Genomic DNA, 54,553 nt, shown 5'->3' on the forward strand with positions numbered 1-54,553 from the left:
GGCGCGATCCTGTCCAGCAACGCCACGGTCATGGCGCGCCAGCCGACGACCAGCGGATCGGACACCGGCCACGGTTTGGCGGCGTCGGCCGGGTCCTTCAGCGTCAGCACGCCCAGGTCCATGAACAGGCCGCCGTTGCGGTATTCGGCCAGCCCGGTCAGGCCGTCGAGATCGGTCACCTCGACGCCCGCGGTCTGCAGCGGCTCGACCAGTGAATAGCTGAGCCACTGGGACAGTTTGTGGATCGGCACGAGGCCGTCGGTGGCGTCGGCGCGCTTGATCGCCGGGTGCGTCCAGCAGTCGCCGAGATCGACGCCTCCAAGTGTCAGCCGGTCGCGCCAGACGGGGCCGAGCGCCTCCAGCAGGACTTCGAGGATGACGGGGGCGGGCAGGCGGTCCTGATCGTCGGCGCGGTCGACCATGGCGTCGAACAGGCCGCCGGGTCGGGGCTCGTCTTCCAGCGCGAACAGGTCGGGCTGGGCGAGACAGGCCTGACCCAGACGGCGCAGCAGGGCGGCGCGGCCCTCGAGCCCGACCAGCGGGTTCTTGGGCGTGACCTGGAAGCCGCGGGCCAGATCGGCGGCGGTGAGGAAGGTCAGGGCCACGGCGTCGACGCGCCACGGATCGTCCTCGGTAATGGAGAAGGCCCCGGCCTCGAACATCCGCAGCGAGGCGATGGCCAGCCCTTCGGACCGGGTCAGGGTACGGCCGGTGCGGGCGTCCGTGTACGACCAGCCGGGGCCGGAACCCGCGTCGAGCAGGACGGAGACGATGGCGAGGTCGAACTCCGTCCGCGCCCGCGAGGCTGGGTCAAGCCAGTCGCGGGCGTCGGCGACCGGACCCCACAGATCGACGCCGTCGATGGCGAAATGCCGCCAGCGCGCGTGGAAGGGCACGGCCAGGGTCGGATACTGGTCGCGGATGACGGCGGCGACATAGGCCGCGGTCTCCGGCAGGCGGTCGAGGTCGACGCGCCAATGCTCAAGGCCGCCGGCAACGCCGATCTCCAGCATCTCATGGGCCCGTTCGCGGACGGCGGCGGCGTTGAGCAGGCCATGGGCCTGCTGGGTGTCAGAACTGCTCAAGGTCGCGGCCCACCACACGGGTCAGGTCCTCGGCCGACGGCGGCGCGTCGGGGGTGAAATAGCCGGCGGCCTTCTTGGCCTCCATCTCCACCGAGGCGTCGGGGGGAACGAGGTAATCCGGGATCGGCACACGCTCGCCGATCTCGATGCCCGAGGCGGTCAGGGCGTCGTGCTTCATGTTGGACATCGAAACGAAGCGGTCGATCTTCGTTATGCCCAGCCAGTGCAGGATGTCCGGCATGAGTTGCTGGAAGCGGGCGTCCTGGACCCCGGCGACGCATTCGGTGCGCTCGAAATAGGTGGCTGCCTGGTCGCCGCCCGGCTGGCGCTTGCGGGCGTTGTAGACGAGGAATTTCGTGACCTCGCCGAGGGCCCGGCCCTCCTTGCGGTTATAGGCGATCAGGCCGGCGCCGCCGGCCTGGGCCTCGCGGATGCACTCCTCGATGCCGTGGGTCAGATAGGGGCGGCAGGTGCAGATGTCCGAGCCGAAGACGTCCGAACCGTTGCACTCGTCATGGACGCGGCAGGTCAGGCGGCGGTCGGGGTCGGCGATCGCGGCCGGGTCGCCGAAGATGTAGAGGGTGATGCCCCCGATCGGCGGCAGGAAGACCTTGATGTCGGGCCGGGTGACGAGGTCGGCGTACATGCCGCCGGTCTGTTCGAACAGGGTGCGGCGCAGGGCGGTCTCGGTGACGCCGAAGCGTTCGGCGATGCCGGGCAGATACCAGACCGGATCGATGGCGGCCTTGGTCACGGCGACGTCGCCGCTCTCATGCACGATCTGGCCGTCGGCCTTGAGCCGGCCCGCGACGATAGCCTCGCCGATCTCGCCCAGTTGCAGCCGGGCGCGGGTGACGGCGATGGTCGGGCGGATGTCGACGCCGTCGGCCAGCTCACCGGCAAAGTCCTCGGCGACGCGGGCGCCCCAGGGGTCGAGAGAGACGATCTTGCCCGGGTCGCTCCACTGCGGAAACGGCCCCATCGGCGTGGTCGGGGCGGTGTTGGTCAGGTCGGGCCGGTTGTTGGCGGCCATGGCGCCCGAGGACACCGCCAGCGCCCGATAGACCGAATAGGCCCCGCCGTGGGCGCCGATGGCGTTGCGGTCGCTGCCCGAGTTGACGGTGCCGATGACGGGCCCGCGTGCCTTCGCGGTTGCCGCACCCCATTCGATCGGAAAGCGGCTGACGGTCCCCGCGCCGGGGTGGGAGTTGAGCCGGATGTGGCTCGGTCGGTTGGACATGGTTCCTCACTCGATCCGGCTTGTTGTTTTTCTTGCGCCGGACTCATCAGGACACACCGGTTGTGACTCGCTGTCCAGCCCTGACGCACTTGGATGTGTCATCGCCGATGGGGCCCAAACGGCACAACGATCCCAACTGCTATCGTCATTCCGGGTCTGCGCCTCGCAAGCGAGGCTCCGCCCGGAATGACGATAGCAGAGGAGCGCTTGACTCCCTCACACAGTATGTCGCATACACTGTGTGTCACACACTATGTGACATGGTGGTATTTGGCAGGGGAGCGGCATGAGCGTCGATCCGGAACTTTACGAAGGCATGCGGCTGGAGCTGCGGCGCGGGTCGCTGGTGCTGGCGGTGCTCGCCTGCCTCAGGACCGAGCGGTATGGCTACACCCTGCGCCAGGCCCTGGCCGCCGACGGGCTCGAGATGGAGGAATCGACCCTCTATCCGCTGCTGCGCCGGCTGGAGAGCCAGAGTCTGCTGAACAGCGAATGGCGCGAGGAGGAGAAGCGGAAGAAGCGCTTCTACGTCCTGTCGCCCATGGGCACGGCCATGCTGGCCGCCCTGACCGACGAATGGCGGGGCATCAACGCCTCGCTCGACAAGATTCTTTGAGATTGGGCTGAAGGGGAAAAGCCATGGACATGATCGACCGCTATCTGAACGCCGTCGCCGCGCAACTGCCGCAGGACGAACGGGCTGACATCACCGCCGAGCTGCGTGACCTGATCCTGAGCCGGTTCGAGGCGAAGGAAGAAGAGCTGGGGCGCGCCCTGACCGAGGACGAGCAGGAGGCCATCCTGCGCGAGATCGGCCATCCGCTGGTCGTGGCGGCGCGGTATCGCAAGGGGCCGGACTCGCTGGTTGGGCCGGAGCTGTTTCCCTACTGGCTGTTCGGGGTGAAGGCCGGGCTGATGGTGCTCGGCGCAATCCACGCCATCCTGCTGCTGCTCCGGCTGCTGGGCGGACCCGCCGACGCCGGTCAGGCCATCGCCCAGGCGTTCCACAGCTTCTTCGGCGCCGGACTGATGCTGATCGGCGCAGCGACCCTGGCGGCGGCGATCTTCGAGCATCAGGGCATCCGGCCGTCGTTCCTGAGGAGTTGGCGCGTGAAAGACCTCGGCGCCTTCGGCCTGTCCGACCCGGCGGCCTGGCGCGCCTCGATGGGCGGGACGGAGGCGGCGAAGGCCACATGGATGCCGAAAGGGCGGGCGAAGGCCTGGCCCGGCGGCGAATATCTGTTCTCGTTCCTCGCGGCGGGCATGTTCGTGCTGTGGTGGGTCGGCGTGCTGCACTTCCCGCCGTTCAGCTCGATCGAACTGCGCGGTCAGGATGCGGTGGTGAGCGCGGCGCCGGTCTGGTCGACCCTGTTCGCGCCGATCCTCGTCTATGCCCTGATCCAGATGTCGGTCGATCTGAACAGCGTGTTCCGGCCCCATGCGGTCCGGCTGCGCGCCCTGGCCCGGATACCGGTCGCCTTCGCCGGCCTGTGGCTGACGTGGAGGATCAGCGAAGCCGGCCACTGGTTCACCCTGACGCGGGGCGAGGAGACGGCGCGCATTGCGGGCGACTGGTCCCTGCTGGACCTCAACCTCCTCCAGGCGCTGGGCGACGGCGGCCGGGATCTGGCAGGCGTGGCCTCGACCCTGTCGGTGGTGATGGTGTGGGCGCTGGCCATTTCGGCGCTCAGCCTGATCTGCAGCATCTTCCTGAACCTGTGGCGGCTGGCGCGGGGGTAGCAATCCTCCCCCGATGGGGAGGATGCCCATGTCCGAAAACCGCGAGACTTCCAGGACCGCAGCGATCATTCTGCGGCCATGGAAAACGTCGGCGAACTCGATCAGGAGGCCTGCTACCGCGCCGTGCTGACGCGGGATGCGCGGTTCGACGGGCGGTTCTTCGGCTGTGTGAAGACCACGGGCATCTACTGCCGGCCGGTCTGTCCGGCGCGGACCCCCAAGCGGGAAAATATGTTCTTCGTCGTCTCGGCGGCGGCGGCCGAGGAAGCAGGGTTCCGCGCCTGTCTGCGCTGCCGGCCCGAGACGGCGCCCGACATGGGCGCCTGGCGCGGCACGTCGAATACGGTCAGCCGGGCCTTGGCCCTGATCGAGGCGGGGGCGCTGGATGAGGGCGACGTCGACGGACTGGCCGGGCGGCTGGGCGTCGGCGAGCGGCATCTGCGGCGGCTGTTCCGACAGCATCTGGGCGCCGCGCCGGTCAGCGTGGCCCAGACGCGCCGGGTGCTGCTGGCCAAGGCGCTGATCCACCAGACCGACCTGTCGATGGCGCAGGTGGCGCTGGCCTCCGGCTTCGGCAGCGTGCGCCGCTTCAACGAGACCTTTCAGGCCCTGTACGGCCGTCCGCCCTCGGCGCTGCGGCGGCGCGGCGAGAGGGTGCACGAGGGCGGAGTGCGGCTGAGCCTGCCCTACCGCCCACCCTATAACTGGGACGCCATGTTCGCGGCCTTGACGGCGCGGGGCGACGCGGTTGAGGGGCGGCGCTGGTCGCGGCTTCTGACCCGGGACGTGGACGGCGCCGAGGGCTCGGTCACGGTCGAGCCGGCGGAGGCGGGACGCGTCTCGGTCTGCGTCGAGGCGGACGACCTCAAGGCCCTGCCGGGTGTTCTCGCGCGGGTGCGGCGGGTGTTCGACCTGTCGGCGGACCCCGAAGCCATAGGGCGCGACCTGTCGGCCGATCCGGTGCTGAAGCCGCTGGTCGCGGCGCGGCCCGGCCTGCGGCTCCCCGGCGACTGGATCGACGACGGAGCCGAGGCGCCGAATGACCGGCTTGATGATGAAACCCTCGCCACCCGCGCCGAAACCTGGCGCCCTTGGCGGGCCTATGGGGCGCTGCATCTCGCGTGTGCGGGGATCAACGGCGCCGACTTGATGGAGAGCGACGATGCGAAACGCGCAGCCTGAGACCCTGACCCTCGACAGGATCGCCACGCCGGTGGGCGAGGTGCTGCTGGTCACCGACGCGGCGAGCGCCGTGCGGGCGCTGGACTTCGCCGACTATGAGGCGCGGATGACGCGGCTGCTGGCTCGCCATGCGCCCGGCGCGGTGTTGGTCGAAGGGCGGGCGCCGGAGACGGTGCGGCGCGCGGTCGAGGGCTATTTCGGCGGTGATGTGCAGGCCCTCGACGGGGTCGCGGTCAGGACCGGCGGAACGGATTTCCAGCGAACGGTGTGGAAGGCGCTGCGGGCCATTCCAGCCGGCGAGACGCGGACCTATGGCCAGTTGGCTGTGGCGATCGGCTCGCCGAAGGCCGTGCGCGCCGCGGGCCTTGCCAATGGTCAGAACCCGATCGCCGTCATCGTGCCCTGCCACCGGGTGATCGGCGCGAACGGGACGCTGACCGGCTATGCGGGCGGGCTTGAGCGCAAGCGCTGGCTGCTCGACCACGAGCGCCGCGCCTGAGGGGTCAGAATTTGTAGTTGAGACCCACCTGGATGATCGGGAACAGGCCGTAGCCCTCGGCCTCGTCGGTGATGTCCTGGCTCTCGTCCCGCAGCCGGGCCTGGAAGGTCGGGTCGTTGGACAGGGTGCCGCCGGTCGAGGTCAGTGCGACCTCGGGCGCGTCGCTCCAGGCCACGCCGGCGACGGCGCGAAACCCCCAGCGGCCGCTGCGGTAGAAGGTGTCGTCCCAGCCGAGGCCGACGAAGGGCGCGACGCCGCTGAGCTTGATGGCGCCGTTCAGCGTGCCGACCTGGCCGGGTGTATAGCTCTGGCCGCCGATCTCCACCGGTCCTGTCGGCGTGGCGGCCAGGGCGATGTCACGGTCGCCGACATAGGCTCCGCCCGAGATCAGAAAGCCGTTGGCCAAGGGATGCATGTCGATGAAGCCGCCGACCGTGTCGAAGGTGAGGTCGCCGTTGTAGTCGATGCCGTCATAGCTTTCGTCGGCGTCCCAGGTCAGGCGGTCCAGCGATCCCCGGAGGGTGAAGATCGGGCCCAGCTTGACCTGTACATCCAGGCCGACCCCGGACGTGCCCGCTGTGGCGCCGACGGCGACGCCGGGTTCCGACGATTGCGCCATCGCCGATCCGGCGGACAGAAGCAGGGCGGCGGCCAGCACAGGGATCAAACGCATGGGACTCTCCAAGGACACGGCCCCTTGCAACCTGTTCCGGTTAAGATCGTGTTTCTCATGTTCGGGACGGCCGTCGCGTGAGGTCTTGACCGGAACCGGTGTCCGGGCGTCATCTGGCGTCGGGATGCTGGGGAGCAAGACCATGAGACCGACGCTGCTTGCGGCGCTGTGCGCCATTCTCTGCGCGGGGCCGACCGTCGCACTGGCCCAGGACGAGGACGACTGGGAGTTCCAGCACGAGGCCAGCCTGAACCAGATGGTCGCCGCGGTCCGCTATGACGCGGGCGTGGCCATCGTCGTTCAGTGCCGGGACAACGCGCTTTCGGCCGCCCTGATCGGCATGCCCGCCGGCGTCGGCGGTCTCGAGGTGCAGGCGAGGCGCGCGGACGGCCGCACCGACGTCCAGACCTGGGCGCCCGGTCCGGCGCCGGGCATCCTGCTCAGCACCGTGCCCGCGCGGGATATCCGCTTCATGCGCGGCGGCGGCCTGTATTCGGTCCGCACGGTGGAAGGGGCGCCGCGGGCCCTGCGCACCAATTTCGACCTGCCGACGCAATCCGCCAATCTGGACCGGGTTCTGGCCGCCTGCGGCTGGGGCCTGACGGATGATCGTGACCAACTGATCAGGGCCGGCAGCGAGGTCAGCTTCCGGGATCCCGATGCGCCGCCGGTGCGCCTGCCGCAACCCCGGCGTGGACGCGGAGCCCGGCCGGGGATGCCCGACGCGCCGGAGGCGCCTGCGCCCAGCGTGCCCGTGCTTGAACCGGCGGAAAGCCAGATCAGCTGCGTCCTGCGCGCTATGCGGTTGACGGTCTGCCGGCTCGACCATCCGCCGACCGCAGCGGGGAACGAGGCCGCGCGGTCGCTGCGCAGGCTGGAGGGCGTCCAGATGTACGCTGCGGATGCCGCCGCGGCGGAAGGCAAGGTCGTCTACACGGCCGGTCCCCGCACCGTGACCGTGATCGACTACATCGCCATCGGCCGTTAGCCGGGGGCTTGCAATTCGCCGCCATCCGCCTAGATTGCACCTGCTTATGCTGAAAGTGAGCATAAGTCGGCGGCGGTCACTCGATCAGTCGCCGTTCTTCAGGCTTCTGATTTGCTCAGATAGAGCAAAAGGGATGCGGAATGGCTGACGGCGCGTTCGGATTGTCCAGGGAACTGGCGCAGGAGACCGCCCCGGTCTGGGCCAAGGTCAAGGACCATGTCACGCCCATGGAGTGGCCGGCGCAAGCCGCGCTGATCAGCGAGATCAATGCGCTGAAGAAGACCCGCGACGCCGTCATCCTGGCCCACAACTATATGACGCCCGAGATATTCCACGGGGTCGGCGACTATGTCGGCGACAGCCTTGGTCTGGCGAAGGAGGCCGCCCGGTCGAAGGCGAAGGTGATCGTCCAGGCGGGCGTGCATTTCATGGCCGAGACCTCGAAAATCCTGAGCCCCGACAAGACGGTGCTGATCCCCGACCTGCGCGCCGGATGCTCGTTGGCGGCCTCGATCACGGGCGCCGACGTGCGGCTGATCAAGCAGCGCTATCCGGGCCTTCCGGTGGTCACCTATGTCAACACGACCGCAGACGTGAAGGCCGAGACCGACATCTGCTGCACCAGCGCCAACGCCGTGCAGGTGGTGGAATGGGCGGCGAAGGAATGGGGCGTCGACCGCGTCATCCTGATCCCCGACGAGTTTCTGGCCCGGAACGTCGCGGCCCAGACGACGGTCGGCATCATCGCCTGGAAGGGCCGCTGCGAGGTGCATGAGCGATTCACCGCCGCCGACATCGCCGAGATGCGTCTGGCGTATCCCGGGGCGGAAATCCTCGCCCACCCGGAATGCCCCGAGGATGTGCTGGCGGCCTCGGATTTCGCCGGCTCGACCGCGGCCATGATCGACCATGTGACGGCGCGCAAACCGAAGCAGGTGGTGATGATCACCGAATGCTCGATGGCCTCGAACGTCGCCGGCGACCTGCCGGAGGTCCAGTTCATCGGGCCCTGCAACCTGTGCCCCTACATGAAGCGGATCACGCTGGAGAACATCCGCGACTGCCTGTTGAACATGCAGTTCGAGGTGACGGTGCCCGAGGACATCGCCGAACGCGCGAGGCTGGCCGTGCAGCGGATGGTCGACCTGCCGCCGCCGACGGTCCCGGCGCGCTACGACATGATCAAGGCGCGACACCATGTGGCGGTGGAGCTGATCTGATGCACTACCTGCCTCCTGTCCGTGCGGTAGCGACGATCGACACACGCAGCCTGCGGCTTCTCGCCCTGCTGGCCTTGTGGCGGCGTTCGGAAAAGGCCACGTCGTCGGGATGACAGACAGCCATACGCCTCGCCCCGGTCCCTGGGATCAAAAGCCTGAACCGGCCGCCCCCGCACGGGACGCGGCTGTGGCTGGCCGGGGTCCGCCCCGCGCTGCGGAGCCGCCGCTGGACAAGGGCCAACATCCGGTCTGGGCGGTGGTCTCGACCCTGCTGCTGGGCGGCTTCATCTGGTGGATCAGCCAGAGCTGGGTGATCGCGGTGGCCGCCATCTGGGGGCTGTTCGTCCATGAGTATGGTCATGTGCTGGCGATGAACCGGCTCGGCATGGGGCCGGCGAAAATCTACATCATCCCCTTCCTCGGCGGGGTGGCGAAGAGCCAGCGCCTGCCGAAGAGCGAGTGGGACGGGGTGCTGGTTTCGCTGGCCGGGCCGGGTTTCGGCCTGCTGGCCGCCATCCCTTTCTTTGCGGGTTTCATCGCCACGGATCGGGGGGAATGGCTGCTGGGCGCGGCGGTGATCGCCCTGATCAATCTGGTCAATCTGGCCCCGGCGCCGCCGCTGGACGGCTCCAAGGCCCTCGGACCCGTGCTGGCGCGCATCCACCCGAACGTCGAACGCGGGGCCATGGTGCTGATCGGCGCGTTGGTGGTGTTCTGGGGCCTGACCACGGGCCGGTTCATTCTGGCCGCCTTTCTCGCCATCGCCCTGATAGGTCACCTGCGTCGTGGCATGTGGCGGCCTGAAGGGCGGCCCCTAACCGGCCGCGAGGCGGGGCAGAGTGTCGGCCTGTTCCTCGCCGCGACGGTTGCCTGTGTCGGCGTGGGCGTGGCGGCGCTGATGCCGCTGGCCGGCGGCTCGCTGCCTGGCGCCCTGACCATGGCCGGCGGCTTTCTTGGGTTCGGCGGTTGAGCCGTATCGTCCATAATGACGGGCCGCTGATCATCGGCGGCGGACTGGCGGGGCTGTCGGCCGCGCTGGAGGCCGCGCCGCGCAAGGTGCTGGTGGTGACGCCCGCGCCCCTGCTCGAGGCCTGTTCCTCGGCCTGGGCCCAGGGCGGGGTGGCGGCGGCCCTGTCAGCGGATGACGCGCCGGCGCTGCACGCAGCGGATACCGCGGCGGCCGGGGCTGGTCTGGTCGAGCCTGGGGCGGCGGAGATCCTGACCGGAGACGGGCCCGCCACCGTCGAATGGCTCGCATCGCTGGGCGCGCCGTTCGACCGCGACGCCGCGGGCAATTTCGCCCTCAGCCTCGAAGCCGCCCATTCCCATGCCCGGGTGGCGCGGGTCGGCGGCGACGGGGCCGGGCGGGCGATCCTGTCGGCCCTGATCGCGGCGGTGCGCGCCGCGCCGCATATCGAGGTCTGGGAAGATGGGCGGCTGCGCGGTCTGGTCCAGGATGCGAGCGGTCGGGTTCGCGGCGCCCTGATCGAGCGCGGGGGCGCCGGTTCGGGGCGGATGATCGAGGTGCTGGCTCCTGCGGTGGTGCTGGCCACGGGCGGCGCCGGCGGCCTGTTCGCCCAGACCACCACGCCGGCCGCCCTGCTGGGCGAAGGCCTGGCGGCGGCCTATCGCGCGGGCGCTGAAATTCTCGACCCGGAGTTCGTGCAGTTCCATCCGACCGCCATCGACGTCGGTCTGGACCCCATGCCGCTGGCCACCGAGGCCTTGCGGGGCGAGGGCGCGCGGCTGATCGACCGGGACGGTCGGTTCCTGCTGGGCGAGGCGGCGGACGCCGACCTGCAGCCGCGCGATGTGGTGGCGCGGGCGGTGCATGCGGCGCGGGCCGAGGGACGCGGCGCTTTTCTGGATTGTCGCGGCGCCATCGGCGCGGCCTTCGCCGGGGAATTCCCGGCAGTCTTCGCCACCTGTATGCGGGCCGGGCTGGACCCGCGTGAGACGCCGATCCCCGTCGCTGCTGCGGCCCACTATCACATGGGCGGGATCGCCGCCGGACCGGACGGCCGGACCAGCTTGCCGGGCCTGTTCGCGGTCGGCGAATGCGCCGCGACAGGCGTGCACGGCGCCAACCGGCTGGCCTCCAACTCCCTGCTGGAGGCCGCGGCCTTCGGACGGCGCACGGGCCGGGCGGCGGCGCTGGAGACCCGGGGCACAGGCGCGACCCTGCCGTCGCCTGTCGCGCCGGATCTGTCGCCGGACGCGCTGCAGACACTGCGCGAGGCGATGAGCGCGGGCGCGGGCGTGGTGCGGAACGGGTCGGGCCTGACCGCAACGCTGGCCGTTATCGCCCGGCTGGAGACCCGGACGCCCGGCGCCCTGCCGTTGATCGCCGCCCGGCTGATCGGCGAGGCGGCGCTGGCGCGGCGTGAGAGCCGGGGCGGACACTTCCGCTCGGACTATCCTGAGACAGCGGCCCTCGCCGGCCATACCCACGTCCACGCCGACCCCGCCCTGGTCGCCGCGGCCTGAACGAGCGCTCGATGATCCGATCCCTCCCTGACATCCTGATCGAACCCATTGTGCGCATGGCGCTGGCCGAGGACCTCGGCCGGCGGGGTGATGTGACGGCGCAAGCCTGTATCCCCGAAGGCGCGCGGATGCGGGCCGTGTTCGCCGCGCGCAAGGCGGGGGTGCTGGCGGGCATCGACTGCTTACGCCTGGCCGTGCTGGCGATGGACCCCGAGGCGTCGATCCAGCTGAAGCTGCGCGACGGCGACGCCTTCGCGGCTGGCGCGGTGCTGGCCGAGGTCGAGGCTGACGCACGCGCCTTCCTCGCCGCCGAGCGGACGGCGCTGAACCTGCTGGGGCGGCTGTGCGGGATCGCCACCCTGACGCGCGCCTATGTCGAGGCCGTCGCCGGCGCCAAGGCGCGGATCGCCGATACGCGCAAGACGACCCCCGGCCTGCGCGCGCTGGAGAAGCACGCGGTGCTCTGCGGCGGCGGGGTCAATCACCGGTTCGGGCTGGATGACGCCATTCTGATCAAGGACAACCATGTCGCCGTCTGCGGCGGGGTGGGCGAGGCCGTCCACCGGGCGCGCGCCGCCGTCGGTCATCTGATGAAGGTCGAGGTCGAGGTCGACGGGCTGGATCAGCTGGACGAGGCGTTGGCCGCCGGGCCCGACGTGATCATGCTGGACAATTTCACCGTGCCGATGCTGCGCGAGGCCGTGGCCCGCACGGCCGGGCGGATCTCGCTGGAGGCGTCGGGCGGGGTCAATCTGGCGACGGTGCGCGGCATAGCGGAGACGGGCGTGGACGTGATCTCGGTCGGCGCCCTGACCCATTCGGCGCCGGCGCTGGATGTCGGTCTGGACGTCTCGCCCGCCTGAATGGCGAACGCCGTTCCGGAACAGGGCGGCGATCCGGCGGGTTCAGGGAGTCACAGAAGGAGACTTCGATGACCCATGCTCCCCGCATACCCAAGGAACAGCGCAGCTACGCCGACAAGGGCGGGCAGGCGGTCGAGGACGTCACGGACAGCGACCGGCGCGACCTCGAGACCGAAATCCAGACCGGCCAGCCCGGCGACTCCGACGTCAACCTCGACACCCAGGGCCGGTTCGGCAATCTGAAGCAGAATCTGATGAACCAGTGGAAGGTTCGGGACCGGTGATCCGGACAGGGACGGCCGCGCCGGAGTGAATCAGGCCGTAGGAGCGGTCTGGACAGGCGCGTCGGCCGTCGAGACCGGCGTGGTCGTCACGGCCGCCGGAGCGGGTGTCGCGGTTGCCGGGGCCGGAGCGTCGGCGTCAGGACCACGTTCCTGGGCGACCAGCATATTGTAGGCGACAGCGCCGGCTTCGCGCACCGGACCCGTGGGGTCCAGACTGGCCTGGATCAGGCGCGGACCGTCCATCTCGCTCGACGGACGGGCGGCGTAGGAGAAGGCCTCGCGCGAACCGGAGCGGCCGCCGAAGCGATAGAACAGGTGGTCGCCAACCTGGCCGATGCGCACCAGTGAATGGCGCCAGCCCGGCGAGACGCCGGTGGTGTGGAAATGGGTGGCGTTGCCGACGTTGGCGTACACGGCCCCGGACAGGGCGGCGGAAGCCACTTCGCGCGCCCGGTTCCAGGCCGCTTGATTGACCCGCCCGCGCATCGAACCGTCGCAGGTGAAGCTGAACTGGCACCCCGTACGGCGACCAGCGCCCTGGAAGACCACACCGCAAACACTGTTGGGGAAGGCGGAATGGCGCACGCGGTTCAGCACGACCTGGGTCACGGCGCGCATGCCGTCGCGGCCCTCGCCGCGGGCTTCGTAATAGGCGGCCTTGGTCAGGCAATCGAGATCGCGCGAGGCGTCGAGCGTGCTGCCGAGACGGAAGGGCAGGGCCGCAACGGGGCCCGTCAGATTGACCCGGCGCAGGCTGGCGTCCGTGGGTTGGCCGCGCAGCTGTTCCAGACGGGCGGTCAAGAGCTCGGCCTGACGGTCGCGCTGGGCGCCGCCGGCGACGGTATAGGGATCATGCCGGCGCGCGATGGTCAGTGCGCTTTCGTCGAGGCCGCCGGCGGCCGCCGCAAGCGCTTCCTCAGTGAAACCCGCCGCGGTCGCGCCCTCGATGCGTTCAGCCTGGGCCCGCACGGTCGTGGCCTTGGCCGCCGTGCCGCCCAGATAGGCGCAGCCGATCGCCAGCCCCACCAATGCGCCGAACGCCGCCGCTGCTGATCCGGGCCGAATCCGGGCCGCACGATCAACAGGAGGGTTCACACGCGTGTGCGGGGCTTTCGGCAAGGGCTCAGTCCTGTACGACAGGGCGCAATGCCGCCCCCGGGTAGTCTCGCAACCGGGCGACCCTCTCCAATCCCTGGAGATCGGCGTCGCGATCCGCTTGCGGTAAATCGACGGTCAGCGAACGGGCTGAATATCGAGGACGCGCCTTAAGCCAGCCGTTTGTGGCGCCAATGTGGTTGATTCGCAAGATTGTTGTGCGTCGCAACATCGCAGAGCGTCCGGGCGGTATCCGGAAGGTCAGCGCCTGCGGGCGCTTTATAGTCACGCCCAGTGAAAGAAGGTGTTTCTGTAGTGTCCATCACAAGGACAACATGAAACCAGTGTCACGAGCGGTCCGCCGGATTGATAGCGGCCTCGACTGTTGTCTACAGCATCGTCCGAAAGACGCGATTGACTTGCGATGGGTGAACCGGAACCGGCGGAGGCTGACGGCGTTGAAGCTCCGCTATTGGAAGGGATTTTCGACATGAAGCGCACCATCATCACCCTTGTCGTCGCGACTGCCGCCCTCGCAGCCGCCGCCTGTGGTCAGACCATTGAGCAACGGGCCGCGACGGGGGCGATCGCCGGGGCTGTCGTCGCGGGGCCGATCGGCGCCGCAGTGGGTGGCGCGGCGGGCGCGGCGGTCGGCCAGGCCGAGAAGCCCAACTGACACAGTCGGCTTTCGAGTGAGCGGGGCGGCGGTCATCAACGCCTCGCGATCTTGATTTTCGCACCCATATAGGGTTAGCGACGCGCCGGGCTGCGCAGCAAATCACCCGGCCGCGTTCCAGCGCTTCCATAAACGATCAAGGACATCGACGCCCTCCGCATGAGAGATCTGAAACAGACCGGCTTCACGGACCGACTTTCGACCCAGCAGGAGGCCAAGAAGGCCCTGCTCGCCCGGTTCAAGCCCAAGACCGCCGCCCCCGATCCCGAATTCGACAAGCTGGCCGCCAAACGCGCCGCCGAGAAGGAGGCGCTGCGCCAGCAGCACGAACTGGCCAAGGCCGAATTGCGCCGTCAGAAGGCGGCGCAGGAAGCCATACGCGCCGAAGCCACCCGGGCGGCCGAGGAAGAGTCGGAAGCCGAACGCCGCGGGGCTCGCAAGGAACGCAAGGCCCTGACCAAGGCCGAGCAGAAGGTGGCGCGCGACGCCCGCTACGCCGCCCGCAAGGCGCGCACGCGCTGATCCCCATTCCGGTCGGCCGAAAGGCCGCCCGGCCTCGTTTCAGGTGAGTTCGCCCAGGATACGGGCCAGCTGCTCGCCGGAGTACGGCTTGCGCAGGAACGGCCAGGGCGCGTCGGCCAGGGCCGCATCCACATCCTCGCCGGCATAGCCCGAGGTCAGGACCACCCGCATGTCGGGGTAGTCGCGTCCGCATGACCGCGCCAGTTCGATGCCGGTCATGCCGCCGGGCATCACCACGTCACTCAGCATCATGTCGAACTTTTCGCGTTTCAGCAGGTCCAGCGCCTGCGGCGCGGTCTCGACCGCGCGCACTTCCAGCCCCAGGCTTTCCAGCAGCTCCAGCGCCACGACGGCGACGCTGACGTCGTCCTCGACAAGCAGCAGGCGGCGACCGGCGGCCATCGGCCGGGCCGCTTCCGGTCCGGCGTCGGCGGCGATACCGGCGGCCTCGTCCTGTGGCGGCAGAAACAGTTTGATCTCCGTTCCGCGACCAACCCTGGATGAGATCTGGGCGGCCCCGCCGCTCTGCCGGGCGAAGCCATAGACCTGGCTCAGGCCCAACCCTGTCCCCTTGCCCACGGCCTTGGTGGTGAAGAAGGGCTCGAACACCCGGGCGATCACTTCAGGCGGCATGCCCACGCCGTTGTCGGCGACGGTGACGCAGACATAGTCGCCGGCCGCGAGGTCAGCGACCTCGCCCGGCTCGACGGTGCATGACAGGGTCTGGACCGTGATCCGACCGTTGTCGCCCACGGCGTCACGGGCGTTGACGACCAGGTTCAGCAAGGCGGCCTCGAACTGGGAAGGATCGACGCTGACGTGGGCTCCGCCGCGCCGGAGCTTCAGTTTGAACTCCACGGCCTCGCCGACGGCGCGGCGAAGCAAGGGCTCGCTCTCGCGGATCTGGACGTTGAGATCGACGGCTTCGGGGCGCAGGGCCTGTCGCCGCGAGAAGGCCAGCAACTGGTGAGTCAGGCCCTCGCCGCGCCGCGCCGCCGCCAGCGCCGCCTCGCCCAGCTTCTGACGTTTGGCGGCGTCGTTGGGGGAGCGCAGCATGATGTCCAGCGCGCCGATCACAACGGTCAGCAGATTGTTGAAGTCGTGCGCCACGCCCCCGGTCAGTCGGCCCACGGCCTCCATCCGCTGCGCGTGCATCAGATCGGCCTCGGCCTTGGCCTTTTCCGCCAGCGCCTCGCCCACCCGCTCCTCGAGCAGTTCATTGATCCGCTTCAGGTCCTCTTCGGCGCGCTTGGCCTCGGTGACGTCGATATTGGCGCCGACATAGCCCTGGAAGGCGCCCGAGCCGTCAAACCGGGCCAGGCCTTCGCAGCGCAGCCAGCGCTCGCCCAGGACGGGATGAAGGATGCGGACCAGGCTTTCGAACCGGTCGCGGCGCTCGAAGGCGGTGTTGAAGGCGGCGGTGAACGCCGTAGCGTCGTCCGGATGGATCATCCGTCGCCAGCGGTCGGCGATCTGGTCCTCGGACTCGATGCCGAAGAAGGTGCGATAGCGGCGATTGGCGAAACTGGGCCGACTTTCGGCGTCCAGCATCCAGATCAGGGCAGGCGCGCTGTCCGCCACGGTGCGGAACCGGGTCTCGGATTCCATTAGCCGGGATTGAGCCTCGCGGATGTCGGTCACGTCGAAAGCCACGCCGACGAAGCCGATCACCTCGTTGTCGCCGCCCAGGCGGGGACGGGAGAAGGATTTGAGCCAGCGGTATTCGCCGTCGTGCCTGAGGTATCGGGCTTCCATCGAGAAGGGCTGACCCGAGGCCTCGCCCGCCAGCGACTCCTGAATGACCCGCTCATGGTCGTCCGGATGTATTACGGCGCGCCAGTCGGCCAGCCGCGCCTCTTCGTAGGTTCCGCCGTTGTAGGCGACATAGGCCTGGTTGACGAAAGCGCGGGTGCGGTCCTGCTGGGTCACCCAGATCAGCACCGGGGCGGTGTCGGCGATGGCGCGGAACCGTTCCTCGCTCTCGCGAACCTCGGCCTCGGCGCGGGTGCGTTCGATCTCGGTCCAGGCGCGCAGGGCCACGTCCTGCAGCAGGGCGGTCTCCGCCTCGGTCCATTCGCGGACTGTCGAGTGGTGGGCGTAGAGGAAGGCCCGCAGGCCGCCGCTCCGGATCACCGGCGCGCGCATCAGGGCCCGTGTTTCCAGGCGTTTGAAGACATCCAGCGCGCCGCGGGTGCGCGGGTCCTGCTGGACGTCGGGGATGTGGATCATCCGACCCTCCGCGAGGTCGGCGATCAGGTCGGCGCCGAGATCCTCGAGACTGAATTCTCCCTGGGCGCTGACCACGCCGGCCGTCCAGTCGCGGGTCATGGAGACCAGGCCGCGTTCCTGATCGACCTCGCCATAGCCGACGCGGTCCGCGCCGAGCTCGACGCCAAGGGCCCGCTCCACTTCGAGGATGACATCCTCGGACGACGTCAGGTCTCGCAGGCGATCCGTCAGGGCCAGCAGGAAGGACTGCCGCCGCTCCTGACGTTCGAGGGCGTCGAGAGCTTCCCGGGTCTCGGTAGTGTCGAACGACATGCCGACATAGCCAAGGAAGACGCCGTCTCCGGCGAAGCGCGGCTTGACCGATATCCGCATCCAGCGCCAGGCGCCGTCGGCGCGCTGGAACCGCGCCTCGAACCCGTAGGGCCGACGGTCAGGGCGGGCGGCAGCCATGGCGGCGTCGACGCCCGCCTGGTCGTCAGGGTGGATGGCCGCCTTCCAGACGTCGCCGAGGATGTGTTCGGCGGGCTGGCCGTAGAACTCGACAAGGGCCGCGTTGACGAACTCGACCCTGGCCTCGGCGTTGGTCATCCAGACGGGCGAGGGCGCCGTGTCGGCCATCAGGCGGAACCGGGTCTCGCTTTCACGCAGGGCCGCCTCGGCCGCGCGGGCCTCGGTTACGTCGGTATTGACGCCGATCAGCCCGCCATAGCGGCCGTCGGGCTCGATGCGCGGCTGGGCGTCGGTGTGCAGGACGCGCCACTCTCCATCATGACGCCGGAAGCGGGCTTCGGTCGCGAAGGCGGCGTGGCAAGCCGCCGCGTCCGCCGTTGCGGCCATGACCTGCTCAACATCGTCAGGATGGATCAGGGTGCTGAAATCGAAGCCATCCAGCGACTCCGGCGCGTCCCAGAAGGCGCGCTGGGCCGCATTGAGGTGGACGCAGCGTCCGGCCTCGTCGCTCATCCACAGCATGACCGGGGCGCGTTCGCTGATGAGGCGCAGCTGGTGTTCGCGATCATCGATGCGGGCATTGGAGCGGTGCAGGGCGTCGAGCGAGGCGTCGAGCGCACCGACCATGTCGCGGAGCGCCGAGGCGACGGCGGTGACGAAAAGGCCGACGATGACGAAATTGACGGTGGCCACGATCCCAAGCCGATCGACCATTCCGGCGCCGGCGGCGTCGAAGCCCACGACCACCCAGCCACCGAACAGGCAGACGCCGGTCGCCGTCAATCCCGCCAGTCGGCCCGCGGCCAGGGCGGCGACGATCACTGCGGGCAGCAGGATCATGAAGCCGGTCACATTGCCGTAGAAGAAACCGAGGTTGGCGCGAATGGCCAACATGATGGCCGCGGCGCCCATCCCGACCAGAATCGACACCCACCAAGGCCGAGACTTCACTCGCGCCAGCCGGGTCACGGCGCCGCCAATGGTGAACATCCGAACGAACTGCCTCAACGCGCTCATAGACCCCCACTCGCGCGCACGCGAAAACAGCGAACGTATTGGATCGGCTTGAGTTCCGACAAGCGTAGCGATTGCAGCCAGGCCTCGGGACAGATTCGGCTGCAGCGTTTGAAAGTGGCAAAAGGACAGGGTCTTTCACACCGGGAAAGCGTTGAGACTTGACCGACCCGGGCTTTTCCGCCTGAAAAGCGCCCCGTTGGCGCGCAATCTGCACGATCGGCGGGCAATGTCCCGGCTTGGGAGCTGACTATTTGGCCAGGATCGACTGGACCGCGAAGCTGAAGAGGATGCGCCGGCTACTGGCCGCCGCGCCCGTGGTTCTGGCCGCCTTCGGCGTGGCCATGGCCGCCAGCTCGACGCCGCGTCCCGAGATCGACCGTCGCGCCGAGTCCGTCCGTACCCTGACCGGTGGCGACCTCAGCGCCCGCGGGTTCGCCGCCATCACTGGCCGGATGGACCCGTCGCAGCTGGCGATCGCCCTGCGCCATGATCCCAATGAACACCGCGCGGCCCTGTATGGCCTGACGCCAGGCTGGGAGAGCCTGACGCTCGCAGGCCGGCCGACGCTGGACTTCGGCGCCACGGGTCTGGACGCGATGAAGCTGAACGCCGCGACTCCGAACGCTTCGCAATATCTGCGCGTCGCCGCGCCCTTCGTCTTCAAGCCCGCCACCGCCGAGGATCGCCGCCGGGCCCTGCGCTGCCTGACCCAGGGCGTCTATTACGAGGCCGCCCTCGAACCCACCGAGGGCCAGGAAGCCGTGGCCCAGGTCATCCTGAATCGCGTCCGCGACCCCAACTACGCCAACAGCGTCTGCGGCGTGGTGTTCGAGGGGGCAGAGCGCACCACCGGCTGCCAATTCAGCTTCACCTGCGACGGCGCGCTGGCGCAGGCGCCGGTCGCCTGGGCGTGGAACCGCGCCAAACTGGTGGCCGAGCGGGCGCTGGCCGGCCATGTCTCGGCCCGCGTCGGCACTGCGACCCACTATCACGCGGACTATGTTCACCCGTGGTGGGCGCCGACGCTGAACAAGCTGACCCAGATCGGCGCGCACATCTTCTATCGCTGGAAAGGCGTCTATGGAGAGCCGGCGGCCTTCCGCCAGACCTACGCGGGCCGCGAGCCCCTGATCGACGAGGCGCGCTTCTCGCGTCCCCGCATCCAGATCGTTTCGGCGACCGAGGCTGAACTGGCCCTCGGCGAGGCCGCCGCCAACGGCGAGAGCCTCATGCGAACGGTCGAGATTGACGGTCAGACGCGCGTCGTCGGCGTCGTCTCCCTGGGCGGCCGGCGTCAGGCCACCGCCACCGAGATCGCCGCCATCAACCAGCGCCTGGCGGCCTTTGAAACGCCGTCCACGCCCGCGCCGGACGAGCCGATTCGCAGGGCTCCGCCGGGGGTGACGGTCATGGATGTCGAGGAAGTGGGGCGCCCCGCTTCCTGATTTCGCACCCGGTGGAACCGAATGCCGGTTCGCGCATTCAGGCCCGGCGCGGGGAACAATCCAGACGTCGATCCGGACAATTGACCGGCTTTCAGGCCGTTTCGACCGGAGCGAATCTGGACCCTGACCGAACACCTCAGTGCGTGGGCGCTTCCGGAAGGGGCCGTTTGACCAGTTCGATCGCCAGCGATCCCGACGCGATTGAAGCCGAGCGGCTCCGTGTGCTGCGGTCCTTCGACATTCTCGACACCGATCCCGAACAGGCCTTCAATGACGTCATGCTGCTGGCGGCGCGCATCTGTGACGCGCCGATCGGCATGGTCAGCCTGGCGGTGGGCGACCGGCAGTGGTTCAAGGCCCGGGAGGGCGTCGACGTGCCGGAGATCGGACCGGCCAGTGCCTTCAGCCGGTATGCGATGCGGCAGCCGGGCGTGACACTGGTGCGCGACGCCAGCCTGGACCCGCTGTTCGCCGACCATCCTCTTGTGGTCGGCAAGTCCGGCTTCCGCTTCTACGCTGGCGCGCCGTTGATCGACGACCAGGGGCTGGCGCTGGGAGCCTTGTGTGTCATCGACACCCGACCGCGCCCGCAGGGACTGAATGAAATCCAGCTGATGACCATGGATGTGCTGGCCCGGCAGGTCATGGCCCTGCTGGAGCGGCGCCGCGCCCTCCGCGAGCGTCGGCGTAGCGACGAGGCCGCCACCGCCGCCGTTGAGGCCGCCCGTCTGGTGACCGAAAAACTGGCCGAGAGCGATGCTCGTTTTCAGGCCATCGCTGACAGCATGCCGCAGATGGTCTGGTCGTCCCGGCCGGACGGCCATCACGACTACTATAACGCCCGCTGGTACACCTTCACCGGCGCGGCCGAAGGCTCGGCCCTGGGCGATGCCTGGGGTGAGATGATCCATCCCGAGGACCAGGAGCGGGCGAGGACCGCCTGGCGGGCGTCCCTGTCCACCGGCGAGCCCTATGAGGTGGAGTACCGCCTGCTGCACCATACCGGGTCATATGCCTGGACCCTCAGCCGCGCCATGCCGATCCGCGATGCATCGGGGACGGTCACCCGCTGGTTCGGGACCGGAACGGACATCGACGAGATGAAGCGGCTGGAGCAGGCCAAGGCCTTGCTGAGTCAGGAGCTGAGCCACCGGATCAAGAATATCTTCGCGGTGATCTCGGCCCTGCTGGCCCTGTCGGCGCGGCAGTATCCCGAGGCGAAGGCCTTCGCCGCAGCCGCCCGGACCCGGATTTCGGCCCTGGCGAGGGCCCATGAGTTCGTGCGGCCGCATACGGAATCCAGCCGGCCCAGTCTGGATGGCACCACTCTGCACGCCTTCCTGCGCGACCTGTTCCTGCCCTATGATGAGGAGGGGGGGAGTCCCCGCGTGATCATCAGCGGCGACGACGCGGACTTTGATGATCAGGCGGCCACGCCCGTCGCCCTGCTGTTCCACGAACTGGCCACCAACGCCGCCAAATACGGAGGGCTGTCGGTCCCCGACGGTCGGGTCGCCCTGACCACCCTGCAGGACGGCGACCGCTATGTGATGACCTGGCGGGAGCGCGGCGGTCCGCCGGCGAATGGGATGCCGCAAGGCGCGGGCTTCGGCACCTCCCTGCTGGCGCTGTCGATCGAGGGACAGTTGGGCGGTTCACTGAAACAGACATGGGCTCGCGAGGGTCTGGAGGTCGTCGCCGACATTCCGGCTACGGCCCTGACGCCGCGTCGCGCCGCGCATCAATTGCCGTGAACCGCCCTCCTCGCCCTGCGTTGAGCCAGCAGTACTCCGTAGCGAATAAAGACTTATGACTGCCCGTATCCTGATTGTCGAAGATGAAGCCCTGGTGGCGATGGAGCTGCGCTTCGTGCTCGAGGATCTGGACTATGAGGTTGTCGGCACGGCGTCCGACGCGCGCACCGCGCGGGCTTTCGCCATGTGCGGCGGCGTTGAACTGGCGCTTGTCGACATCCATCTGAGCGACGGAGCCACCGGCGTCAGACTGGGTCAGGAACTGGGCCAGGAGTTCGGCGTGACCGTCCTGTACATGACCGCCAACCCCGGGATGGTCAGCCATGGCGTGCCCGGCACCATGGGGGTGCTGACCAAGCCGACGGATGAAGGGGCGGTCCGTGAAGCGGTTGAGTACGCCCTGCACCTGCGGCGTGGCGAACCGGCTCCGGTGGTCCCGGATGGATTGCAGATGTTCAGCTGAAGTCGGGGCCTTACCAGACTCCGATCTTCTCCGCCTGATTGTGCGAGATCGGGATGTGGGCGCGGGCGTGGTCTTCCTCGGCCAGGAAGCGGACGGCCTCCAGCGCGGCCATACAGCCCATGCCGGCGGCGGTGACGGCCTGGCGGTAGATGTCGTCGGTGACATCCCCGGCGGCCCAGACACCCTCGATGGCCGTGGCCGTCGTGCCCGGTTTGACCACCAGATAGCCGCCGGTCTTGGTCTCCAGTTGCCCGACGAACAGTTCCGATGACGGCGCGTGGCCGATGGCGATGAAGACGCCGTCGGCGGTCAGCTCGCGGGTCTCGCCTGTATTGACGTTCCTGAGCCGCGCCCCGGTGACGTTGACCCCGCCGAAGCTGTTGGTCTCGCCGAGGATCTCGTCGATGGCGTTATCCCAGATCACTTCGACCTTGGGGTTCGAGAACAGGCGATCCTGCAGGATGCGTTCGGCGCGGAACTCGCCACGGCGGTGGACGACCGTGACCTTCGAGGCGAAATTGGTCAGGAACAGCGCCTCCTCGACCGCGGTGTTGCCTCCGCCGACGACGATGACCTCCTTGCCGCGATAGAAGAAGCCGTCGCAGGTGGCGCAGGCCGAGACGCCGAAGCCCTGGTACTTCGCCTCGCTCTCGATCCCCAGCCATTTGGCCTGGGCGCCGGTGGAGATGATCACCGTCTCGGCGAGGATTTCAGTCCCGGAATCGAGCGTCAGACGGAACGGCCGCTGCGACAGGTCGGCCTTGACCACGATGTCCTCGATCACCTCGGTCCCGACGTGCTGCGCCTGGGCGCGCATCTGCTCCATCAGCCAGGGGCCCTGGATGACGTCGGCGAAGCCGGGATAGTTCTCGACATCGGTGGTGATGGTCAGCTGGCCGCCGGGCTGCAGGCCGGCGATGACGACCGGGTTCAGCATGGCGCGCGCCGCATAGATGGCGGCGGTCCAGCCGGCGGGGCCGGAGCCGATGATGGCGACGCGGACGGTTCGGGGAGTGCTCATGGCTTCTATTTAGGCGGTGATTCCCCTTCGCGCGATGTTAGGCTGAAGGGAAACTGGGGAGGATCGAATGGCGCAGACAAGCTACATGGGGATGGGCGTCGCTCTCGGCACGGCGATCGGCGTGGCGCTGGGGCTCGCCATGGACAACCTCGCGCTCGGCATTGGCGGCGGCATCGCCATCGGCGTGGCCATTGGAGCGGGAATGGATGGAAGCCGGAGCCGCAAGAAGGGCGACGGTTCCGGTTCTGACGGCGGGACGACCCAGGTTTCCGACGGCGACCGGCGCGACAAGAGCCCGGACGAAGGGTCGGATAGCGGCTCCGACAGCGGGTCAGATGGCGGGGGTGGAGCCGGAGGTGGAGATGGCGGCGGCGGCGACTAGCCCCTCCTCAGCCCCTCCAGAACAGCGCGCGCCGCCCGATCCGTTTCGGCCAGCGGCTCATAGGCCCAGCTCTCCAGAGACCCGTCGAACGGCCGCGCCGCGCCGCGTTCGCGCAGGTCGGCGTGCAGACGGGCGAATTTGTCCCCGGCCGTCAGCGGGATCATCGGCAGGATATGCACCGGCTTGCCCGTCGACGCGGCCTCGGCGGCCATGTTGGCGCTGTCCTCGGTGACGAGGATGTGGTCGGCGAAATTGAGGAAGGCGAAATAGGGGTTGGGCCCGTCGCCGTCCCAGATCAGGCCGGGCAGGTGTTGCAGCCGCGCGGTCATGACCGCCTTCGCCGCCGGGGGCGTGCGGCGGGAAAAGGTCAGCATCAGCGAACCGCCGGCGGCCTCCACGGCCGTCGCAGTCCGGTCGGCCAGGTCCTCGGCGTGCGCCTCCGGCAGGTCGAACGCGCGCGACCGTCCGCCGATCAGCACAGCGACGCGGGGACGGGGCAGGGCCTGCAGCCGGTGCGCGAAGGCGGCGGCGTCCCCGGCCAGCCGTTCCGCCGTCACCCGGTGAGGCGAACCGGTGATGGACAGGACATTGGGGCCGGCGACGCGGTCGTGGGCCGGCGCGACGACCAGATCATAGGCGGCGATGTTCCAGCGCGGGTCTTGGGTCTGGACCACGAAGGTCTTGCCGCCCGACCGTTCCCGGACCCGGGCCGAGAGCGGCAGCGTCGCGCGGCCGGTGGCGATCCAGATGTCGGGCCACGCCTTGCCGGCGGCGGGTTCGGTGGGATCGGACGACAGGTCCAGCATCCACGACGCCTTCAGCGCCGAGGGCAGTTTGTCGAAGAGGCTGCGCCAGCGGACGCGTTTGACTGTGATGCGGGACGAAAAAAGGCGCTGGACGGCTTCCGCCAGGCCCAGCGCCTGATTTTCCATGCCGGTCCGGCCGTCAGAGACGACCCAGATCGAAAGCGGGGTCTGGTCGGACCCTATTTCCACTCGACCTTGAGGATTTCGTAGGCCTTGACGCCGCCCGGGGTGTTGACCTCGACCACGTCGCCGACCGCCTTGGAGATCATGGCGCGGGCGATGGGGGAGGCGACGGAGATCTTGCCCGCCTTCACATCGGCTTCATGCTCGCCGACGATCTGGTAGCGAGCCTCGTCCTCGGTGTCCTCGTCGACCACGGTGACGGTGGCGCCGAACATGACCTGGTCGCCGTTCAGCCTGGTCACATCGATGACCTGGGCGCGGCTGATCTTGTCCTCGATGTCCGCGATCTGGCCTTCGATCCAGCCCTGGCGCTCTTTTGCGGCATGATATTCAGCGTTTTCAGACAGATCGCCATGCTCGCGCGCTTCCGAGATGGCCGAGATCACGCTCGGCCGCTCCACGGACTTCAATTGCTTCAGCTGATCGTCGAGGACACGGTAGCCCTCGGCCGTCATCGGCACTTTTTCCATATGTCGTGAGTTTCTTGCTTCGCCCGACTGAAGGTTTGGTGACGCCAGAGGTCGCTGGGCGCTTGCGACCGGCCAAAGAGACTAGGGCGCCAGGCCCGAAGGTTCAAGGGCAAACGCGCTTTATGGAGAATGCCGTTATGCGGCCCCCTTGCGCCGCCGCTCTCGAATTTGCTGGATATTGCCCCACGATTTGACCCGACCCACAAGGCTCAGGGCCAACCAGCCAACGGCCAAGAGGCCCACCAGCATGAACAGGCCGGACACAAGAACGGCGCCCGCGGCCATAAAGGCCAGGACAAAGGCGACGGCGGCGACAAGGGCGGCGATAACTTGAATGGTTCTGGGGCGCATGGGTCGTTAACGTCTGATTTGAAGGTGGGTTGCGGCCGAGTGGAGCCAGGGGCGCGGTTCTCCGCCACTGTGGCGCCGGCGCCAGCCTTTCCCGGAGGCCTCAGGCGTAGCTGTAGGGCCCGCCCCGCTCCAGCGCCCGCTGGTACGCCGGCCGGGCGTGGATCTTCTGCAGGAAGGCCTTCAGCTTCGCCTTGTCCGGACCGTAGGAGACCCGGCTGCCCGCGGCCTCGACCGGGAAGCTCATCATGATGTCGGCGGCCGAGAAGGCGTCGCCGGCGAACCATTCGGACCGGTTCAGTTCGGCCTCCCAAAAGGCGGTGTGGGCGCTGATCTGCGGGTCGATCATGTTTGCGTTCATCGCCTTGCTGATCCCCTTGGCCACGCCGCGGGCGAGGAAGGGCACGCGTTTGGGCAGCACGGTGAAGATCAGCTTCAGCAGCAGGGGCGTCATGGCCGACCCCTCGGCATAGTGCAGCCAGTAGGTGACCCGCCGCGCTGCGGGCGTCCCTGTGGCGGGCCGCAGACTGGCCGATGGATAGGTCTCCAGCAGGTATTCGATGATAGCCCCGGTCTCGGCAAGCCGCGCCTCGTCATCGTCCAGAACGGGCGACTTGCCCAGCGGATGGATGGCCTTGAGCCCGGGTGGGGCCAGGTTGGTCTTCGCGTCGCGCTGATACCGTTTCACCTCATAGGGAAGGCCCATTTCCTCGAGCAGCCAGAGGACCCGCTGCGAGCGGGAATCGTTCAGGTGATGGACGGTGATCATCTTACGGCTCCGCTTGGCCCGCGCAGTTGGCCCGGTTGACGCGACGTCGGTCCAGCGATTTCCAGCCGCCGCCTCATCCCTTCGGCATCAGCGCCTGCGCCGCCACGACCATGGCCTCGACACCGGTGACGACCGAGGGCTGGGGGTCGATGCGGAACAGGGGGGAGTGGTGTCCCGGCGCGGCAGCGACATCCGCCGCAGGGGTGCCGCCGACGCTGAAATAGACGCCCTTCACCCCGGTGTCGGGGGTGACGAACCAGGCGAAATCCTCGGCGCCCATGCCGGTGCGGGGCATGTCCACGAGCCGCTCGACCCCCATGGCCGCGCCGATGGCGGTCCGCACGCGGGCGGCGGTGGCGGCGTCATTGATGGTCGGGGGCGTGGTCTCGGTCGGCGAGCGGACGACGGTGGGCAGGCGGTCCTCGGACACGCCCAGCGCCAGGGCGGTGCCGCGTACGACCCGGTCGATGCCGTCCAGCAGGGCGAGCCGGGTTTCGGGATTGTCGGCCCGGACGGTCAGCTGCAGGTCGACCCGGTCCGAGATGATGTTGTGCTTGATGCCGCCGTGGAAGGACCCGACGGTGACTATGGCGCCCTCCAGCGGATTGATGCTGCGGCTGGGCAGGGTCTGCAGGTTCATGACGATGGCCGAGGCCACCACGATCGGATCGACTCCGAGGTGCGGATAGGCTCCGTGGGTGCCCACGCCGTGCACCTGGATGTCGACGCTGTCGGAGCTGGACGAGGTGATGCCCAGCGGCAGGTCGATCAGGCCGGTCGCGAGATCGGCCGAGACATGGAAGGCCAGGGCGATGTCAGGCTTGGGAAAGCGCGTGTAGAGGCCGTCCCGCACCATGGCCCGGGCGCCGAAGATGCGCTCCTCGGCCGGCTGGGCGATCAGCACCAGTGTTCCGGACCAGTCCTGCCGGCGGGCCATCAGTTGGCGGGCCGTGCCGATCAGGGCGGTGATGTGCACGTCATGACCGCACGCGTGCATGACGGGCTTCTCCACCCCGTCGCTGTCGGTCTGGCGGACGGTCGAGGCGTTGGCCAGGCCCGACGATTCGGCCAGCGGCAGGCCGTCCATGTCGGCGCGGATCATGACGGTGGGGCCGTCGCCGTTGCGCAGCACCGCGACCACGCCGGTGCCGCCCACGCCGGTGGTCACGTCATAGCCGAGGGCCGTCAGCTGGGCCGCCATGATCCCGGCGGTTCGCACCTCCATGCCCGACAGTTCCGGGTTGCGGTGGAAGTCGTCGAACAGGGCGCCGAGGTTGGCGTCATAGTCCGACGCGATGGCCTGGCGCAGCTCGACATCGGTCGAGCTCGTCTGGGCTTGGGCCGCCCCGGCCGTGAGCAGCGCCAGCGCCGCCGTCGTCGCAAGAAGAAGTCGCATCGTTCCGCCCCCGGTTTGAGACGCGAACATTGGTACGGCGGCGGCGGGCTGGCAACGGAGAATGCGAAGGACCCGACGGTTGAGTTCGACGGCGGTTTGGTCCTAAGCCCATGCCATGACCACGCCCGAACCGCGTCTGACCTCCCTCGCTCATGGCGGCGGCTGCGGCTGCAAGCTGGCCCCGGCGGTGCTGCGGGACATTCTGAAGGGGATGCCGCAGGCCGCGCCCTTCGCGAACCTGATGGTCGGAACCGAAACCTCTGACGACGCGGCGGTCTGGCGGTTGAACGACCAGCAGGCGCTGGTGGCGACCACGGACTTCTTCATGCCGGTGGTGGACGACCCGTTCCACTTCGGACAGATCGCGGCCACCAACGCCCTGTCGGACGTCTACGCCATGGGCGGTACGCCGATCTTCGCCCTCGCCATCGTCGGCATGCCGGTGAATGTGCTCTCAACGGAGACGATCGGGCGAATCCTGCAAGGCGGGGCCTCGGTCTGCGCGGCGGCGGGGATACCGGTCGCGGGCGGCCATTCGATCGACAGCGTCGAACCGATCTACGGTCTGGTCGCCCTCGGTCTGGTCCACCCGGACCACGTCCTGACCAACCGGGGCGCGCGCCCGGGCGACGTCCTGCTGCTGACCAAGGGGCTTGGCGTCGGCGTGCTCAGCGCCGCCTTCAAGCAGGACCGATTGAGCAAGGAGGGCTATCGGACCCTGAAGGAGACAACCACCCGGCTGAACAGCTTCGGCGCCAAACTGGCCGGCCGCCCCGGGGTGCACGCGGTGACAGACGTCACCGGCTTCGGTCTTCTGGGCCATGCCCTGGAGATGGCGCGCGGCGCGGACGCCACGGTCGAGATCACAGCCGATCCTCCGATACTGGCGGGCGTCCGGGACCTGCTGAGGGACGGCGTCCGCACCGGCGCCTCGGCCCGCAACTGGACCAGCTACGGCGCCGAGGTCGATCTGCCGGCCGGTCTCGAGGACTGGCGCCGCGATCTCCTGACCGATCCCCAGACGTCCGGCGGCCTGCTGATTGCGGTGGCCGAGGCCGAGGTTCGCGATCTGGAGGTGTTCGCGCGGATCAACGGCTCCGGCTTCGACGTCGTCGGGCGCGTCGTCGAGGGCCCGCCGCGGGTGCGCGTCGCCACATGATCCGCCGCACGGCCGATCTGTCGCCCGCCGCCCGCGACGGCTTCGACGCGATCATCGACGTGCGCAGCCCGGCCGAGTTCGCGCTCGACCACATCCCCGGCGCGATCAATCTGCCGGTGCTGGACGACGTCCAACGGGCGGCGGTCGGGACGGAATATGTCCAGGGCTCCAAATTCCTCGCCCGGCGCAGCGGGGCGGCCATGGTGGCGCGCAACATCGCGGCGCATCTGGAAGGCGCGCTGGCGGATCGCGGCGGGGGATTCAAACCGCTGGTCCATTGCTGGCGCGGCGGCCAGCGGTCCGGCGCCATGGTCACGGTGATGGACCAGATCGGCTGGCCGGTGACGGTGCTGGACGGCGGTTATCAGACCTGGCGGCGACAGGTGACGGCAGGGCTGTACGATACGCCCCTGCCGCATCGGCTGACCCTGCTGGACGGGCCGACGGGATCGGGCAAGACGGCTCTGCTGACGGCGTTGGCGGGTCGTGGGGTGCAGACCCTGGACCTCGAGGCGCTGGCGGCGCACCGCGGCTCGCTGTTCGGGGCCATACCGGGCGGCCAGCCGTCGCAGAAGGCGTTCGAGAGCCGCCTGCACGACGCCCTGTCGAGGCTCGATCCGGCCCGGCCCGTCGTGGTCGAGGCCGAGAGCAGCCGCATCGGCGCGCGGGTGATACCGCCGGCGCTGTGGGCCGCCATGAGCCTGGCCCCGGTGATCGAGATCGCCGCCCCGGTCGAGGCCCGGGTCGCCCATACCGTCGCGACCTATGCCGACATCGCGGCCGATCCGGCGACGCTTGACGCGGCGCTGGTCCGGCTGCCGCGCCATCATTCGAAGGCGACCATCGGCGAATGGCGCGCCATGGCCGCCCGCGGCGAGATCGCCGATCTGGCCGGTCAGTTGATCGAGGCCCACTACGATCCGGCGTATCTCCGCACCGGCGCCGACCGGGCCCGGCCGGTGCTGGATCGCCTCGTGCTGGATGATCTCTCGCCCGCTTCCATCGAAGCCGCGGCGCACAGACTGGCGGCGGGCCTCGACCCGGCCTAGCTTCCCCGTATGACCCAGTCCCGCACCGCCGCCCTGTTCTCCTCGCTCAGCCTGCGCGTCCTGCTGGCCCTGGCTGCCGGTCTGGCCGCCGGCGCGGCGGCGCAGACGTACGGGATCCCGGGCGGGACCGGCACGATCGCCCTGGTCGAGGGACTGGGTCAGCTGTGGCTCAACGCCCTGCGCATGACGATCATTCCGCTGGTCTTCGCCCTGCTGGTGACCGGCATCGCCTCCATCGCCGATGCGGCGGCGACCGGGCGGCTGGCGCTGAGGGCGGTGGTGGTCTTCGCCGTGCTGCTGGTCGGAGCGACCGTCTACGGCGTGGTGGCCTCGATGGGGCTGCACGCGATCTGGCCGATCGATCCGGCCGGGGCGCAGTTGCTGCTGGCGGGAGCGACGGGCGACGAGGCGGTGCGCGGCAGCGTCGGCGGCGGCGGCTTCTCCGCCTTCCTGACCAGCCTGGCGCCCGCCAATCCGATTCGCGCCGCGGCGGATGACGCCATCCTCGGCATCGTCGTCTTCGCCATCGTCTTCGGCTTCGCCACCACCCGCCTGTCGGCCCGCCTGCGCCAGCCGCTGACCATCTTCTTCGAGGCCGTGGCCGAGACCATGATCGTCATCGTCCACTGGGTGCTGCGCGCCGCGCCGATCGGTGTCTTCGCCCTGTCGCTGGGCGTAGGTCTGCGGGCTGGTCTGGGGGCCGCGGGCGTGCTGGGCCACTATATCGCGCTGGTCGTGCTGGCCCTGATCGGCCTGATCCTGCTGACCTATGTCGTGGCGGTCGTCTTCGGCCGGATCACGCTCGGCCGCTTCGCCCGCGCCGCCGCCCCCGCCCAGGTGGTGGCCTTCTCGACCCAGTCCTCGCTGGCCTGTCTGCCGGTGATGGTCGAACGGGCGATCGACCGGCTGGGTGTCTCGCCGGCGACGGCGGGTCTGGTCCTGCCGCTGGCGGTGGCGGTGTTCCGCATCACCTCGACGGTCGCCAACCTGGCCGTCTGCATCTATGTCGCCCACCTGTACGGCATCGCCCTGACGCCCGGGGTGCTGCTCGCCGGCGGAGTGACAGCCCTGGCCATCAGCGTCGGCACCGTCGGCCTGCCGGGTCAGGTCAGCTTCTTCGCCTCCATCGCCCCCATCGCCCTCGTCATGGGTCTGCCGCTCGAGGTCCTGCCCCTGCTGCTGGCGGTCGAGGTCGTGCCCGACATCTTCCGCACCATCGGCAATGTCACCGCCGACCTTGCGGCGGCGCGGATCGTCGAGGGGCGGGATGCGACGGCGGATCCGGAGGCGGCGTCGGGGATTTAGACGGCAAGCAGCGCTGCGGCGCGCGGCGAGAGCCCATCAGGGCCGAACGGATTGCAGATCTCCATGCCCAGAAGCGTTGCGCCGTCCTGCATGTCCTCGGTCAGGAGCGCCGTGCACCCGTGTCGTTTCGCGCAGGCGATCAGCAGGGCGTCCCAATAGCTGAGCCGCCCGCTCGCCAGCTGACCCAGGGCCACGTCCGCGTCCGCGCTGGCGGCGCCGAGCGAGTCGAACGTCGTCAGGATGTTTCGGGCGTACTGGGCCGCGACGAAGGGGGGCATCTTCATCTTGCGGATGGCCACGCTCTGCACCTCGCCGATGACCTGCAGGACGACCGGGACGCCCCGTTTGCTCGCGGTCGAGACCACCTGCGCGGCGATCGCCTGTTTCGCGGGCGCCGCGTCGTCCAGCAGATACAGGAAGACATTGCTGTCGATCGTGATCATCGGTCGTGGGCTTCGTCGCGTTCGAATCCGGACCCGTCCGAGCGCCACCCTTGACCCTGCATGGCCAACAGGGCCTCAAGCGACGCTTCCCGCTCCTCCGCCGTCCTGCCCAGCGCGGGGAAGAGGACGGACGCCCGACGGACGCCGTCCCGCTCGGCCATCAGCGACACGGACACCACCGCCCCTCGTCTTGACCGGTACAGATCACGCCAGAACGCCTGCGCCGAGCCCAGGGGCCGAATGCCCGGCGTCGGCCGGCCGTCCTTACCCTGATCCATCTTGCGCCATGTGCCGGCCACGCCGTCGACCTCCAGCTCGATGGTCTCTCCGGCCTCCAGCGCCTCGATGCGCGCGGGCAGGCGCAGATCGCCGTGCAGGTGTTTGCTCCAGATGACGTAGTCGCGAACCTCGGTGTGTGCGGTCATGGTTCCATCTCCTTCTGGAGAGGGGTTGTATGGGGTTCTATGGGGTACGTCAATAACCCCTGTATGCCCCTGCCGATGTCGGGACCGCAGAGACGGCCGGCTGTCCTTCGGACCCGGACCGGCAGACCTCGCTGTCCCGCCTCCCGCCACGCCTTCGGGCCCTCATCATTTCCGCCCCGCCGCCCCGTCCCACATCCGCTCCAGCGCCTCCATCGCCCGGGCCAGCGCGCACGCCTCGGCGGCCCGTCCCTCGCTGACCAGCCAGATGGCGCGGCGCAGGGCGCGTCCCATCGCCACCTCCGGATCGACCCATGGCGGTTCGGAGGCCTCCGCCAGCGCGGACAGGGGCGCGAGCACGGCCAACGGCGCCTCCCTCCCGCCGCGCAGGGGCTTGAGGTCCAGCCGTTCGGCGATGCGGCTCCGGGTCCAGCCCTCGGCCATGGCGCGTCGTCTCAGATTGGACAGGCCGACATCGAACCGTCGGGCCACCGACGGCGCCGACTCCCCGGCCACATAGGCGGCCCGGACCTGGGCCCAGGTCTCCGGGCCGCGATATTTGCGCAGGCGGTGGTGCTCCATCCGGCCACGATGACACTCGCCTGCGTCAGAAACGGACGCAGACGCCGCCCGGTGTCGCGCATGTCGCGGATGTCGCGGACCGTGTCGCGCCCCAGTCGAGCCTTTGTCGCGCCGGTCTCCCGCAAATGTCGCGACTATCCCGCCTGATTGTCCCGGAATTAACTGGCCGACCTGTCCAGCCCGACCCCGTCGTTCGGCGCTCCGGACTGGTCGAAATCGTCACGAATGGGTCAGTCGTGCGCGTAATCCTGAATCGGACGCACATCCAGCTCGCCGGCCTTGATCGCCCCGATGGCCTGCGACGCCGCCAGCGCCCCCGCCGTGGTGGTATAATAGGGGATCTTCATCATCAGGGCCGTGCGGCGCAGGCTGAAGCTGTCCTGCAATGACTGCTTGCCCTCGGTGGTGTTGATGACCAGCTGGACCTCGCGGTTCTTCATGGCGTCGACGATGTGCGGGCGGCCTTCCAGCACCTTCTTGACGAAGGCGACCTCCAGCCCCTGCTCGTTCAGGAAGCTGTGCGTCCCGCCGGTGGCCATAACGGTGAAGCCTTCGGCCAGCAGGGTCTTCACCGCCTCGACGATGAAGGGTTTGTCGCCGTCCTTGACGCTGACGAAGGCGCAGCCGGAGACGGGCAGGGTGGTGCCCCCGCCGATCTGGGATTTGGCGAAGGCGCGGGCGAAGGCGGGCGCCATGTCGGCCTCGCCCTCGCGCTTCCAGTCCAGCCCCATGACCTCGCCCGTCGACCGCATCTCGGGGCCCAGGATGGTGTCGACACCGGCGAAACGGGCGAAGGGGAAGACGGCTTCCTTGACCGCGATGTGGTCGTACGGCTTGTCCTCGAGGCCGAAGCTGGCCAGCGGCACGCCGGCCATGACCTTGGCGGCGATGGCGGCCACCGGCTGGCCGATGGTCTTGGCCACGAAGGGCACGGTGCGCGAGGCGCGCGGATTGACCTCCAGCACGAAGATGCGCGGTTCGGCGCTGTGCGGCTCCTCGATGGCGAACTGGACGTTCATCAGGCCGCGCACCTTCAGGGCCCGGGCCATGGCCTCGGTCTGGCGCTTCAGCTCGGCTATGGTGGCGTCGGACAGGGAGTAGGGCGGCATCGAACAGGCGCTGTCGCCCGAGTGCACGCCGGCTTCCTCGATGTGTTCGAGGACCCCGGCCACGAACACCGTCTCGTCGTCGCACAGGGCATCGACGTCGACCTCGGTGGCGCGGTTCAGATAGTGGTCGATCAGCACCGGGTCGTCGCCCGACACCCGCATGGCCTCGCCGACATAGCGGTCCAGCTGTTCGCGGTCGTGGACGATGACCATGCCGCGCCCGCCCAGCACGTATGAGGGCCGCAGGACGACGGGATAGCCGACCTCGTCGGCTTTCTGCGCGGCTTCCTCGGCGCTGCGGGCCAGGCCGTTGGGCGGTTGCATCAGGCCGATGTCGTGCAGCATGACCTGGAACCGCTCGCGGTCCTCGGCGAGGTCGATGGAGTCCAGCGACGTGCCGAGGATCGGCACGCCATCCTCGTGCAGCGCATGGGCCAGCTTCAGCGGCGTCTGGCCGCCGAACTGGACGACGACGCCGATCAGGTCGCCGGTTGCGCGCTCGACCTCGATCAGCTCCAGCACGTCCTCGGCTGTCAGCGGCTCGAAATACAGCCGGTCCGAGGTGTCGTAGTCGGTCGAGACGGTCTCGGGGTTGCAGTTGACCATGATCGACTCGACGCCGATGTCGGCGAAGGCGAAGGCCGCGTGACAGCAACAGTAATCGAACTCGATCCCTTGCCCGATCCGGTTCGGACCTCCGCCGAGGATGATGGCCTTCTTCTTGTCAGTCGGGTTGGATTCGCACTGCGGGACCTGACCGAGCGCGCCGGTCTCATAGGTCGAATACATATAGGCCGTGGCCGAGGCGAACTCGGCGGCGCAGGTGTCGATGCGCTTGAAGACGGGGCGCACGTTCAGGCCGCGGCGAAGAGTGCGGACCTGCTTCTCGGTCGTACCGGTCAGCTCCGCCAGTCGCGCGTCCGAGAAGCCCTTGGCCTTCAGGCGCCGGAACTCGCGGGCGGCTTCAGCGACTCCCTTCCCCTCGACGGGGAAGGGCTGGGGATGGGGTGGGGGCAGGGTGGCGGAAGCAGATGACGCGGAAGGCGCGGTCGAGGCCTCACGCGCCATATCCTGACGCGATGTGCCTCCACCCCCACCCAACCCTCCCCCGTCGAGGGGGAGGGCTTTGATGAGGTCGGCCCCGGGCAAACCTTTCACCCGCAGATGCCCTTCTTCCCGCACGATGTCGGCGATCTGGCGCAGGAACCACGGCTCGTAGGAGCAGGCGGCGTTGACCTCCTCGACCGACAGGCCGTGGCGGAAAGCCTGGGCGATGACCAGGATGCGGTCTGGCGTCGGCTGGCCGAGGGCGCGCACGACGGCGGCGCGGGCGCCGGCCTCGTCCTCGACGTCGACGACGCCGTCGATGTCGATCTCGTTGAAGCCGGTCAGGCCGGTCTCGAGGCCCCGCAGGGCCTTCTGCATCGATTCCTGGAAGGTCCGCCCGATGGCCATGACCTCGCCCACCGACTTCATCGATGTCGACAGGGTCGCCTCGGCGCCGGGGTATTTCTCGAAGGCGAAGCGCGGGATCTTGGTGACCACATAGTCGATCGACGGCTCGAACGAGGCCGGGGTGACCATGGTGATGTCGTTGGTCAGCTCATCCAGCGTGTAGCCGACGGCCAGCCGCGCCGCGACCTTGGCGATCGGGAAGCCGGTGGCCTTGGAGGCGAGGGCGGACGACCGCGACACGCGCGGATTCATCTCGATCACCACCATGCGGCCGTCGGCGGGGTTGATCGCCCACTGGACGTTCGATCCGCCGGTCTCGACGCCGATCGCGCGCAGGACGTTGATCGAGCCCGTCCGCATCCTCTGGTACTCTTTATCGGTCAGAGTCAGGGCGGGGGCGACGGTGATGGAGTCGCCGGTGTGCACCCCCATCGGGTCGATGTTCTCGATCGAGCAGACGATGATGCAGTTGTCCGCCTTGTCGCGGACCACCTCCATCTCATACTCTTTCCAGCCCAGCACGCTTTCCTCGACCAGCACCTCGGTGGTCGGCGACAGGTCGAGACCGCGTTCGACGATCTCGCGATATTCCTCGACATTGTAGGCGATGCCGCCGCCGGTGCCGGCGAGAGTGAAGCTGGGGCGGACGATGGCGGGCAGGCCGACAAAGGCCAGGGCGTCCTCGGCCTCGTCGATGTGATGGATGGCCTTGGAGCGGGGCGATTCCAGACCCAGCTTGTCCATGGCGTCGCGGAATTTCTGACGGTCCTCGGCCTTGTCGATGACGTCGGCCTTGGCCCCGATCATCTCCACGCCCCAGCGTTCCAGCGCGCCCGAGGCGTCCAGCGCCAGCGCCGTGTTCAGCGCCGTCTGGCCGCCCATGGTCGGCAGCAGGGCGTCGGGCCGTTCTTTCGCAATGATGCGCTCGACGAAGTCCGGCGTGATCGGCTCGATATAGGTGGCGTCGGCCACCTCCGGGTCGGTCATGATCGTCGCCGGATTGGAATTGACCAGGATGACCCTATATCCCTCGGCCTTCAGCGCCTTGCACGCCTGGACGCCGGAATAGTCGAACTCGCACGCCTGTCCGATCACAATGGGCCCCGCCCCAATGATCAGGATAGATTTGATGTCCGTGCGCCTAGGCATTGTTTTTACAAGACTTTCAGTTCGTCACGACCGCGCATTCCCAGCCGTCGTAGTCCAGCTGGAAGGCGGCGGCCCAGGATTGCATCATGGCGGAGACCGGCGAGAAAGAGGCCTCGTCCACGGCCATGGTGGTTTCGAGGATGGTGCAGTCGTCGTCGCCCCGGGTCAGGAAGCCGGCCCGCTTGGCGACCTCGGCCAGATCATCGTGATCCCCCGCCCCGTAGAAGTAGAACAGGGTGTGCCGCGGCGTGACGCCGCTGTCGCCATGCGCCGCCAGCGACGCCCGGATCATGGCGTCGCGCTCCTCATGAGGGACGTCGGCGTCGATCACGGCGGCTGTTCTCCTCGCGCGCACGGGCCCGACGCGGGCGTGTGCCTGCGCGGGGCGGTTCGGGTTGTCGGCTAAGCGGCCCGTCTAAAGACGGGGGGGCGGCGGAGCAAGCGCTTATCCGTCCGACCGCCTATCGATCCAGTCCGGCAGGGCGGTGATGCTGTCGAGCGCGCCGTACCGCGGGTGAGCTTCGGGCGCATCGGCCAGTTCGTGGGCCCAGGTGATGGCATAGGGAATGTGGACGGCGAAGGCCCCGGCCTCCAGCGCCGGCAGCACGTCGGACTTCATCGAGTTTCCGGCCATCACGGCCTTCTCCGCCCCGGCGCCGTGGCGGGCGAACACCCGGTCGTAGGTCCGGTGGTCCTTCTCCGATACGATCTCGACCGCGGCGAACAGGTCGCCGAGACCGGAGGCCGCCAGCTTGCGTTCCTGGTCCATCAGATCGCCCTTGGTGATCAGCACGAGGCGATACCGCTCCGACAGGGCGGCCAGGGCCTCATCGACGCCGGGCAGGGTCTCGACCGGATGCGACAGCATTTCGCGGCCGGCGGCGAGGATCTCGCGGATGGCGCGCGGCGGCGGTTCGCCGTTGCACAGTTCCATCGCCGTTTCGAGCATCGACAGGGTGAAGCCCTTCACTCCGTAGCCGTAGAGCTGGAGATTGCGGCGCTCGACCTCGGCCAGTCGGGCCTCGATCAGGTCATTGTCGTGGTCCGTCAACAGATCGACAAACCGGTCGTGCGTCAGCCGAAAGATGGTCTCGTTGTGCCAGAGGGTGTCGTCGGCATCGAGGCCGACCGTGGTGATGCTCATAGCCGCGTCTTGGCCCATCCAGGCCGGATGACGCAAGCCATCAGTCGGCGGCGGGTGCGCCAGATCGGGACGGCGCATGGTCAACGGCGTTTGACCATGTTTGTCATGGATGTGTTTTCACCTTGGGGCGCGAACTGGCGCGTGGAGGCTTTTCGGACCAGCTTAACGGAGGGGGTCATGAGTCGCATCGGGGACGAAGCCCATCTGGCCAGCGGTTCCATGGACGCCGACCCCGCGCCCGGCCAGGCGTGGGCGCCTCTCGGCGAGCGCCGGTCCTATGCCGCGCCGTATGAAAGCCTGACCTTCACCCTGGTGACCCGCGCGCGCCGCGAACTGACGGTGACCCTGGCCGCCCAGCCCGTATTCGACCTGGGCCGGTCGGTTCCCGTCAGCCGCCGCATCCGCCGCACCGTGCGACACTGCGGGGGCGAAAGCGCGCTTGCGGTGCTTGGCCGCCGGACTCTGGAGCCGATGGACCTCAAGCGGATCGACCTGCAGACGCTGAGCCACGGCCTCGATCTGCTGCATCTGGGGTCGGACGACAGCGGCGTCCTGCCGGCGTTCTGGCGCACGGTGGCGTCCAGTGTGGGACGGTTCGCCCTGTTATGCACCGAGCTTCAGCACGGCGCCGCGCCAGGGGCCCTGCTGGTCGAGGTCATGGGCGGGCTGGAGCAGGCGCCGCCCGAGACCATCGCCGAGGCGCTCGCCCAATTCGAGGCCGCGGCCCTCGGCGTCATCCTGCATATCGCGCCGGATGCCGGGGCGGCCCGGCGATTGGCGGACGTGCGCGCCCGGTGTCTGGCCATCGACTTCGCCGGCGTCGCCCACGAAAGCCCGCGAGAGTGGCTGGACGCCACAGCCCTGATCGGCGCGGCGCGCGAGGCCTGTCCGCAGGTGATGCTGCTGAACCTGCGTCCTGACCGCGGTCTGGCCGCCCAGAGCGCCGGCGCCACCCACGCTGTCTTCGCCGGCATGGATGCGATCACGATCTGAGACCGGTTGACGGCGCGCGCGGGCCGGGGCCTGATCCAGCCATGCAGGCCACGCTTCCCGCCCATCTCTACGGCTGTCCCGACGCCTGGGCGCGCGAGCGAGCGGCCGTGTTCGGAAAAGCCTGGCTGTTCCTGGGCCATGAGGCGGAAGCGCCGGCCATCGGCGACTGGATCGCGACCGATATCGCAGGCCATCGACTGCTCGCTGTGCGCGGCAAGGACGGCGCCCTGCGGGCCTTTCACAACGTCTGCCGCCATCGGGCCGGCCCGCTGGTCACGGGCGTAAGCGGGCATTGCGAGGGCGAGCTGGTCTGCGCCTATCACGGCTGGCGCTATGCGCTGGACGGGCGGCTGAGGGCGGCGACGGGATTCGGCGCGGCGGAAGGGTTCGACCCGCGCGAGTTCGGCCTGCTGCCCCTGCGGCTGGAGACCTGGCGCGGGCTGGTGTTTGCGACGATGGATGCAGACGCCGCGCCACTGGCCGATCATGTCGCGCCGCTGGAGGCCCTGCTGGCTGGACGAGGCCTGACCATCCCCCCGCCCGCGCTGCGCCGCGCGCACGATCTGGCCTGCGACTGGAAGACCTATGCCGAGAACTTTCTCGAGGGCTACCACATCGGCGCGGTCCATCCGTTGCTGGCCGACGAGCTGGGCGGGGCAGAATACCGGGTGCGGGTCGAGGGCGAACTGGTCGTGCAGGAGGCGGTCGGGGTCAATGACGGGCCGCAGGCGGGGGTCTGGGGCTGGCTGTGGCCCAACCTCGGCGTCAACGTCTATCGCGACGGGGCCATGATCGAGCGGATCACGCCGGTCGGGCCGGGCCGGACGCGGCTGGACTATCTGTTCCTGAGCGACGGCGGCGAGGCGGCGTTGGGCGAGGCCCTGATCGCCTCGGACCGGTTGACGGCCGAGGACGCCGCTATTTGCGAGGCGGTGCAGCGCAATCTGTCGGCGGGCGCCTATGATCGCGGCGTGCTCAGCCCCATCCATGAGATCGCCCTGACCTGGTTCCAGTCGCGGATCGCGGAGGCTCACCCATGACCGACGTCGTAGAGGACCGGCACAAGTTGGGCTGGGGTCTCGCCGCCCTGGTCGTGGCGGGGAACATGATCGGCTCGGGCGTCTATCTGCTGCCCGCCACCCTGGCGCCGGTCGGGTCGTCGAGCGTGGTCGGCTGGGGCGTCGCCGGGCTGGGGGCGGTGACCCTCGCCCTGGTGTTCGCGGCGCTGGGACGGTTGCAGCCGGACGCGGACGGCCTGTCCGGTTTCGCCGAGCGGGGGCTGGGGCGATTCTTCGGCTTTCAGACGGCGCTGGCCTTCTGGACCGCCTGCCTCGTCGGCAATGTCGCCATCGCGGTCGCGGCCACGGGCTACCTCGGCTTCTTCTTCCCCGTGCTGAAGCAGCCGGTCGTCGCCACCTTCTGCAACCTCGGCCTGATCTGGCTGACCACCGGGGCCTATATCCTCGGGGCGCGGGCGGCCTCGCGGTTCGCGGCACTTGCCCTGGTCATCGGCCTGGTCCCCATCGTCATCGCCGTGGCCGCCGGGATCTCAGCCTTCAGCGGCGAGACCTTCGCCGCCTCCTGGAGTCCGTCGGGTAATAGTCTGGCCGAAAGCATCCCCGCCTCGCTGGCCCTGATTTTCTGGGCCTTCCTCGGCGTGGAGACCGCGGCTGTCCTGTCCGCCCGAGTCCGGAATCCGGCGCGCGACGTCGGCCGGGCCTCGATCGCCGGAGTGCTGCTGGCCTCGGTGGTCTATGTGGCGGCCAGCGTGGCGGTGTTCGGCGTGATCCCTGCCGGGGTTCTCGCCGAATCCTCGAGCCCCTATGCCGATCTGACGGCGAGAGTGTTCGGAGCCTCGATCGGGGCGGTGGTCGCGGCCTGCGCCGTGATCAAGGCAGTCGGCACGCTGAGCGGCTGGGTCATGCTGGGCGGGGAAACGGCGCGAGCCGCCGCCCGATCTGGCTATCTGCCGTCAGGCTTCGGTCATGGGGAGCGGACGCCGATCGTCAACCCGCTGCTGGGCGGCGCGATCATGAGCATCGTGGCAGTGCTGTCCGGCCAGCCCACCCTCGGGGGTCAGTTCGGCATGCTCGTGGGCGTCACCTCGGTGCTGAGCCTGGTGGTCTACGGCCTGTGTTCGGCCTCCCTGTTCCGGCTGGCGCGCTGGACCCGGGCGCGGTTCATCGCTGCGCTGGGCCTGCTGTTCGCCACGGCCGCCGTGGCCGCGGCGGCGCCTGGCTATATCCTGCCGACGGCGATCTTCTTCGTTGTCACAAGTGGAGCCTGGTTCGCCTTCATGCGAGGCAAGCCCGCGATCCCGGTTGACCCGGCGGCGGCGGCTCACTAGCAAACGCGCCGTTTGCTCGCCGGGATTCGGTGATAGAGAGCGCGCCATGACCACCCAACTTATTCCCGGCGTGACCGGCGTGCTCGCGCTCGCGGACGGCACCATCCTGCAAGGCATCGGCTGCGGCGCCGTGGGCTCGGCCCTCGGCGAGGTGGTCTTCAACACCGCCATGACCGGGTATCAGGAAATCCTGACCGACCCGTCCTACATGAGCCAGATCCTTGCCTTCACCTTCCCGCACGTAGGCAACACCGGGACCAATGTCGAAGACGTCGAACAGATCGGCGGCGGCTCGGACACATCGGCGCGGGGCGCGATCTTCCGGGACGCGCCCACTGACCCGGCCAACTGGCGCAGCGAGAGCGATTTCGACGGCTGGATGAAGCGGCGCGGCGTGGTCGGTCTGGCAGGGGTGGACACTCGCGCCCTGACCGCCCGCATCCGCGACATGGGCGCGCCCCACGCCGTGATCGCCCATGATCCGTCCGGACAGTTTGACCTCGACGCTTTGGTCGCCGAGGCCGGGGCCTGGACGGGGCTGGTCGGGCTGGACCTGGCCAAGGACGCCTCGACGCTGCAGTCGTTCGACTGGGACGAGGGACTGTGGGACTGGCCGGAAGGCCATCCGCGCGTGGACGCAGCCGACAAGTCCGTGGTCGTCGTCGACTATGGCGTGAAGCGCAATATCCTGCGGGCGCTGGCCTCGACCGGCGCGAAGATCACCGTGGTGCCCGCTGACACGACCGCGGAAGCGATCCTGGCGCGCAAGCCGGACGGCGTGGTCCTGTCGAACGGACCCGGCGATCCGGCGGCGACCGGCGTCTATGCCGTGCCGGAAATCCGCAAACTGGTCGACAGCGGCACGCCCCTGTTCGGCATTTGCCTCGGGCACCAGATGCTGGCGCTGGCGCTGGGCGCGAAGACGATCAAGATGGATCAGGGCCACCACGGGGCCAACCATCCGGTCAAGGATCTGACCACCGGCAAGGTCGAGATCGTGTCGATGAACCACGGCTTCACCGTCGACCGCGACAGCCTGCCTGACGCGGTCAGCGAGACCCACGTCAGTCTGTTTGACGGCACCAACTGCGGCATCGCCCTGACCGGTCGGCCGGTGTTCAGCGTCCAGCACCACCCGGAGGCTTCGCCGGGACCGACCGACAGCCTGTATCTGTTCCAGCGGTTCCGCGATCTGATGCGCGTCTGATCTCAGGGGAGCGGCGCGAAGCTCTTTTCCTCGCGGAGGGCGCAGGCCTTGCGGACAGCGATGGGCGCGGCGTGCAGCCAGTAGTCGGCGTCTTCCAGCCGGTTGCTCCGCAGCCGCTCGGCGCCGCGCATCCGCCGTAGCGCCGCGTTCTCCAGAAGACGAGCGTGGAGGGCGCGGGGCGACAGTTCGAGGATAGCGGGGGAACCGGGGACGGCGACGGCGTCGGGGCCTTTGGGCTCCACCGCCGGGCGGGCGATGGTCATGAACATGGGGGGCTTTCATTCTCGGACGGGTTTGCGGTCTTCGCCGTCGGCCCGTCTGTCTCCGCCCCCTTCCGGGACGGTCGGATGGTTAATCCACAGGCCTGTGGACAGTTCCCCTTCAAGAGGAAAACTGTGCGCATATTCAGGCGGTTACCGCCGCGCTTTGGCCTTTCTGGTTAACGAAAGGTAAATGCGCCCAAACCCGTGAGTCCCGCGCTATAAGGCGCAGGTGCGCTTCGACGACCGCTTCCTTGAAGAACTGAAGGCCCGCCTTCGGCCGTCCGACATCATCGGGCGGACGGTGAAGCTCAAGCGTCAGGGACGCGAGTATGTCGGCCTGTCGCCCTTCACCAAGGAGAAGTCGCCGTCCTTCTTCGTCAACGACGACAAGGGCTTCTTCCACGACTTCTCGTCGGGCAAGCACGGCGACGTGATCAGCTTCCTGCAGGAGACCGAGCGGCTCAGCTTCGTCGAGGCCGTGCAGCGGCTGGCCGGGGAGGCGGGCATGGCCCTGCCGGCCGAGGACCCGCAGGCGGCCGAGCGCGAGGCGATGAAGCAGGGTCTGACCGACTGGATGGACCTGGCCCAGAAATGGTTCGCGGCCAATCTGCGCCGTTCGCCCGGCAAGGCGGCGCGCGAATATCTGGAAAAGCGCGGCCTGCCGGAAGATCAGTGGGAGCGGTTCGGGTTGGGGTATGCCCCCAACGATCGCGAGGGGCTGAAGGCCGCACTGATCCAGCGCGGCGCCAGGCCGGGCGACCTGGTCGATGCGGGCATGCTGATCGCGCCCGAGGGCGGCGGGCAACCCTATGACCGGTTCCGCGACCGGCTGATGTTCCCGATCCTCGACCCACGGGGGCGCATCGTCAGCTTCGGCGGCCGGGCCATGAACCCCGACGATCGGGCAAAATACCTGAACGGCCCGGAGAGCCCACTCTTCCACAAGGGCGCGACCCTGTACGGCCTGCCCGAGGCGCGCCGCATCCTGGGGGCCGAGAGCAAGAGCGATCAGGCTATCGTGGTGGTTGAGGGCTATATGGACGTGATCGCCTGCCACCGGGCCGCCATCCCCGCCGTCGCGCCGATGGGCACCGCCCTGACTGAGGAGCAGATGGAGCGGCTGTGGCGCGTCTCGCACGAGCCCGTCCTGTGTTTCGACGGCGACGCTGCGGGACGCCGTGCGGCGTATCGCGCCATCGACCGGGCCTTGCCGCAGCTGAAATCGGGACGCTCGTTCCGCTTCGCTCTGCTGGAGGGCGGGCAGGACCCTGACGATATTTTGCGCGACAAGGGGGCGCCGGCCCTGCGTCAGGCCATGACCACGACCCGGCCCTTCGCCGAAGTGCTGTTCCAGAAGGAGGCGGAGGTCGAGCCGCTCGACAGCCCCGAACGCCGCGCCGGGTTGAAAGGGCGGCTGCGCCAAGCCGCCTCGGCCATTCAGGACAAGGATCTGGCCGAGCAGTACCGCCGCGAGCTGTTCGACCGGTTCGACGCTCTGTTCCCCGCTCGCCGCGCGCCGCAGGGCCAGTCCGCGACTGGTCACGGCGGGCGCTGGCGGCCCGGGCCGCCGCCCAAACTGGGCCAGACCGCGGAAGGAGCGCAGGCGATGCAGTCGCTGAGTCGTTCCATCGAGCCGGTGGCCGCTGCCCTGGCCCACGGCGCCATCGACGACCCGGAACGGATGGACGACCATCTGGAGGCCATTTCAGCCCACGGATTCGGCGACGCGGCGCTCGACGGGCTGGCGCAGGAGATGGTCCGGCTACGGTTCTCGGGTCAGGACCTTGACTCGGCGGCCTTGCGTCGCCATCTGGCGCAATCGGGTCATGATGCTTTAGTGCGCGAGGTCGAGAAGGCGGCGGCAAAGTCCGGCGCGCCTTTCCTGGCCGCAAATGCGCCCCTCGCCGAAGCAAGGGTCCGATGGTCGCAGGCGTTCGACGCGCTTACTCGCGTGGCGGCGCTGGAGGATGCACTGAGCTCGGCGGCAGGAATGCCGGGCCAGGACGAGGCGTTCCGCAGGCTGAAAGCCGAGCGGGATGCTTTGCGTCGCGCGATCAAAACCGGAGAGATCTGGGAAGACAGCGCGGGTTCGTAACCTTACGGCCCCGTTGCGCATTGTATTTCTGTGGTCAGCCTGATCAGCCGCCCACCCGGAGAAGAGACTGTATGAGCGCCCAGACCGAGACGCAGGAAACCGAAGCTCAGAGCGACGGTCCGCTGCTCGACCTCACCGACGCCGGGGTGAAGAAGTTTATCAAGCAGGCGAAGGCTCGGGGCTATGTGACGATGGAGGACCTGAACAAGGTCCTGCCGTCCGAAGAGGTGACCCCCGACGCGATCGAGGACACGCTGGCGATGCTGTCCGAGATGGGCGTCAACGTCGTCGAGGCCGAGGAAGACGCCGCCGAGACCACCGAGAAGGAGGGCGGCGAGGTCGTCGAACGCGCCGAGACCAGCATCTCGGAGACGCCGGCCAAGGCCGCCTATGACCGGACCGATGACCCCGTTCGGATGTATCTCAGGGAGATGGGGAGCGTTGAGCTGCTCAGCCGCGAGGGCGAGATCGCGATTGCGAAGCGGATCGAGGCCGGGCGGGACGCGATGATCTCGGGGCTGTGCGAAAGCGCCCTGACGTTCGAGGCCATCATGGTGTGGCGCGACGAACTGGCCAACAACCGCATCCTGCTGCGCGAGGTCATCGACCTGGACGCCACCTATGGCGTGCTGAACCCCTCGTCCCTGCCGCATAACCAGCCCCCGGCCGGCGCCCCCGTGGTTCCCGCCCCCGCGGCGGAAGGCGCGGAAACTGCAGAAGAAAAGCCGGAAACGGACGACGAGGAGGACGAGGATTTCGACGACGGCGGCGGCATGTCGATCTCGGCTCTTGAAGCCGAGCTCCGCGACGGCGTCATGGAAGTGCTGGACGCGGTCGCCTCCGACTTCGGCGCCTTCCGCAAGCTGCAGGACAAGCTGGTCGAAAGCCGGCTCAAGGGCGACGTCCTCTCGCCCAAGGACCAGAAGGCCTATGACGCCCTGACGACGGGCATCTCGGGCCGGCTGAAGACGATGAAGCTCAACAACCACCGCATCGAGGCGCTGGTCGAACAGCTGTACGCCATCAACAAGCGGCTCATGGGCCTCGAGGGCCGGCTGCTGCGCCTCGCCGACAGCTATGGCATCTCGCGCCCCGAATTCCTCAAATCCTATTTCGGCGCCGAGCTGGACCCGACCTGGGCCGACCGGGTCAAGGAAATGGGCGTCCGCTGGACCAAGTTCAGCGACAACGAACAGGCCCAGATCGCCCAGATCCGCGGCGACGTCGCCGCCGTTGCCACCGAGGCCGGCCTGCCGATCGACGACTACCGCCGCATCGTCCAGACGGTGCAGAAGGGCGAGCGCGAGGCCCGTCAGGCCAAGAAGGAAATGGTCGAGGCCAACCTGCGCCTGGTCATCTCCATCGCCAAGAAATACACCAACCGCGGCCTGCAATTCCTTGATCTCATTCAGGAAGGCAACATCGGCCTGATGAAGGCGGTCGACAAGTTCGAGTACCGCCGCGGCTACAAATTCAGCACCTACGCCACCTGGTGGATCCGCCAGGCCATCACCCGCTCGATCGCCGACCAGGCGCGGACCATCCGCATCCCGGTGCACATGATCGAGACGATCAACAAGATCGTCCGCACCAGCCGCCAGATGCTGCACGAGATCGGCCGCGAGCCGACCCCGGAAGAGCTGGCCGAAAAACTGGCCATGCCGCTGGAGAAGGTCCGCAAGGTCCTCAAGATCGCCAAGGAGCCGATCAGCCTCGAGACCCCGATCGGCGACGAGGAGGACTCGCATCTGGGCGACTTCATCGAGGACAAGAACGCCATCCTGCCCATCGACGCCGCCATCCAGTCGAACCTGCGCGAAACCACCACCCGCGTGCTGGCGTCCCTGACGCCGCGCGAGGAACGCGTCCTGCGTATGCGTTTCGGCATCGGCATGAACACAGACCACACCCTGGAAGAGGTCGGCCAGCAGTTCTCGGTCACCCGCGAACGCATCCGCCAGATCGAGGCCAAGGCGTTGCGCAAGCTGAAGCACCCGAGCCGGAGCCGGAAGCTGCGGAGCTTCCTCGACAGCTGATACGAAAATGGGGCGGTCCGCAGGGACCGCCCCTTCTGCTTTCAGCCAGCCGCGCTACCCCTCCAGCACCACCTCGAACCCCGCGAAGATCATCCGCTTGCCGTCAAACGGCATGGGCATGCCCATCATGCGTTCGTCCTGCATCAGCTTTTCCCAGGCGGTGTCGCGGACGGCCTTGTCGGGCCAGGTGATCCAGCCGACGGCGACGGTCTCGCCGTCCTGCAGGGCCACCGCGCGTTTGAAGTCGGTAACCTTGCCGTCGGGGATGTCCTCGCCCCAGCATTCGGTGACGCTGACGGCGCCGAGCTCCTTGAAGAAGGGCGTGGTGTGGCGGGAGTGCTCCAGATACGCGGCCTTGTTGGCCGTGGGCACCGGGATGACGGTGATGTCGAGGAACGGCATTTTGCCTGCACTCCGTGCGGGGGCTAACGCTCGCGACGCGGACGCTCGCCGCTTGAGCCTATCTGTGGGCGGGGGTGATTATAGCCGAAGCGGAGATGCCGCGCCCCCTCCACCACGCTTCGCGTGGTCCCTCTCCCCCATGAAGGTGGAGGAGACGCCGGGTCACGCTTCTTCGGCGTCAGTGGGCGGGACCGAGCGGGCGGCCATGAGGTCGGCGAGGGCGGCGTAGTGTTCCGCGATCAGCCGATTGGCCGCCTGCTCGCGCAGGCAGAGGGCCTCGGCGGCGCGGCGGGTCCAGGCCTCGGCGCGGTCGCGCAGGGTTTCCTCGTCCATCGGTCGTCTTCGCAAGCTGCACGGGCGGGGTCCCTGAGCTGTCAACGATGGAGCGTGGCTGTTTCATCCCCTGGGGGGCGTACCAATACCCCACACACGCCGTCATCCCCGGGCTTGTCCCGAGGATGACGGAACTAAAAGGGGGACGACGGCTCAGTCCCAACCGGCGTCGCGGGCCTGGGTCTCAGCGGCGGCGTCGAGCGTGTCGCCGGCGATGGCGGCGTCGACGGCGGCCAGGACCGGGGCGGGGATGTCGGCGGAGGCGGTGCGGAGGTCTCCGGCGGGCGCGCTGAAGGGGGCGAGGGCCTGGAGGGTCCATTGGTCCGCCTCGCGGCAGGCGAGGCCGGCGACGTTGGCCTCGCCCGACTGGAAGGTGCGGCACCAGCGGTTGTCGGCGTCGCGGAAGGTCAGGCCGACGGCCCGGCCCTCGGCGTCCGCGCCGTCGGCGGTCAGGCGTGTGTCGAGGACGCGGATCAAGCCGGCGTCGGCGATGGCGCCGCTGCGGTCGACGGTGAAGCCGCGGTCGGCCTCGCCGCCGCCCAGCCAGCCGATCGACAGGCCGGCGACGAAACAGGCGGCGGCGAGGCCGGCCCACAGGGTGGCGTGGCGGGGGGAGAAGGCGGCGCGCAGGCGCTCGATCAGGAGGTTGGCGGAGGCCGTCGCGGGGCCGCTCGCGGCGATCAGCCGGGCGAGGGCCTGATCGCGCGGATCGGGAGCGAGAGGGACGGCCTCGCGGGCGAGGGTGCGCAGCTGGCGCAGGGCCACGAGCCGGGCGGCGAGGGCGGGGTCGGCGGCGGTGGCGGCGTCGATGGCGGCGCCGGCCTCGGGGGAGAGTTCACCGTCGACGCGGCGCATCAGGGTCTCGTCGTCGTAACGGGTCATGCGCTCACTCCCTGTTCAGCCAGGGTCTGGATCAGGGTCTGGCGTCCCCGCACGAGGCGGCTGGTCAGGGTGCCGGCGGGGACGCCCATGACCTCGGCGGCCTCGGCGTAGGACAGGCCGTCGATCAGCACCAGGGCCACGGCCAGACGCTGGTCGTCGGGCAGGGCGTTGATGGCGTCGCGCACGGCCAGGGCGTCGGCGCGCAGGTCTTCACCGGCCATGGCGGCGTCGGCGATGTCGGGCGTGCGCTCGTCGGTCGGGGCAACCACCCGGGCCCAGCGCGCGTTTGATCGGGTCTGGTCGATGAAGATCCGCCTCATGATGGTGAAGGCCCAACTGTCCAGCCGGGTGCCAGGGCGAAAGCCGCCGCGTTTGACCAGGGCGCGTTCGACGGTTTCCTGCACAAGGTCATGGGCGTCGGCGTCCGAACGGACGAGAACGCGCGCGAAACGGCGCAGCCTCGGCAGAAGGTCCACCAGCCCCGTCTGAAACTCATCCAAGCAGAAAACCTCGTCATGGGGATGGAACGTCCCGCCCCCGTCGTTTCATCCCTTGTCGTGCACCGCCAAAGGCTTTTGAAAAGAAGGACGTTCCCCGGAATGACGCCCATGTCGATGCGGATGCTTTTATCGACCCTTCTCGCGGCTGTGGCCATCGCTGTGTCCGGCGGCCCCGTTGCGGCCCAGATCAGCCTGCCCGGCGGGATCGGCGGGGGTCTCCCGCAGATGCCGGGGTTGCCGGGCGGAGCGCCGGGCCTGCCGGTCGACCGGGACATGCTGGAGAATATGGCGCGCGGGCGGCTGGAGCAGGTGCTGGAGGTTCCGTCGCGGCTGCGCGGGCTGGTCCGGCGGTCAGACGGCGCGCTGGAGGCCGATCCCGCGGGCTGGCCGGTGGTGCGCGGCGAGGTAGTGGCGGTCGACCTGTCGCCCGAGGGTCGGCGCCGGGCGCTGGCCGCGGGCTTTGTGGTGGCGCGGGAAGAGCGGCTGGCGGCGCTGGACATGACCACGGTGGTGCTGACCCCGCCGCGGGGGCTGTCGCTGCGGCGGGCCGTCGAACGGCTGCGCCAGCTCGACCCGGACGGCAGTTTTTCATTCAACCACGTGCATGCGCCCGCTGGAGAACTGGCGGAGGCGGGGACCGGACCGGCCTTGATGACCGCGTCGGCGCCGCAGGGCGGGCGGGGGCGGGTCGGGTTGATCGATACGGGCGTGGACGTGCGGCACCCGGCGGTGGCGGGCGCCCGGATCGTCCAGCGCGGCTTCGCGGGACCGGCGAGGGCGGCGCCGCACGGGACGGCGGTGGCCTCGCTGCTGGTCGGGCAGGCGGGCGCCTTTGCGGGCGCGGCGCCGGGCGGGGAACTGTATGCGGCCGACATATACGGGGGCTCGGCTGCGGGCGGGTCGGCGACGGGCCTGGTCCAGGCCCTGGCCTGGATGGCCGAGAACGAGGTGCCGGTGGTCAATGTCAGCCTGGTGGGCCCACGCAACGCCGTGGTCGAGGCGGCGGTGCGCCGCGCCGGCGCGCGCGGAATGCTGATCGTGGCCGCCGTGGGCAATGACGGGCCGTCGGCGCCGCCCCTGTATCCGGCGGCCTATCCGGATGTGGTGGGGGTCACCGCTGTGAACGGCCGTGGGCGGGTGCTGCCCGAGTCCGGCCGCGGGCCGCAGGTCGATTTCGCCGCGCCGGGCGCCGACATGGCCGCCGCCGGGCCGGGGCAGGGCTATGTCAATGTGCGCGGATCCTCGTTCGCCGCCCCTCTGGTCGCCGGTCTGCTGTCGCAACGGCTGCCGCGGCCCAACCGGAGCGGGGCGGAGGCCGCGCTGGGCGAGGTCGCCACCATGGCCGTGGACGCCGGCGCGCGCGGTCCGGACCCGATCTATGGCCATGGCGTGGTGGCGACGGATCGGCGCGTTGCGCCTGGCGCGGTCGGGGCCCGGGGACAGTTGAACCGATAAAATCGGGCGCCGCCGGGATGAATCTGCGGCGGAGGATCGTTGGATGGACCGAGGGCGCCCAACGCCCTGCGATCTTCAAGGAGACATCCTCATGCGCAAGACCCTGATGCTGATCACCACCACCGCCTTCACCCTCGCCCTCGCGGGCGCCGCCAACGCCCAGGTTCTGGGCGGCGGCCTCGGAGGCGGCCTCGGCGGCGGTCTGGGCGGACAAGTCGACGGCCTCGGCGGCACGCTGGGCGGGTCCGGTTCAGGCAGCCTGACCGGCTCGCTCGATGGCCGCTTCGCCACGGACCGTCTGGGCGAAGTCACGACGCGCGCCGAACGCCTCCAGGAGCGCGCCCAGGAACGTGCCGCCCGTATTGAGCAGCGCGCCGAGCGGGTGCGTGCACGGGCTCTTGCCGCAGAGGAGAGGGCCGAGGCCCGCGCCGCCGGTATGGCTCGCTCCGCCGTCGATACCGCCGGGAACGCCGAAGGCTCCGCCTCCGGCGTGTTGGACGGCAGCCTCAACGGCGCCGCCGGCGCCGGCCAGGGCGTCATGTCGGGAGACCTGGGCGGGGGCATCACCGGCTCAGGCTCGGCTTCGGGTTCCGAATCGGGCCCGGCTGACCGTCCCCGCCGTTCAGGCCGCGCCAACGCCAACGCCGGTGTGGGTGCGGACGCCTCGGCCAATCGCAATGGCGCTTCGGCCCGCGGCAACGCCAACGCCAACGCCAACGCCGACGGCCATGCCGAGACCACGCCCGACCCGCGCTAGATCGGGTCGCGGTTAAACACTGACAGACCCCGCCGGATTGCTCCGGCGGGGTTTTTCACGTCCGCCATGCGGCGTCGGGCGACCCTCGTTCCGCCAATGGACTTCCGACCCGTCGCGCGGCATCCTCGACCCGTCGCCCGCGAGGAAGGCCGCCATGTTCAACCTCGGTTATCTGAAACGCCGTCTGGGCCAGTACGCCGCCCTCTGGGTCGCAGGCTTTCTGCTGAGCGGCGCGGCCATATTGTTGGGGCTGATGTTCGCGGACATGATGGTCGCGATCGATTGGGTCCTGCCGGTGTTGCTGGGCGGGACGGCGCTGGCCCTGGGCGTCGGCGTGGTGCTGAGCCTGCTGTCGGGCGAGACGGTGGGGACGAAACTTGCGGTGCTGCTCCTGGCCCTGCTGCTGGCCCTGCCGCTGCTGTGGGCGCCGGTGTCGGCGGCGGTGGCCATCGCCTTCTTCGCCGACCGCTCGATCGAATATTCCGAAAGCTATGCCGCCTTCCAGATCGGTGTGTCGCGGGTGCTGTTTCCGATTGGCCAGGCGCTGGGGCAGGGGGATCTGTTCGGCTGGGTCTGGACGGCGTTCCAGTGGGTGTCGACCGTGGTCGGCTTCTTCTCGGCCGTGGCGAAGATCTGGCCGGCGATCCGGCGGATGCTGGGGCCGGAGCCGGTGACCGAGGGCTGAGGCTTGCGCCGCCAGGGTCGGCAGCGCAGGATTTGCCCATGACCAGCCAGCCCGCGCCCGGCGAACGCTATCAGTCGTTCAACGCCTTTTATCCGTATTACATCCATGAGCACTCCAACCGGACGTGCCGCCGGATTCACATCGTCGGGACGGCGTTGGTGATCGGGGTGATGATGTTGGCGCTCGTGACGCAGAACGCGTGGTGGCTGCTGGCCATGCCGCTGGTCGGCTACGGCTTCGCCTGGGTGGGCCATTTCTTCTTCGAGAAGAACCGCCCGGCGACCTTCCAGTACCCGTTGTGGAGCCTGATGGGCGACTGGCGGATGTTTTTTGAGACCATCTCCGGAAAACGCCGCTTCTGACGAAGCGCGTTTTCCTGGTGGGCCGCGGTCACAAGGCTCCGCCTTGTCGACCCGACGCGGCCTGGCGCTTCGCGCGTGCTCTGCGCTCAAGCAGCGAGCGATGGCGTCGCGAGCGTTAGCGCGATCCCGCGCTGGAGGGGAGAGCCGCCATCTGCGCCGCCTGGCTGGGCAGGCTGTCCCACGATGGGGGGCAGCCGTCGAAGCGGCCGGCGTCGACGAGGGTCAGTCGGCGCTGATTGAAGCGCATGGCCGGGGACATCGAGCCGCGGCCGTGGCCGGTATAGAGGTCGATCTTCTGGCCCTTGATCGCGCCGCCGGTGTCGGAGGCGTACCAGTAGCCGTCGTGGATTACACCGTCCGGCATCCGCATGCCGACCGTCTCGGGAATGAACAGGCGGGTGCGACGGGGGATGTAGCGCGGGTCCGTGGCGATGGTGCGCATGGCGATCGGCCGGCAGCCGAGGCTGTCGTTGCCCGTCGCTCCGCCGCCGCCGGCATGGTAGAGATTGACCCGGGCGGTCCAGTCGGCGCTTTCGGCCATCAGGGCCTGCTGTTCGGGGCTGAGCACGCTCGCGCCGCTGTCGGAACCTTCCGGGGTCGGGACGGTTGATTCGACACCCCAGCCCGCGCTCGTCGCAGCCTGGTAAGACACCGGATCGCCTGTCGCCTGAACCTGGGCGGGAAGGGCCATCGCCAACACAATGGCGAACGCAGCGGCTTTGCCGAGCATGGTGCGGACTCACGGAAACGCCGGCCCCATACGCGTCCGGTGTTCGGCTTTTCCTTTCCAAATGTGGCGAAAAACAGTCATTCATGCTGCGGTGCGACATCGCGGCCGGTTCTTCGGTGGACAAGCGGGACTTGTGACGGTTATGCCGAATCTCGTTTGGCCAACGCGGCGAAATCTGTAAGCTGTATTCGCAGATCAGAAACACTTTGCTGAGGCGAGATGCTTACTGTCTATGGCGATATTCGTTCCGGTAACTGTTTGAAGGTCAAGTGGTTGCTGGACTGGCTCGGGCGTGATTATCGCTGGGTCGAAACAGATGTGATGTCCGGTGTGAAGCGCAACGCGGATTTTCTGGCCCGGAATCCCGCCGGCCAGGTGCCCGCCGTCGTGCTGGAGGACGGGCGGGTTCTGGCCCAGTCCAATGCGATCATCGGTTATTTCGGCGAGGGGACGGCGTTCATCCCGACCGATCCGTATGACCGCGCCCGGATGTATGAATGGCTGTTCTGGGAACAGTACAGTCACGAGCCGTACATCGCCGTGGTGCGATTCCAGAGGCTGCTGGGCGGCAAGCGGACGGATGAGATCGAGCCCCGGCTGATGGAGCGCGGCCATGCGGCGCTGGCCCGGATGGAGACGGCGCTGACCGGGGCGGACTGGCTGGTCGGGGATGGGCCGACGCTCGCTGATCTGGCGCTGGTCGCCTACACCCGGGTGGCGCACGAGGGGGATTTTGACCTGAACGCCTATCCGGCGGTCAAGGCCTGGGTGGCGCGGGTGGAGACGGCGTTTGGCATAGGCTAGACCGGAGCTTCGCCACCGGAGCCCGTCATGCGCGACCATCCCAGCCAGCCCCTGACCGGCTATGTCCCGATGGATGACGGGGAGCGGATCGAGCGCGCGACGGCTTTTCGGGCCTTGATGGCCGGACGCCGCACGGTGCGGGAGTTTTCCGACCGGCCGGCGCCGCGCGCCGTGGTCGAACAGGCGATCCTGACCGCCGGCTCGGCGCCGTCGGGAGCCAACCACCAGCCGTGCTTCTTCAGCGTCATCGAGAGCGCGCCGGCCCGGGCGCGCATTCGCGAAGCCGCCGAGGCCGAGGAGCGGGAGTTCTACGCCACCAAGGCCCCGCAGGAATGGCTGGACGCGCTGGCGCCGCTGGGCACCGATCCGGACAAGGGGTTCCTGGAGACGGCGCCGGTGCTGATCGCCGTCTTCGGCCAGAAGCGCGGCGGGCCGAACCCCGGCGACGACCGCAAGAACTACTACGTGCCGGAGAGCGTCGGTATCGCCACGGGCCTGCTGATCGCGGCCCTGCATTCGGCGGGGCTGGCGACCCTGACGCATACGCCGGCGCCGATGACGTTTCTGGCGGACATCTGCGGACGGCCGGCTTCGGAGAAGCCGTTCTTGCTGCTGGTGGCGGGCCATCCGGCCGCGGATGCGACGGTGCCGACCGCGGCCCTGGTCAAGAAGCCGCTGGACGCCATCGCGGCGTGGATTTAACCCGATGTATCCCCCTTGCCGGATGTCCGTCATGAAGCGTCTCGCCGTCGCCCTCGCCGCCCTGACCCTGGGGGCCGCCGTTCTGGCGGCGCCCGCCGTCGTCTCCGCCTGGGGCAATACCGGCCACCGGCTGATCGGGGTCGCGGCCGTGCGCGGTCTGCCTGACGAACTGCCCGCCTTCCTGCGCACGCCGGGCGCGGCGGCGGAGGTCGGGGAGCTGTCGCGCGAGCCGGACCGCACCAAGGGCGGCGGCCAGCCGCACGACCGTGAGCGCGACACGGCCCATTTCGTCGATATGATCGAGGACGGCCGGATCATGAACGAAAAGGGGATGTCAATCGACGCCTTGCCGCGGCTCAAGTCGGATTATGACGCGGCGCTGCTGGCGGCCGGGATCGAAGTCGATGACGCCGGCTGGTTGCCCTACGCCATCATGGACGGCTATCAGCAGTTGGTGCGCGACTTCGCCAGTTGGCGAGTGCTGTACGCCGCCGAAGGCCGCGAAAGCGATCCCGGCAAGCGGGCGTGGTATCGCGAGGACCGCATCCGCCGCGAGGCCCTGATCCTGCGCGACATGGGCTATCTGGGCCATTACGTCGGCGACGGCTCGCAGCCGCACCACACCACGATTCACTACAACGGCTGGAACCGCGACACGGCGAACCCGCAAGGGTTCACGACCTCGCGCCAGACCCACGGCGCCTTCGAGGGCGCATTCGCGGCGCGTGTGGCGCGGCTGGATGCGGTCGAGGCGGCGATGGCGGCGCCGGCGCTGGAAGGGTTCGACCTGCGCGCGCGGGTGCCGGCCTATCTGAGGACCACCCTGGCCGAGGTGACGCCCTTCTATGTGCTGGAGAAGGTCGGCGGCTTCACCGACAGCGACGCGCGTGGCGGGG

55 protein-coding genes (2 of these 55 cut by a window edge) are annotated in these 54,553 nt (G+C 68.9%); 32 read left to right on the forward strand and 23 right to left on the reverse strand.

Annotation, left to right across the window (positions count from 1 at the left end; translation table 11 throughout):
* Positions 1 to 1,085, reverse strand: the 5' portion of a protein-coding gene (locus tag ACTIEW_RS00855) for a URC4/urg3 family protein (protein WP_439476011.1). 157 nt of this gene lie to the left of the window's left edge; the window shows 1,085 of its 1,242 coding nt (coding positions 1-1,085); its start codon is at positions 1,083 to 1,085; its stop codon lies beyond the left edge, outside the window.
* Positions 1,072 to 2,325 carry a GTP cyclohydrolase II gene (locus ACTIEW_RS00860; RefSeq protein WP_439476012.1) on the reverse strand — a complete coding sequence of 418 codons (1,254 nt, stop codon included), beginning with the start codon at positions 2,323 to 2,325 and terminating at the stop codon, positions 1,072 to 1,074. Before ACTIEW_RS00860 ends, ACTIEW_RS00855 begins: the two co-directional genes overlap by 14 nt.
* A 286-nt stretch (positions 2,326 to 2,611) precedes the next feature.
* Here ACTIEW_RS00860 and ACTIEW_RS00865 point away from each other — a divergent pair, with 286 nt between their 5' ends.
* The 4 genes from ACTIEW_RS00865 (at position 2,612) to ACTIEW_RS00880 (ending at position 5,746) form a co-directional block, all read left to right on the forward strand.
* Complete coding sequence (locus ACTIEW_RS00865; RefSeq protein ID WP_439476013.1) at positions 2,612 to 2,941, forward strand: PadR family transcriptional regulator; 330 nt, start codon at positions 2,612 to 2,614, stop codon at positions 2,939 to 2,941.
* Between the two features lie 23 nt (positions 2,942 to 2,964).
* The gene (locus ACTIEW_RS00870; RefSeq protein ID WP_439476014.1) at positions 2,965 to 4,065 is read left to right on the forward strand and encodes a hypothetical protein; all 1,101 of its coding nucleotides are present in this window, start codon (positions 2,965 to 2,967) and stop codon (positions 4,063 to 4,065) included.
* 78 nt (positions 4,066 to 4,143) lie between these two features.
* The gene (locus ACTIEW_RS00875) at positions 4,144 to 5,247 is read left to right on the forward strand and encodes a bifunctional transcriptional activator/DNA repair enzyme AdaA (RefSeq protein ID WP_439476015.1); all 1,104 of its coding nucleotides are present in this window, start codon (positions 4,144 to 4,146) and stop codon (positions 5,245 to 5,247) included.
* On the forward strand, positions 5,228 to 5,746 hold the full coding sequence (locus ACTIEW_RS00880) for a methylated-DNA--[protein]-cysteine S-methyltransferase (RefSeq protein WP_439476016.1): 519 nt from the start codon (positions 5,228 to 5,230) through the stop codon (positions 5,744 to 5,746). Before ACTIEW_RS00875 ends, ACTIEW_RS00880 begins: the two co-directional genes overlap by 20 nt.
* 4 nt (positions 5,747 to 5,750) lie before the next feature.
* On the opposite strand, the gene ACTIEW_RS00885 is transcribed toward ACTIEW_RS00880, so the two are convergent.
* Complete coding sequence (locus ACTIEW_RS00885) at positions 5,751 to 6,419, reverse strand: hypothetical protein (protein ID WP_439476017.1); 669 nt, start codon at positions 6,417 to 6,419, stop codon at positions 5,751 to 5,753.
* 142 nt (positions 6,420 to 6,561) lie between these two features.
* On the opposite strand from ACTIEW_RS00885, the gene ACTIEW_RS00890 reads away from it, so the two are divergent.
* The 6 genes from ACTIEW_RS00890 to ACTIEW_RS00915 all read left to right on the forward strand — a co-directional run bounded on the left by ACTIEW_RS00890 (position 6,562) and on the right by ACTIEW_RS00915 (position 12,261).
* Positions 6,562 to 7,407, forward strand: coding sequence for a hypothetical protein (locus ACTIEW_RS00890; RefSeq protein WP_439476018.1), 846 nt, complete (start codon positions 6,562 to 6,564; stop codon positions 7,405 to 7,407).
* Between the two features lie 140 nt (positions 7,408 to 7,547).
* On the forward strand, positions 7,548 to 8,627 hold the full coding sequence (gene nadA / locus ACTIEW_RS00895) for a quinolinate synthase NadA (protein WP_439476019.1): 1,080 nt from the start codon (positions 7,548 to 7,550) through the stop codon (positions 8,625 to 8,627).
* 187 nt (positions 8,628 to 8,814) lie between these two features.
* Positions 8,815 to 9,597 (forward strand): metalloprotease, encoded by a 783-nt coding sequence (locus tag ACTIEW_RS00900; protein ID WP_439476020.1) that lies wholly within the window; start codon positions 8,815 to 8,817, stop codon positions 9,595 to 9,597.
* Positions 9,594 to 11,114 (forward strand): L-aspartate oxidase, encoded by a 1,521-nt coding sequence (locus ACTIEW_RS00905; RefSeq protein ID WP_439476021.1) that lies wholly within the window; start codon positions 9,594 to 9,596, stop codon positions 11,112 to 11,114. The genes ACTIEW_RS00900 and ACTIEW_RS00905 overlap by 4 nt, the downstream gene beginning before the upstream one ends.
* 11 nt (positions 11,115 to 11,125) lie before the next feature.
* Entirely contained in the window at positions 11,126 to 11,977 is an 852-nt protein-coding gene (nadC, locus tag ACTIEW_RS00910) for a carboxylating nicotinate-nucleotide diphosphorylase (RefSeq protein WP_439476022.1), read from the forward strand.
* Positions 11,978 to 12,045: 68 nt separating this feature from the next.
* Positions 12,046 to 12,261 carry a hypothetical protein gene (locus ACTIEW_RS00915; RefSeq protein ID WP_439476023.1) on the forward strand — a complete coding sequence of 72 codons (216 nt, stop codon included), beginning with the start codon at positions 12,046 to 12,048 and terminating at the stop codon, positions 12,259 to 12,261.
* A 30-nt stretch (positions 12,262 to 12,291) separates the two neighbouring features.
* Here ACTIEW_RS00915 and ACTIEW_RS00920 read toward each other — a convergent pair whose 3' ends face one another.
* Positions 12,292 to 13,287, reverse strand: coding sequence for a cell wall hydrolase (locus tag ACTIEW_RS00920; RefSeq protein ID WP_439476024.1), 996 nt, complete (start codon positions 13,285 to 13,287; stop codon positions 12,292 to 12,294).
* A gap of 559 nt (positions 13,288 to 13,846) precedes the next feature.
* Here ACTIEW_RS00920 and ACTIEW_RS00925 point away from each other — a divergent pair.
* Complete coding sequence (locus ACTIEW_RS00925) at positions 13,847 to 14,032, forward strand: hypothetical protein (protein ID WP_439476025.1); 186 nt, start codon at positions 13,847 to 13,849, stop codon at positions 14,030 to 14,032.
* A 159-nt stretch (positions 14,033 to 14,191) separates the two neighbouring features.
* Positions 14,192 to 14,554, forward strand: a complete 363-nt coding sequence (locus ACTIEW_RS00930) for a DUF6481 family protein (protein WP_439476026.1) — start codon at positions 14,192 to 14,194, stop codon at positions 14,552 to 14,554.
* A 39-nt stretch (positions 14,555 to 14,593) separates the two neighbouring features.
* Here ACTIEW_RS00930 and ACTIEW_RS00935 read toward each other — a convergent pair whose 3' ends face one another.
* Positions 14,594 to 18,241 carry a PAS domain S-box protein gene (locus ACTIEW_RS00935; RefSeq protein ID WP_439476027.1) on the reverse strand — a complete coding sequence of 1,216 codons (3,648 nt, stop codon included), beginning with the start codon at positions 18,239 to 18,241 and terminating at the stop codon, positions 14,594 to 14,596.
* Between the two features lie 260 nt (positions 18,242 to 18,501).
* Between ACTIEW_RS00935 and ACTIEW_RS00940 the strand changes: the two genes are divergently transcribed.
* The 3 genes from ACTIEW_RS00940 to ACTIEW_RS00950 all read left to right on the forward strand — a co-directional run bounded on the left by ACTIEW_RS00940 (position 18,502) and on the right by ACTIEW_RS00950 (position 21,912).
* The gene (locus tag ACTIEW_RS00940) at positions 18,502 to 19,695 is read left to right on the forward strand and encodes a cell wall hydrolase (protein WP_439476028.1); all 1,194 of its coding nucleotides are present in this window, start codon (positions 18,502 to 18,504) and stop codon (positions 19,693 to 19,695) included.
* Positions 19,696 to 19,862: 167 nt separating this feature from the next.
* The gene (locus tag ACTIEW_RS00945) at positions 19,863 to 21,449 is read left to right on the forward strand and encodes a sensor histidine kinase (protein ID WP_439476029.1); all 1,587 of its coding nucleotides are present in this window, start codon (positions 19,863 to 19,865) and stop codon (positions 21,447 to 21,449) included.
* Positions 21,450 to 21,504: 55 nt separating this feature from the next.
* Positions 21,505 to 21,912: a response regulator gene (locus ACTIEW_RS00950; RefSeq protein WP_439476030.1), complete on the forward strand. Its 408-nt coding sequence runs from the start codon at positions 21,505 to 21,507 to the stop codon at positions 21,910 to 21,912.
* Positions 21,913 to 21,922: 10 nt separating this feature from the next.
* Here ACTIEW_RS00950 and trxB read toward each other — a convergent pair whose 3' ends face one another.
* Positions 21,923 to 22,933, reverse strand: coding sequence for a thioredoxin-disulfide reductase (gene trxB, locus ACTIEW_RS00955; protein ID WP_439476031.1), 1,011 nt, complete (start codon positions 22,931 to 22,933; stop codon positions 21,923 to 21,925).
* Between the two features lie 67 nt (positions 22,934 to 23,000).
* Here trxB and ACTIEW_RS00960 point away from each other — a divergent pair, with 67 nt between their 5' ends.
* Positions 23,001 to 23,315: a hypothetical protein gene (locus ACTIEW_RS00960; RefSeq protein WP_439476032.1), complete on the forward strand. Its 315-nt coding sequence runs from the start codon at positions 23,001 to 23,003 to the stop codon at positions 23,313 to 23,315.
* Here the strand turns inward: ACTIEW_RS00960 and ACTIEW_RS00965 are convergent.
* The 5 genes from ACTIEW_RS00965 to ACTIEW_RS00985 form a co-directional block, all read right to left on the reverse strand.
* Positions 23,312 to 24,310 carry a mitochondrial fission ELM1 family protein gene (locus tag ACTIEW_RS00965; RefSeq protein WP_439476033.1) on the reverse strand — a complete coding sequence of 333 codons (999 nt, stop codon included), beginning with the start codon at positions 24,308 to 24,310 and terminating at the stop codon, positions 23,312 to 23,314. The two genes, ACTIEW_RS00960 and ACTIEW_RS00965, sit on opposite strands and share 4 nt — an antisense overlap.
* Positions 24,301 to 24,774 (reverse strand): transcription elongation factor GreA, encoded by a 474-nt coding sequence (greA, locus tag ACTIEW_RS00970; RefSeq protein ID WP_439476034.1) that lies wholly within the window; start codon positions 24,772 to 24,774, stop codon positions 24,301 to 24,303. The genes ACTIEW_RS00965 and greA overlap by 10 nt, the downstream gene beginning before the upstream one ends.
* Before the next feature lie 135 nt (positions 24,775 to 24,909).
* Complete coding sequence (locus ACTIEW_RS00975) at positions 24,910 to 25,125, reverse strand: hypothetical protein (RefSeq protein WP_439476035.1); 216 nt, start codon at positions 25,123 to 25,125, stop codon at positions 24,910 to 24,912.
* A 100-nt stretch (positions 25,126 to 25,225) separates the two neighbouring features.
* Positions 25,226 to 25,891, reverse strand: coding sequence for a glutathione S-transferase family protein (locus tag ACTIEW_RS00980; protein WP_439476036.1), 666 nt, complete (start codon positions 25,889 to 25,891; stop codon positions 25,226 to 25,228).
* 73 nt (positions 25,892 to 25,964) lie between these two features.
* Positions 25,965 to 27,287, reverse strand: a complete 1,323-nt coding sequence (locus ACTIEW_RS00985) for an amidohydrolase (protein ID WP_439476037.1) — start codon at positions 27,285 to 27,287, stop codon at positions 25,965 to 25,967.
* A 115-nt stretch (positions 27,288 to 27,402) separates the two neighbouring features.
* Here ACTIEW_RS00985 and selD point away from each other — a divergent pair, with 115 nt between their 5' ends.
* The 3 genes from selD to ACTIEW_RS01000 are packed head-to-tail and all read left to right on the forward strand — an operon-like array spanning position 27,403 to position 30,800.
* The gene (selD, locus tag ACTIEW_RS00990) at positions 27,403 to 28,446 is read left to right on the forward strand and encodes a selenide, water dikinase SelD (protein WP_439476038.1); all 1,044 of its coding nucleotides are present in this window, start codon (positions 27,403 to 27,405) and stop codon (positions 28,444 to 28,446) included.
* A complete protein-coding gene (gene mnmH, locus ACTIEW_RS00995) occupies positions 28,443 to 29,495 on the forward strand; it encodes a tRNA 2-selenouridine(34) synthase MnmH (protein WP_439476039.1) in 1,053 nt (350 codons plus the stop codon). The genes selD and mnmH overlap by 4 nt, the downstream gene beginning before the upstream one ends.
* Positions 29,496 to 29,504: 9 nt before the next feature.
* Complete coding sequence (locus ACTIEW_RS01000; protein WP_439476040.1) at positions 29,505 to 30,800, forward strand: dicarboxylate/amino acid:cation symporter; 1,296 nt, start codon at positions 29,505 to 29,507, stop codon at positions 30,798 to 30,800.
* Here ACTIEW_RS01000 and ACTIEW_RS01005 read toward each other — a convergent pair.
* From ACTIEW_RS01005 to ACTIEW_RS01030, 6 genes are all read right to left on the reverse strand, one after another.
* On the reverse strand, positions 30,797 to 31,243 hold the full coding sequence (locus ACTIEW_RS01005; protein ID WP_439476041.1) for a PIN domain-containing protein: 447 nt from the start codon (positions 31,241 to 31,243) through the stop codon (positions 30,797 to 30,799). The two genes, ACTIEW_RS01000 and ACTIEW_RS01005, sit on opposite strands and share 4 nt — an antisense overlap.
* Positions 31,240 to 31,668, reverse strand: coding sequence for a hypothetical protein (locus tag ACTIEW_RS01010; protein WP_439476042.1), 429 nt, complete (start codon positions 31,666 to 31,668; stop codon positions 31,240 to 31,242). Before ACTIEW_RS01010 ends, ACTIEW_RS01005 begins: the two co-directional genes overlap by 4 nt.
* A 165-nt stretch (positions 31,669 to 31,833) precedes the next feature.
* Complete coding sequence (locus ACTIEW_RS01015; RefSeq protein WP_439476043.1) at positions 31,834 to 32,247, reverse strand: hypothetical protein; 414 nt, start codon at positions 32,245 to 32,247, stop codon at positions 31,834 to 31,836.
* Positions 32,248 to 32,477: 230 nt separating this feature from the next.
* On the reverse strand, positions 32,478 to 35,960 hold the full coding sequence (carB, locus tag ACTIEW_RS01020) for a carbamoyl-phosphate synthase large subunit (RefSeq protein WP_439476044.1): 3,483 nt from the start codon (positions 35,958 to 35,960) through the stop codon (positions 32,478 to 32,480).
* Positions 35,961 to 35,976: 16 nt separating this feature from the next.
* Positions 35,977 to 36,291, reverse strand: a complete 315-nt coding sequence (locus ACTIEW_RS01025) for a ribonuclease E inhibitor RraB (RefSeq protein ID WP_439476045.1) — start codon at positions 36,289 to 36,291, stop codon at positions 35,977 to 35,979.
* 114 nt (positions 36,292 to 36,405) lie between these two features.
* Positions 36,406 to 37,104, reverse strand: a complete 699-nt coding sequence (locus tag ACTIEW_RS01030) for an HAD family hydrolase (protein ID WP_439476046.1) — start codon at positions 37,102 to 37,104, stop codon at positions 36,406 to 36,408.
* A 177-nt stretch (positions 37,105 to 37,281) separates the two neighbouring features.
* Between ACTIEW_RS01030 and ACTIEW_RS01035 the strand changes: the two genes are divergently transcribed.
* Genes ACTIEW_RS01035 through carA form a run of 4 tightly spaced genes read left to right on the forward strand, consistent with a single transcriptional unit; the run spans position 37,282 to position 41,651 of the window.
* Positions 37,282 to 38,097: a hypothetical protein gene (locus ACTIEW_RS01035; protein WP_439476047.1), complete on the forward strand. Its 816-nt coding sequence runs from the start codon at positions 37,282 to 37,284 to the stop codon at positions 38,095 to 38,097.
* A gap of 41 nt (positions 38,098 to 38,138) precedes the next feature.
* Positions 38,139 to 39,137: an aromatic ring-hydroxylating oxygenase subunit alpha gene (locus tag ACTIEW_RS01040; protein ID WP_439476048.1), complete on the forward strand. Its 999-nt coding sequence runs from the start codon at positions 38,139 to 38,141 to the stop codon at positions 39,135 to 39,137.
* Positions 39,134 to 40,444, forward strand: a complete 1,311-nt coding sequence (locus ACTIEW_RS01045; RefSeq protein ID WP_439476049.1) for an amino acid permease — start codon at positions 39,134 to 39,136, stop codon at positions 40,442 to 40,444. The genes ACTIEW_RS01040 and ACTIEW_RS01045 overlap by 4 nt, the downstream gene beginning before the upstream one ends.
* Positions 40,445 to 40,490: 46 nt before the next feature.
* Positions 40,491 to 41,651, forward strand: coding sequence for a glutamine-hydrolyzing carbamoyl-phosphate synthase small subunit (gene carA / locus ACTIEW_RS01050; RefSeq protein ID WP_439476050.1), 1,161 nt, complete (start codon positions 40,491 to 40,493; stop codon positions 41,649 to 41,651).
* A gap of 2 nt (positions 41,652 to 41,653) precedes the next feature.
* Here carA and ACTIEW_RS01055 read toward each other — a convergent pair whose 3' ends face one another.
* Positions 41,654 to 41,920: a hypothetical protein gene (locus tag ACTIEW_RS01055; protein ID WP_439476051.1), complete on the reverse strand. Its 267-nt coding sequence runs from the start codon at positions 41,918 to 41,920 to the stop codon at positions 41,654 to 41,656.
* A 223-nt stretch (positions 41,921 to 42,143) separates the two neighbouring features.
* On the opposite strand from ACTIEW_RS01055, the gene dnaG reads away from it, so the two are divergent.
* Both dnaG and rpoD read left to right on the forward strand, forming a co-directional pair.
* Positions 42,144 to 44,009 (forward strand): DNA primase, encoded by a 1,866-nt coding sequence (gene dnaG / locus ACTIEW_RS01060; protein ID WP_439476052.1) that lies wholly within the window; start codon positions 42,144 to 42,146, stop codon positions 44,007 to 44,009.
* Positions 44,010 to 44,080: 71 nt separating this feature from the next.
* On the forward strand, positions 44,081 to 46,045 hold the full coding sequence (rpoD, locus tag ACTIEW_RS01065) for an RNA polymerase sigma factor RpoD (protein WP_439476053.1): 1,965 nt from the start codon (positions 44,081 to 44,083) through the stop codon (positions 46,043 to 46,045).
* A 54-nt stretch (positions 46,046 to 46,099) separates the two neighbouring features.
* Here rpoD and ACTIEW_RS01070 read toward each other — a convergent pair whose 3' ends face one another.
* The 4 genes from ACTIEW_RS01070 to ACTIEW_RS01085 form a co-directional block, all read right to left on the reverse strand.
* Positions 46,100 to 46,447, reverse strand: a complete 348-nt coding sequence (locus ACTIEW_RS01070) for a DUF1428 domain-containing protein (RefSeq protein WP_439476054.1) — start codon at positions 46,445 to 46,447, stop codon at positions 46,100 to 46,102.
* Between the two features lie 162 nt (positions 46,448 to 46,609).
* Entirely contained in the window at positions 46,610 to 46,780 is a 171-nt protein-coding gene (locus ACTIEW_RS01075) for a hypothetical protein (RefSeq protein WP_439476055.1), read from the reverse strand.
* A gap of 153 nt (positions 46,781 to 46,933) precedes the next feature.
* Positions 46,934 to 47,662, reverse strand: coding sequence for a hypothetical protein (locus tag ACTIEW_RS01080; RefSeq protein ID WP_439476056.1), 729 nt, complete (start codon positions 47,660 to 47,662; stop codon positions 46,934 to 46,936).
* Positions 47,659 to 48,162 (reverse strand): RNA polymerase sigma factor, encoded by a 504-nt coding sequence (locus ACTIEW_RS01085; RefSeq protein WP_439476057.1) that lies wholly within the window; start codon positions 48,160 to 48,162, stop codon positions 47,659 to 47,661. Before ACTIEW_RS01085 ends, ACTIEW_RS01080 begins: the two co-directional genes overlap by 4 nt.
* Before the next feature lie 108 nt (positions 48,163 to 48,270).
* Between ACTIEW_RS01085 and ACTIEW_RS01090 the strand changes: the two genes are divergently transcribed.
* From ACTIEW_RS01090 to ACTIEW_RS01105, 4 genes are all read left to right on the forward strand, one after another.
* Positions 48,271 to 49,617 carry a S8 family serine peptidase gene (locus ACTIEW_RS01090; RefSeq protein ID WP_439476058.1) on the forward strand — a complete coding sequence of 449 codons (1,347 nt, stop codon included), beginning with the start codon at positions 48,271 to 48,273 and terminating at the stop codon, positions 49,615 to 49,617.
* A 91-nt stretch (positions 49,618 to 49,708) separates the two neighbouring features.
* On the forward strand, positions 49,709 to 50,374 hold the full coding sequence (locus ACTIEW_RS01095; RefSeq protein ID WP_439476059.1) for a hypothetical protein: 666 nt from the start codon (positions 49,709 to 49,711) through the stop codon (positions 50,372 to 50,374).
* Between the two features lie 154 nt (positions 50,375 to 50,528).
* Positions 50,529 to 51,059 (forward strand): hypothetical protein, encoded by a 531-nt coding sequence (locus tag ACTIEW_RS01100; RefSeq protein ID WP_439476060.1) that lies wholly within the window; start codon positions 50,529 to 50,531, stop codon positions 51,057 to 51,059.
* Positions 51,060 to 51,097: 38 nt separating this feature from the next.
* Complete coding sequence (locus ACTIEW_RS01105; RefSeq protein WP_439476061.1) at positions 51,098 to 51,421, forward strand: Mpo1-like protein; 324 nt, start codon at positions 51,098 to 51,100, stop codon at positions 51,419 to 51,421.
* 115 nt (positions 51,422 to 51,536) lie between these two features.
* On the opposite strand, the gene ACTIEW_RS01110 is transcribed toward ACTIEW_RS01105, so the two are convergent.
* Entirely contained in the window at positions 51,537 to 52,151 is a 615-nt protein-coding gene (locus tag ACTIEW_RS01110; RefSeq protein ID WP_439476062.1) for a 3D domain-containing protein, read from the reverse strand.
* A 219-nt stretch (positions 52,152 to 52,370) separates the two neighbouring features.
* Here ACTIEW_RS01110 and ACTIEW_RS01115 point away from each other — a divergent pair, with 219 nt between their 5' ends.
* The 3 genes in view from ACTIEW_RS01115 to ACTIEW_RS01125 are tightly spaced (at most 31 nt apart) and all read left to right on the forward strand, a layout consistent with a single transcriptional unit that may run on beyond the window.
* Positions 52,371 to 52,955 carry a glutathione S-transferase family protein gene (locus ACTIEW_RS01115; protein WP_439476063.1) on the forward strand — a complete coding sequence of 195 codons (585 nt, stop codon included), beginning with the start codon at positions 52,371 to 52,373 and terminating at the stop codon, positions 52,953 to 52,955.
* A gap of 27 nt (positions 52,956 to 52,982) precedes the next feature.
* Positions 52,983 to 53,657 (forward strand): nitroreductase family protein, encoded by a 675-nt coding sequence (locus tag ACTIEW_RS01120; protein ID WP_439476064.1) that lies wholly within the window; start codon positions 52,983 to 52,985, stop codon positions 53,655 to 53,657.
* Positions 53,658 to 53,688: 31 nt separating this feature from the next.
* On the forward strand, positions 53,689 to 54,553 hold the 5' portion of the coding sequence (locus ACTIEW_RS01125; RefSeq protein ID WP_439476065.1) for a S1/P1 Nuclease. It continues 167 nt past the right edge of the window; the window shows 865 of its 1,032 coding nt (coding positions 1-865); its start codon is at positions 53,689 to 53,691; its stop codon lies off the right edge, out of view.

Source organism: Brevundimonas sp. (assembly GCF_051860745.1).
In the GTDB taxonomy this organism is placed as follows: Bacteria; Pseudomonadota; Alphaproteobacteria; order Caulobacterales; family Caulobacteraceae; genus Brevundimonas.

What these genes read in the sequence shown, in the direction of transcription:
- ACTIEW_RS00930 (WP_439476026.1), top strand. Translation starts at nt 14,192, where the DNA reads ATGAGAGATCTGAAACAGACCGGCTTCACGGACCGACTTTCGACCCAG.
- ACTIEW_RS01095 (WP_439476059.1), top strand. Translation starts at nt 49,709, where the DNA reads ATGCGCAAGACCCTGATGCTGATCACCACCACCGCCTTCACCCTCGCC.
- ACTIEW_RS01100 (WP_439476060.1), top strand. Translation starts at nt 50,529, where the DNA reads ATGTTCAACCTCGGTTATCTGAAACGCCGTCTGGGCCAGTACGCCGCC.
- ACTIEW_RS00865 (WP_439476013.1), top strand. Translation starts at nt 2,612, where the DNA reads ATGAGCGTCGATCCGGAACTTTACGAAGGCATGCGGCTGGAGCTGCGG.
- ACTIEW_RS01110 (WP_439476062.1), bottom strand. Translation starts at nt 52,151, where the DNA reads ATGCTCGGCAAAGCCGCTGCGTTCGCCATTGTGTTGGCGATGGCCCTT.
- ACTIEW_RS01105 (WP_439476061.1), top strand. Translation starts at nt 51,098, where the DNA reads ATGACCAGCCAGCCCGCGCCCGGCGAACGCTATCAGTCGTTCAACGCC.
- ACTIEW_RS01010 (WP_439476042.1), bottom strand. Translation starts at nt 31,668, where the DNA reads ATGACCGCACACACCGAGGTTCGCGACTACGTCATCTGGAGCAAACAC.
- selD (WP_439476038.1), top strand. Translation starts at nt 27,403, where the DNA reads ATGACCACGCCCGAACCGCGTCTGACCTCCCTCGCTCATGGCGGCGGC.
- ACTIEW_RS01000 (WP_439476040.1), top strand. Translation starts at nt 29,505, where the DNA reads ATGACCCAGTCCCGCACCGCCGCCCTGTTCTCCTCGCTCAGCCTGCGC.
- ACTIEW_RS01040 (WP_439476048.1), top strand. Translation starts at nt 38,139, where the DNA reads ATGCAGGCCACGCTTCCCGCCCATCTCTACGGCTGTCCCGACGCCTGG.
- ACTIEW_RS00950 (WP_439476030.1), top strand. Translation starts at nt 21,505, where the DNA reads ATGACTGCCCGTATCCTGATTGTCGAAGATGAAGCCCTGGTGGCGATG.
- ACTIEW_RS00860 (WP_439476012.1), bottom strand. Translation starts at nt 2,325, where the DNA reads ATGTCCAACCGACCGAGCCACATCCGGCTCAACTCCCACCCCGGCGCG.
- ACTIEW_RS00885 (WP_439476017.1), bottom strand. Translation starts at nt 6,419, where the DNA reads ATGCGTTTGATCCCTGTGCTGGCCGCCGCCCTGCTTCTGTCCGCCGGA.
- nadA (WP_439476019.1), top strand. Translation starts at nt 7,548, where the DNA reads ATGGCTGACGGCGCGTTCGGATTGTCCAGGGAACTGGCGCAGGAGACC.
- ACTIEW_RS00960 (WP_439476032.1), top strand. Translation starts at nt 23,001, where the DNA reads ATGGCGCAGACAAGCTACATGGGGATGGGCGTCGCTCTCGGCACGGCG.
- ACTIEW_RS01115 (WP_439476063.1), top strand. Translation starts at nt 52,371, where the DNA reads ATGCTTACTGTCTATGGCGATATTCGTTCCGGTAACTGTTTGAAGGTC.
- rpoD (WP_439476053.1), top strand. Translation starts at nt 44,081, where the DNA reads ATGAGCGCCCAGACCGAGACGCAGGAAACCGAAGCTCAGAGCGACGGT.
- ACTIEW_RS01075 (WP_439476055.1), bottom strand. Translation starts at nt 46,780, where the DNA reads ATGGACGAGGAAACCCTGCGCGACCGCGCCGAGGCCTGGACCCGCCGC.
- ACTIEW_RS01030 (WP_439476046.1), bottom strand. Translation starts at nt 37,104, where the DNA reads ATGAGCATCACCACGGTCGGCCTCGATGCCGACGACACCCTCTGGCAC.
- ACTIEW_RS01045 (WP_439476049.1), top strand. Translation starts at nt 39,134, where the DNA reads ATGACCGACGTCGTAGAGGACCGGCACAAGTTGGGCTGGGGTCTCGCC.
- ACTIEW_RS00985 (WP_439476037.1), bottom strand. Translation starts at nt 27,287, where the DNA reads ATGCGACTTCTTCTTGCGACGACGGCGGCGCTGGCGCTGCTCACGGCC.
- ACTIEW_RS00890 (WP_439476018.1), top strand. Translation starts at nt 6,562, where the DNA reads ATGAGACCGACGCTGCTTGCGGCGCTGTGCGCCATTCTCTGCGCGGGG.
- ACTIEW_RS00880 (WP_439476016.1), top strand. Translation starts at nt 5,228, where the DNA reads ATGCGAAACGCGCAGCCTGAGACCCTGACCCTCGACAGGATCGCCACG.
- ACTIEW_RS00875 (WP_439476015.1), top strand. Translation starts at nt 4,144, where the DNA reads ATGGAAAACGTCGGCGAACTCGATCAGGAGGCCTGCTACCGCGCCGTG.
- ACTIEW_RS01015 (WP_439476043.1), bottom strand. Translation starts at nt 32,247, where the DNA reads ATGGAGCACCACCGCCTGCGCAAATATCGCGGCCCGGAGACCTGGGCC.
- ACTIEW_RS00870 (WP_439476014.1), top strand. Translation starts at nt 2,965, where the DNA reads ATGGACATGATCGACCGCTATCTGAACGCCGTCGCCGCGCAACTGCCG.
- ACTIEW_RS00980 (WP_439476036.1), bottom strand. Translation starts at nt 25,891, where the DNA reads ATGATCACCGTCCATCACCTGAACGATTCCCGCTCGCAGCGGGTCCTC.
- ACTIEW_RS01090 (WP_439476058.1), top strand. Translation starts at nt 48,271, where the DNA reads ATGTCGATGCGGATGCTTTTATCGACCCTTCTCGCGGCTGTGGCCATC.
- carB (WP_439476044.1), bottom strand. Translation starts at nt 35,960, where the DNA reads ATGCCTAGGCGCACGGACATCAAATCTATCCTGATCATTGGGGCGGGG.
- ACTIEW_RS00915 (WP_439476023.1), top strand. Translation starts at nt 12,046, where the DNA reads ATGACCCATGCTCCCCGCATACCCAAGGAACAGCGCAGCTACGCCGAC.
- ACTIEW_RS00975 (WP_439476035.1), bottom strand. Translation starts at nt 25,125, where the DNA reads ATGCGCCCCAGAACCATTCAAGTTATCGCCGCCCTTGTCGCCGCCGTC.
- ACTIEW_RS01035 (WP_439476047.1), top strand. Translation starts at nt 37,282, where the DNA reads ATGAGTCGCATCGGGGACGAAGCCCATCTGGCCAGCGGTTCCATGGAC.
- ACTIEW_RS01070 (WP_439476054.1), bottom strand. Translation starts at nt 46,447, where the DNA reads ATGCCGTTCCTCGACATCACCGTCATCCCGGTGCCCACGGCCAACAAG.
- ACTIEW_RS01120 (WP_439476064.1), top strand. Translation starts at nt 52,983, where the DNA reads ATGCGCGACCATCCCAGCCAGCCCCTGACCGGCTATGTCCCGATGGAT.
- nadC (WP_439476022.1), top strand. Translation starts at nt 11,126, where the DNA reads ATGATCCGATCCCTCCCTGACATCCTGATCGAACCCATTGTGCGCATG.
- ACTIEW_RS00925 (WP_439476025.1), top strand. Translation starts at nt 13,847, where the DNA reads ATGAAGCGCACCATCATCACCCTTGTCGTCGCGACTGCCGCCCTCGCA.
- greA (WP_439476034.1), bottom strand. Translation starts at nt 24,774, where the DNA reads ATGGAAAAAGTGCCGATGACGGCCGAGGGCTACCGTGTCCTCGACGAT.
- carA (WP_439476050.1), top strand. Translation starts at nt 40,491, where the DNA reads ATGACCACCCAACTTATTCCCGGCGTGACCGGCGTGCTCGCGCTCGCG.
- mnmH (WP_439476039.1), top strand. Translation starts at nt 28,443, where the DNA reads ATGATCCGCCGCACGGCCGATCTGTCGCCCGCCGCCCGCGACGGCTTC.
- ACTIEW_RS01055 (WP_439476051.1), bottom strand. Translation starts at nt 41,920, where the DNA reads ATGTTCATGACCATCGCCCGCCCGGCGGTGGAGCCCAAAGGCCCCGAC.
- ACTIEW_RS01005 (WP_439476041.1), bottom strand. Translation starts at nt 31,243, where the DNA reads ATGATCACGATCGACAGCAATGTCTTCCTGTATCTGCTGGACGACGCG.
- trxB (WP_439476031.1), bottom strand. Translation starts at nt 22,933, where the DNA reads ATGAGCACTCCCCGAACCGTCCGCGTCGCCATCATCGGCTCCGGCCCC.
- ACTIEW_RS01080 (WP_439476056.1), bottom strand. Translation starts at nt 47,662, where the DNA reads ATGACCCGTTACGACGACGAGACCCTGATGCGCCGCGTCGACGGTGAA.